This window comes from Acinetobacter sp. Ag2 (assembly GCF_001005515.1).
Taxonomy (GTDB): Bacteria; Pseudomonadota; Gammaproteobacteria; order Pseudomonadales; family Moraxellaceae; genus Acinetobacter; species Acinetobacter bereziniae.
This window is the reverse complement of the sequence record NZ_LBNA01000033.1, coordinates 1-57,671: the sequence shown is the minus strand read 5'-3', so window position 1 is coordinate 57,671 and position 57,671 is coordinate 1. Positions and strand designations below refer to the sequence as shown.

Below are 57,671 nucleotides of genomic sequence, written 5' to 3'. Positions count from 1 at the left end.
GCGCGTTTGCTCACGCCGATGATGTCAGCGTATATTCTCAAACCGTGGATCGGTAAAATAGAAACGCCACAGGTACAAGAAAATCAAATACAACATCCCAATGATCATGGGGATCTTGAGTTAGCACATGATCGTGCAAAAGATGGTCGTGTCATGCGAGCGTATATGCGAATGGTCACATGGTGTTTAAACCACCGTTGGATCACATTGGGCAGCGCTATTTTATTTTTTGTCGGCTCAATTATGCTGATTCCACTCTTACCAACGGGTTTTGTGCCACCGCCAGATACTGGACAAACCCAAGTACGAGTAGAGTTACCACCTGGCTCTCAGTTTCCTGATAGTTTGAAAGCAGCTGAATATGCACGCAATTTAATCAAAGATCATCCTGAAATTAAAAGTGTATACACCACAATTGGTGGTGGATCTTCAGGAACCGATCCATTTGCTGGTGGCGCTTCCAGTGAACCGAGAAAAGCTACCTTAACCATTCAAGTCACCGACCGCTCAGACCGCTCTGTCAGCTTACAAAAAATTGAAAATGATATACGCCAACGCTTGGCACCACTTCCAGGCGCACGTATTCAAGTCGGTATTGCAGGTAATAACAGTCAATATCAAATTGCACTTTCAGGGGATGATCCTGATGTTCTCATCAGCACAGCACGTCAAGTCGAACGTGAGATTCGCACCATACCTAATATTGGCAGTATTACATCAAGTGCTGCATTAATTCGTCCAGAATTAGTGATTCGTCCTGATTTTGCAAAAGCAGCGGATTTAGGCGTCACCACTCAAAATATTGCTGAAACTGTTCGTATTGCCACTGCGGGTGATTTTGATCAGAACTTGGCAAAATTAAATCTGTCACAACGGCAAATTCCCATTGTGATCAAACTGCCTTTATCTGCACGCCAAGATCAAGACTTGATTAAGCGCTTGATGATTACAGGCAGTAAAGGTCCTGTGATGTTAGGGACGATTGCTCAGGTTAATATTGAAAGTGGACCTTCACAAATCGACCGCTTTAATCGATTGCGCAATATCAATTTTAATATCGAACTCAATGATCAACCTTTAGGTGATGTTGCCAATGCAGTAGATCAACTTCCAACCATTAAAAACTTGCCACCGTCAGTAAAGCGTACCAACCTTGGTGATGCGGATGTGATGCAACAGCTATTTGAGAGCTTTGGTCTCGCCATGTTGACGGGTGTACTCTGTATCTACGTGGTGTTGGTATTATTGTTTAAAGACTTCTTACAACCCATCACCATTTTGGTTGCTTTACCTTTATCTCTGGGGGGTGCATTTGTATTGCTGCTTTTGGCAAAGAGCAGTTTTTCCATGCCAAGTCTGATCGGCTTGATTATGTTGATGGGTATTGCCAGTAAGAACTCAATCTTGTTGGTGGATTATGCCATTATCGCACGGAGTGAACGACAATATTCCCGTATCAATGCACTGCTCGATGCCTGTCATAAACGTGCGCGACCTATTATTATGACGACTTTAGCAATGGGTGCAGGAATGTTGCCAATTGCATTGGGTATTGGTACTGATCCAAGCTTTAGAGCGCCAATGGCAATTTCTGTGATTGGGGGGCTGATCACCAGTACTTTCCTCTCCTTACTGGTTATTCCTGTGGTATATACCTTTATTGATGACATTCACAATATATTGTTTAGACGCAATAAAACCACTAAACCATCAGAAGCTCCAATTTCACAGTGAAGGCTAAATATTAGGAAAAACGGGTAAATCAAAAAATAATGCCGATCTAAAGCAAAATTTAGATCGGCATTTCAATCAGCTAAACAACAACATCCCAGCAAATACGGCAAAACTTAACCCCGACAAATAATATATCGCTTTTATTTTCGATTGAAACCAATGCAACGCCTTTTTTTGGCTCATCAGATGAATCAACCATAAATTCCAAAATAATACGACACAGACCATCCATAAACTCACCAAGCATAATTGCCATGTTGTATAGGGTCGATAGATCACTAAAATGATTGTGCCGTAAAATAGAATATTTTTAGGATTTAAAACACTGGAGTGAATGCCATAAAACAATGATTTTAGTTTTTTAGGGACTTTCTGCACACTACTACTTACTTGAGTATCATGAGTAAAATCAGCATGCCATGCATATGTAAAGCAGCGATAGGATAAATAGCTTAAATAAATTATCCCACCCCATTTCACCACATCTAAAATAGCATGATGAAGTTGTCCCAGTATAAACAGTGAAATAAACACAAAGCCGATCACCATGATATTACCAACGACAATACCAAGACATACACATTTTGCCGCGTGTCGCCCTTCTCTAAATAATGTGGTTAAAATCAGAAAAAAATCAGGTCCGGGAGAAAGTAAAGCAATAAAATGTGTGACTGCAACAATTAAAAACAGGTCCATTAGCCGATTCCAAAAAATATTTAAATCAGCTTAGATATTTTTGGACCCGCTAATCTTGTAAAAAATTGCGCAATTATGCACTCAAAAATTGGGTCTGAAACTGTTTAGGTGTTATACCTGTATGGGATTTAAAAACATGGTGAAAATGGCTTTGATCGTTAAAGCCCAAGGCATGCGCAGTCTGAACGATTGTTTGACCCGACTTTAAAAGATGTCTGGCAGTATTTATTTTCTGATTAAGTTGGTAAGCATGTGGTGTAAGACCAAAATTATTTTTAAATAAGCGAATAATCGCATAACGGCTGATTCCCACCGCTTGACTTAATTCATCCAAAGAAAGAATGTGCTGACTTCGTTCAATTAAAGCAATCATTCTACTCAAATACTTTTGAAAATAATCGGATTGCTTTAAAAGATCCAACTCAAAATGTGACAGTAAAATTTCAGACAAGACTTCAACTAACTTTTGTTGCTTGAATGAAATGGATGAAGATAAATCAAACAATACCTCATTGAGTTGAGTGAACGACTGATAGGCATCTGAATGATGGATAATCTGAGGTCTTAATACCGGAACATGCTGAGGATAAAGTTGCTCAATATCCTCAACCAATTCTGAAAAGAGTTGAACAACCCAATGTGCATCCAAATGCATCATTTGATAACTCCAAACCTCATTTTCCAGTGGGTTACAGGAGTGCTCAATTTCTGCAGGAATAATGACCAAGCTACCTGCTTGTATTTGTTGATCCTGAGCAAAGTAACTGCTAAATCGACTGATACCACAATCTACAGCACCAATTGAAAATGTCGGATGACTATGGGATTTATAACAAATTCGACTCTGACATGCCCTACGTGTTTCAACATAGGGCATTTGTGGATCACTCCAAAATTCAACAGTTGTATCTGAGTACATCATCTTAGCAATTTGACTGAGATACACATGTATGATTATTCAGCCAAGGCTTTTTCAATGTCTTGCTCAATATCTTCAGGTTTGGTTGTAGGCGCGTAACGGTTGATCACTTCTCCTTTTTTGTTGATCAAGAATTTCGTAAAATTCCATTTAATGCCATTCCCCAAAATACCTTTACTGTTATTGGTTAAATAACGGAAAATCACATGTGCTTCTGGTCCTTTGACATTGACTTTGGCAAACATAGGAAATGAAACACCGTAGTTACGCTGGCAGTAGCTGCCAATTTGTTCATTGGTACCCGGATCTTGTCCACCAAATTGGTTGCAAGGAAACCCTAGAACCTCAAGTCCTTGATCTTTATATTTTTCATAAAGTTTTTCTAATCCTGCAAACTGTGGAGTGAAACCACATTTACTCGCAGTATTGACAATCAATAAAACTTTTCCTTGGTAATCTGAAAAAGATTTATTTTCACCCTCTAACAACTCAGCCTCGAACTGATAAATGTTGGTCATGGATACGTTTCCTCGTCGCCTTTTTCTTGTGATTTTAGTTCTAAAGAAGCGGAATTCACGCAATAGCGTAAGCCCGTCGGTTGTGGTCCATCTTCAAACACATGTCCCAAATGTGCGTCGCAATGATGGCATATAATTTCGACACGATCCATCCCATGAGAGTGATCATCTTGTTCTTCTATAACACTATTATTAATCGGTTTAAAAAAACTCGGCCATCCGCAACCACTGTCATATTTGGTGTCAGAGGTGAATAATTCTGTACCACAGCATCGACAAACATAGGTTCCATGCTGTTTAGTATTCCAATATTTACCTGTAAAAGGAGCCTCTGTGCCCTTTTGTCGGGTAATTTTAAATTCCTCTGGTGATAACTCTCTTTGCCATTCTCGGTCTGTTTTATTGAGTTTTCCCATCATTAAACTCCTTTAAATCTTTGACATTCAATGTCATGCTTCAGTACTTCCATATTTACGCTAGAGCTTGGAAAATTTCTAGCTAAATTTCAACATAGATTGTGATATTTCAGTAATCTATATTTTTAACTCAAAATAATTGGATAAGATTATGTCCGTTTTAGGTAACACAACCCCACGCGAAATCAAAAAATCGTCAAAGTTAGAGCATGTTTGCTACGACATTCGTGGACCAGTGTTACGAGCGGCCAATGAGATGGAAGAAGCTGGTCATAAAATTATTAAGCTCAATATTGGGAATCCCGCCCCGTTTGGCTTTGAAGCCCCTCAAGAAATTATCAATGATGTGGCTTTGAATTTACCGAATGCAGTCGGCTATACAGATTCCAAAGGTATTTTCCCGGCACGTAAGGCAATTTGTCAGTATTACCAGCAAAAAGGAATTTTGGATTTACATGTTAAAGATGTGTATATCGGAAATGGCGTATCTGAACTGATTGTTATGGCAATGCAAGGCTTATTGGATGATGGCGACGAAATGCTGGTTCCTATGCCTGATTATCCATTATGGACTGCTGCGGTAAATCTTTCGGGCGGTACTGCGATTCATTATAAGTGTGATGATCAAAACTATTGGTACCCAGACATTGCCGACATGGAAAGTAAAATCACACCAAATACTCGTGGTATTGTGGTCATTAACCCTAATAATCCAACAGGCTCGGTGTATCCACGTCATGTTTTAGAACAGATTGTTGCACTGGCTAAAAAATATGATCTGATTTTATTTGCAGACGAGATTTACGACAAAATCGTCTATGACGGTATCGAACACGTTTCTGTAGCTGCACTTGCAGGTAATCAGTTATGTATTTCTTTCAATGGTCTGTCTAAAGCATACCGTATCGCAGGTTACCGTTCAGGTTGGATGGCGATTACCGGTGATAAATCACGTGCTGCAGATTATATTGAAGGTTTAGACATGCTTGCGTCAATGCGTTTGTGTGCCAACCATCAAGCACAATATGCGATTCAAACAGCGTTAGGAGGTTATCAGTCGATTAATGACTTGATTCGTCCTGGTGGTCGTTTGTACGAACAACGTAATATCGCATGGGAAATGTTGAACGACATTCCAGGGGTATCTTGTGTTAAACCTGAAGGCGCAATGTACTGCTTCCCTAAACTTGATCCAGAAATTTATCCTATCGAAGATGATGAAAAATTCATGTTAGATTTCTTAAAAGCTGAAAAAGTTTTATTGGTACAAGGCACAGGTTTTAACTGGCCTACGCCTGATCATTTCCGCGTAGTTTTCCTGCCAGCTGAAAATGAGCTTCGTGAAGCAATGAACCGTTTAAGCCGTTTCTTGGCAAAAATGCGTTAATTTTCACCGATCCCAAGCATACCGAAAGGCATTCATTTTTGAATGCCTTTTTTACTTCTCAACCTTCAGTATGCCCTCAAACAACACTATTGACGGTATATTGCACAATATATTCATCGAATGCTGAAAAATCATCCTGATCGTGACTTTATCTCATTTTAAGAGTATGTAACTATAAATTTGAATGATTATTTAGAAACTTGCATTTTTAAATAAGTATGGGCAACACTCCAGTATTTATATAGATTTAAAACTGGCATAAAAAATGCTTAAGACCAGAACAAAGACTGAAAAGGAAGACTTATGAAAAAGACGGTTATTGCGCTTGCAATTGGCATGATTTTGCCCTTTAGTAGCTATGCAAAAAACAATGTCGTTGTTGTTGCAACAGGTGGAACAATCGCTGGAGCAGGTGCAAGCTCGACCAACAGTGCAACCTATACTGCGGCAAAGGTTCCTGTGGATGATTTACTCAATGCTGTTCCACAGATCCAAAACCTTGCCAATGTGACTGGTGTACAAGCTTTGCAGGTCGCTTCTGAAAGTATAACCGACAAAGAGCTGTTAACTATTGCGCGTAAAGTCAATGAATTGGTTAAAAAACCTGATGTGAATGGTGTGGTCATTACACATGGTACAGATACATTAGAAGAAACAGCTTATTTTCTTAGTCTCACAGTTCATACAGATAAGCCGATTGTCGTGGTTGGTTCTATGCGTCCACCTTCAGCACTTTCTGCTGATGGACCTTTGAACCTTTATAGTGCTGTCGCATTGGCTGCTTCAGACACTGCCAAAGGAAAAGGCGTCTTTGTGCTGATGAATGATGATATTTTTGCAGCACGCGATGTCACTAAAGCCATCAATATCCATACTGATGCATTTGCAAGCCAATGGGGTGCTTTAGGCACACTGGTTGAAGGAAAGCCATATTGGTTCAGAAATGTTGCTAAGCGTTTTAACAATAGTTCTGAATTTAATATTGAAAATATTCAAGGTGATACACTCCCACTTGTACAGATCGTTTATGGTTCTGGCAATATGCTTCCAGATGCATATTTGGCTTATGCAAAAGCTGGCGCTAAAGCAATTATTCATGCGGGAACAGGAAATGGTTCTGTTGCGAATTATATTGTGCCGACATTGAATCAACTTCAACAACAAGGCGTACAAATCATTCGTTCGTCACGTGTTCCACAAGGCTTTATCTTGCGTAATGCTGAGCAACCTGATGATAAATACGGTTGGGTTGTAGCACATGATTTAAACCCACAAAAAGCCAAACTTCTAGCAGCATTAGCGCTCACAAAAACCAAAGATCCTAAAGAAATCCAGCGTATGTTCTGGGAATATTAATGCTTTAGGGTAAATACTTGCCACATATTGAACTGTATCGATAATATGTGGCATTTTTTATGATGGTCGTTAAAAATAAATATTGAGCAAAAACCACAACATCATTTTGGTGCAAATAATGAAAATACAGCTGATAACACTCCTCATACTTTCAGGTTGTTGCCTTTCTAGCGCTTCTGCCAATGTCCCTTTTAAAAAAGTATCTGAGTGTGATAGTGATTATTTTAATGGCGATTATTGCGCTAAAGCCAATATCGCAAAATATAAAACAGCACTTAAAAACATGAAGGCTAATTTTGATAAAAAATATATCCTATTAAATACTGGAACTTCTGACTCATTAGAAATGATTGCATTAGATACCCAAACTGGTATTGCCTACCCACTCAATTATCAATTTACGGGTTGGGAAGATAACCAAGGCAATGTTAAAAAGAAACCATCCTATACATTTTCCTTGAATGATCCAAAATTATGTTTGATGGGCTCGCAGTTTGATGGTGACCATCCTGGTACGCATGAAACCTATAGCAATATTCGAAACTGTTTTAGCATCAAAAAAGAACGCTCATTTACATCTTTTGATTCAACCTATACCGACAAAGTTCAATATCAATATGATGATAAAAAAAAGACATGGATTCCTTATCCAGATTAATCCGCTCTGCTGAGTAATTTAACACGCGCTATACGTTGCTTTGTCCAATTCATACAATTCGCCAAGATCAAGTATTTTTATTACAAGTTCTTGGCTTTTTTGACTCAATAGCTCCACATTATATGTTCCTAATTAAGCGTTAGTTTTGATTAGTTTGGTTTTTATCATCTTTTTATATTGTCTTTGTTCTTTTTTGATTTTGTTGTCTTTTTAAATTGTCAGACAAAATAAATCGGTGATGTCCTGTAAAGCATAGAACTTGTCCTAAACTCCAATTCTGAGCCTATGTTATTCCTCCTAGGATAAAAAATGACAGAATTTTAGTGAAATACAATGAACAAAATACTCCCTAAATTTTCATTTTTGAGCAAGTTTTCTGGAAGGAGTTTACTTTTAGGACAAGCTTTGCTTGATCAAGCTGTTAAATATTCAACTTTGCCATTTTCAGCTGCCGACATCATTCACCCACGAGTGGATGATAAATTTTATTCGTGGACGCATTATGGAATTTTCTTTCCGCTATTGCCTGAACCACATCGCTACTTAAATATTATGATTTTTATTGGTACTCCAGGTGTCTTGGCTTTTGATCATGACGCAATTACCCACGGAGATCCTCGACAATCTGCTACATTCTTTTCCAGTACTGCAGCCGTAGAAGATCATTTACTCAAAGCCTATATGATTCCACAAGAAACACATATTTCGGATTCAGATCATCTGATAACGTTAGGTGAAGAAGTCTCAATTTCTGGTCAATTGCCTTACATTCATTTGAAAGGACATTATTGTGGATTAGATTTTGAATTTGATTTAAATGTTTCCGATCATGCGTCATGGTTTGTAAAATCACCAATTTATGATCATTTTAGTCTGTTAAGTCGCTTTAAAGGAAAATTAGAATATCAAGGTGAATATACGCTTACTGAAGGCTTATGTACGTATGAATATGCACGTGCAGTTGGTCCTTATAACTTTTCAAAGACATTACTTGAGGAGCACAATAAAATTCCTTTAACATTCTTTACCTACCAAATCATTAATTTGGATAGTGCAACGCAATTATTGTTGACCAAAGTTGATGTGCTTGGAAAACCTGCTGCGTACACCTTACATATACGACATACTGATCGTCCTGCGGAAGTCTATACACAAGTAGAATTTAAAGTAATCGCACACGACATTGATGATTATGTTGCACCAGACGGACATAAGATGCGTTTACCACGTTTATTTAGTTGGACAGTTCATAATGATACCCATGAACTTATATTAGATATTACCGCTGAAATTGATAGCCCTTATCGCTATGGGCATGGTCGTGGTTATGCCAGTGCCTATAATTTTGCAGGGCAATATTTAGAAACTGCGGTTGAAGGACGTGGCTATATTGAATATATTGATATGGTCGACCAGAATAGTTTTAATGATTGATCTATTAACTTTATATAACCTGAGTTCGATAAAAATCCTTGATGAAAGATGATACAGTCAAACTGCCTGATTATTCATATAAGTGATTTAGATGATTCATTTATTTTGTACTTTTTGAATCATTGATGTTGTTGCTATCGTGAGGCGACATGGATGTCGCCATGTTGAGCGGGGGTAAAGGATGTACCCCTCGCTCACCGAAAGATTTTTGTCACTTTTCATCTCTGAAAAGTGAGGCATCGCCTACGCAAAAGAATTTAAACTTTAGAACTAAAGCATGGCAGTGCAAGCTTTAGATCATCAAACAATCTATTGATCGCTTTCATTTTATTGATCAAGAGAAATGAAACGCTATTGATGGTTGCGCTTACGGAGCTCCGCTCCTCATCCTTAAATTGGATGAAAATCCAGCAAATATCTGCATAGATTTATTATTTTTCAATGAGTTGAATATTTAATTGCATCGAACTCATGTTATATATTAAGTCTCAATGCTCAAAACAACAGCAATATTGTCACCATAAAAAAGAGGCTTCTGCCTCTTTTCATTAGATCAAATCATTCAATTTAATTAAGCAGGTTGTGTTAATTCTGTCATTGGCCACCGCGGCGTTGTGGTCACAGCTAATCCATCCTGCTGCCCCGCTTTTAGACGCTGATAACCAGCAAATGCAATCATTGCACCATTATCGGTACATAAAGCAGGTTCAGCATAATAAACTGTTGCTTTAATTTTAGCTAAGTCTAACTCTAAACGTTCTCTTAATCGTTTATTTGCACTTACTCCACCTGCGATCACTAAACTTTTTAGACCCGTTTGTTTTAGTGCTTTTACTGATTTCTTTACTAAAGTATCCACCAAAGCTTCTTGGAATGAAGCTGCAATGTCAGCATGATAGTTTTCAGTATTGGCATGTTCAGTTTCAAGTTTTTTCAGTTGTACTGAAACCGCAGTTTTTAAACCACTAAATGAAAAATCCAAGCCTTGATGCAACATAGGACGCGGAAATTCAAATACTTCTTTACTGCCTTGTTCAGCTAATTTTGAAATATTTGGTCCGCCGGGATAAGGTAATTTCAACATTTTCGCAACTTTATCAAATGCCTCACCTGCAGCGTCGTCAATCGACTCACCTAGAATTTCATACTGACCTATTCCATGCGCAGCCATCAATTGGGTATGTCCACCTGAGACCAATAAAGCAACAAATGGAAATTTTGGAGGAGTTTCTGATAATAATGGTGCCAACATATGCCCTTCCATATGATGCACACCAATCGCAGGTTTATTTAAAGCAAAAGCCAAAGTTCGACCAAACAAAGCGCCTGTCATCAATGCACCCATTAAGCCTGGTCCACGTGTATATGCTACTGCATCAATTTCAGACTTGTTAACACCACTCTGCTCAAGCAATTGATTAATCAAAGGAATTAGCTTTCTTACATGATCTCGTGAGGCTAACTCTGGAACCACACCACCATACTCTGCATGCAATTTAATTTGACTATATAGCACTTGTCCTCTTAAGCCGACTTCACTGTCATAAAGTGCCAAACCTGTTTCATCACACGAAGTTTCTAAGCCAAGAACGATCATTAAATTGCCTTTTACCTATTTCAAAATATTGCCAAAGCTATTATAGACTTGTGATATGAGATGTAAATGAGTAAAATACTGACCTTCACTTGTGATCTAGGGTAATTCGACCCTGATCTTATCCATAACTTAATGAGGATTCTTCATGCCACAAGTTAAATTGAAAGAAGGCGAACCAGTTGACGTAGCTATTCGTCGTTTCAAACGTTCATGCGAAAAAGCGGGTGTTTTAGCTGACGTTCGTAAACGTGAATTCTACGAGAAACCAACTCAAGAACGTAAACGTAAAAAAGCTGCTGCTGTTAAACGCTACCAAAAGAAATTGGCGCGTGAATCAGTACGTACAACTCGCCTTTACTAAGATTAATTTGTGATTGATTGACTCAACCTGGACAACATAATGACGACTTTAAAAAACCAAATAACTGATGTTTTGAAAGCAACAATGCGTGCTAAAGAAATGGATAAGTTAACGGTAATACGTGGTCTACAGGCAGCAATCAAGCAAATCGAAGTCGATGAGCGCATAGAGCTTGACGATAATCAAGTTCTTGCGGTCATTGAAAAGCAAATCAAACAACGTAAAGAATCGGTCAAAGCCTTTGAAGGCGCAGGCCGTGAAGATTTAGCTAGTAAAGAACAAGCCGAAATTGAAGTTTTATCTCAATTTCTACCTGAAGCTATGTCAGAGGACGAGCTTGATTCTCTCATTGCGCAAACAATCGAAGCGCAAGGTGCAACTAGCATGAAAGATATGGGTAAGGTGATGAATTCTCTACGTCCGATCATAGCCGGACGTGCCGATCCTGCACAAGTTTCTGCCAAAATTAAAGCAAAACTTGGCTAAGCCCCAGTCATTAATCTACATTTCTGTTTGATTTGGTCTATTTAATCCATTTATTTTGCAATGAAATAATACACCGTTAAATAGTCCAAACAATCATATCAAAAAGCATTTCAATTCTACATTTAATCTGATAATGACAAATGTCTCTCAAACTACCATCAACTGAATCTTTACAGATTGATATTCAAGATTTTCATTAAAAAACCGTCCTTTTCAGACAACTTTCGTGCCAGTACATTTTCAACATCAGCGTTTAAAAACAAGAAAGTTCCATTTAGAAAATAAGGTATGGATAAATAACTTTGATGCTTAAGTTATATCGCCTTTTTGCTTGAATTTTGCATTTCCCCAAAAACTAATCGATACAGTATTGAGCTGCCCATCAATATTGTGATTATCCATAACACCTGAAAACCCATTTGAAGTATTTAAACAAATAATTAAATACAAAGTTTTCTTGGTTTTACAATACGATCAAACGTGATTGACAAAAAGCCTTTAACACCTACAAATTTGGTTCATCCAATGCCTATGCAAGGTTTTCAAGAAACTCCTCAACACAGTTAGCGTATCTTGTATTGTAGAAAATAAACCATGTGCATCAGAGGGTTGAATAATTTTTAGAGCATGTTTGATTATTTTCAATTTTAAATTGTATCATATCCATAACTCAATGTTTCCTAGATACCCTCTGATCAAGGCAAAGACTATTTCAAATCACATTGAATATTATATTTATGAAGTAACTGCATTTCAGGAGAAGACATTACTTTATCAATCACATTTTGCTTAGTCATCGACTGAACTGACAAAGGTAAATACTGGCGACTTTCATCAGTTGTTTTATACATATCATTCACATATTTCTGAACAATTGAACAAAATTGTGCTTTTTGTTGTTCATTAAATTGAGTCAATTTAGGGTCTAAACTACGCAAAAAAAACTTCATATCAGCATTATATTGAGCAGAAATACGCTCTACTTCACGAACATATTGTTCTGGCACCGCAGCAGATAAACTATGTGTAAATAGTAAAACGCTTAAAAAAATTAGAATTTTCTTCATGTGAATCAAATACTTTATTATACATTCTCAGTCTTTTAAGATTAACCTGTTCATAGCAGAATAGAAAGTAAATTTTCTTTAATCTGTTTATTTAAAACAAAGAATACGATTAAATTTTCATTTTTCGTTCGTCTTGCATTACTTTAAGCCTTGTTTCGATTCGCGCGCTCATTGCATTATTTTCTTTAGCAAGACGCTTGGCATGTAAAAGTGATTTAATGGCATTTTCTTCATCACCTGTCCAATACTGAGCTTCTGCTCTATTTCTTAGAACATTTACAGTACGCATCGGATTTTGTTTGTCTAAATTCGCAGCCTGTTGCAACAATTGCCAACCAATAATATCTTTATTGTTTTTACTGACAAATCGATTAACCAATTGTTCAGCTTCTTTCGGCTTATTTTGTCTTAAATACACTTCAGCCAATTTATAGCTTAATGCCCGATTTTCAGGCGTAATGCGCTGTTTTGTGATAATGGTTTGGTAAGCATCATCGATTTTGTTTCTACCCAAATAAATATTGGTTTGAATTAGGCTTACCAAAGTATGATCTGGATTGATTTGTTTAGCTAAATTAAGCTGAGATTGAGCATTGTCATAATCACCTTGGAGTAAATAAAACTCACTTAATGCCAACAAACCGGGAAAATTATTTTTTCGCGCAAAAGCCATTAATTGACGATCATTGGCTTGCCCTGAAACCACCAAAGTATACCATTTGATGATATCAAATTCTTGCTGTGAGCTATGTGTAGTGACTTTTGGAAATTGATTTGCTCTTAACCTCGCCTCACTCATCCGCTCTGTTGTTAGCGGGTGCGTAAGCCAAAAATCAGGTAAAAAACTAAGCTGACTGGTTGCTCGATGCATAATTTCAAAGAAGTCAGCCATACTTTCTGGATCATAACCCGCACCATACATAAATTGCATACCAATACGATCAGCTTCGCGCTCTTGGTTACGGCTATAACTCAGTTGTTTGTCCATGAGTGCAGCTTGTGTACCCATCATCACAGCACCGCCAACATCACCATCTGCCTTGGAAGCCAATGCAGCACCGACAATAATACCTGCGAGTGCCAATAAGCCTTGCCCTTTAAATGCTTCTTGCGAGCGACTATAATGACGCTGGGTAACATGGGCGATTTCATGCCCCATCACACTGGCAACTTCATCGATATTGTTTGATGCTGTGACCATCCCTGTATTGAGCGCAAATAAACCACCCGGAACAGCAAAAGCATTAATTTGTGAATCCTTGATGAGCACCAAGCCGACAGGTTGTCCAAGTTGGGTCTGGCTTAAAATTCTGGAGAAAACCATCATAAACTGGTCTTCTAACCATGGGTCATGGAGTACAGGCATTTGCTGTTGAACTTGACGATAGACTTTTTCACCAATGGTTTTTTCTTTTTGTTGATCAATAAACCCTACCCCACCACCAATTTCAGGAACATCAAATTGCCCCCCATTTTGATGTTGGGTAAATGTCGCTGCTGAGCTGATTGAAATGCTCAAACATAAACATAAGCTGAGTAAGGTCTTGTTCAATAGATCGGCTCAATAATCTTTGTGTTTTCAATATAACATTGAATTTAGAACAAATTTGCAATGAAGTGTTATATTGTTTTAACTTTACTTTACATCTTAATTAAAGTGTTGATTCACCAAATATCTTGGCATATGACCTGCTAACGCATCAATCAAATTTTGATAAGCCAATTCCGCCATTTTTTTACGGGTTTCTGCAGTTGCTGAACCAATATGTGGCAATGTCACCACATTTTCAAGCTGAAATAGTGGTGATTCAGCCAAAGGTTCTTTTTGATAAACATCCAATCCTGCAGCAAAAATCTGTTGATTGGTCAAAGCGTCGATCAGTGCTTGTTCATCAACCACAGAGCCACGAGAAATATTGATAAATATCGCATGCTTCTGCATAAGTTTTAGTTCAGCTGCACCGATTAGCGCTTGAGATTGCTGATTTAAATCCACTGCAGTCACTACAAAATCAGATTGCTCAAGTAAATCTTCAAGACTTTTGTACTGTGCATTGAACTGCTGAGCGACTTCTATTTTCTCACGGCGGTTATGATATAAAATATTCATATTAAAACCGTAAAAACCTCGACGGGCAATGGCGGCACCAATATGACCTAAGCCAATGATCCCTAGAGTCTTACCAAAAATGTCTTGACCAAATTGAGCTGGACTGATGGTACGTTTCCATTCACCTTGCTTGGTCCAGTGGTCTAAACTTGGGACCTTTCGTGCTGCGCTCATTAATAATGTGAAAGCTAAATCTGCGGTTGTTTCTGTCAGTACATGAGGGGTATTAGCCAGCCATATTTTCTTTTGATTTAAGTAGGCAAGATCATAATTATCATAACCGACACTGACAGAAGATATAATTTTTAACTGCTGTGCCGTTGCTAAATTTGTTTCGTTCAGTAGACGACCTGCACCAATCATTGCATCAGCATCAACCACCGCAGTACGAATCTGTTGATTAATATCACCTTGTTTCGGATCTAAAACCACCACCTTAAATTGATGATTTAAACGTGACAGAATTTCTGAATCGATTTGGCTAAAAACAACAACTTTTTGTTTCATTTAGATCAAACTCCCTTCCAACACGATCATTCAATAAGTTTTCGATATTTATTTTTGCATCATTTGCCACAATCTACGCTTTAGCAGTGGTTCTTTCAGCATTTCATCTAAACTCGGCAACTCCAAAATATCCTGTTGCCCAAGATGAGTGATTTGCCCAAGACTAATTACCTTACGTTCTACGCTCAATGCATCAATAAAACCTTGAATATAAAGGTTTGCTCCTCGACCATCTTGATACTGTGGCAAGGGAAACGGCCATTTCAATTCATGAGTATGTCCGTTGACTGCACGTTGAATATTGCTCCATAAAGTCAATTGTTCATCATTCAAGTCAGTTGTTTCGACCAATAATAGGCAATGTTCAATCGCATAGGCTTGAATTTCAAATGCAGACAACTCTAGTGCGGATTCTGTCCCAAAATGGGTATGTTGCTGAATATGTTGTGATGTTGAAACTTCTTCAGTCAGCTGTGTTTCTGGATTACGTTCAAGTAATGTGACTTCGGCAACTTGGGTCTTTTCAGCTGTTATATTCGATGGCTTTTGAGTGCGCTCAGCATCGATTTGCGTAGATAAATTTTTAGGCTCAAACGGTTGATGTATTACAGGATGTGATTGTTCAATATCTCGATATAAAGCACTTTGATAATGGCGTGTTTGTACATCGACCTTATTAATCCACAGGTCTACTCCCATCGTAGCCAAAATGCTACGTTGATGTTCTGATACAATCACATTCATTACAGATTCAATATTTTCCATACAGGCTATATTCTAGCGATGTTTGTTTTTTTTGTCGCAACAATCGACACAAAATAGCGAATAAATTAGACTTCAAGAACAGAAACACTACACGTCCAGCTAAAACACTCAATCACATCCATCCACTACAGTGAAGTGACGAGAATGCCGTATTTTGCTGTCAGGTACATCCCTTGACGGATGATGTCAGTGCCATTGGCGTGATGAACTTTTAGCTCCTGAGTAACAACATCAAATTGAAAAGCATCATAACAATCTTGATGCTGACAAAGCCAATATAAGGTATCTGCAAGATGCTCATCAACAATATAGCTTTCAGCCAAGAAATCTTTAGACATAATCAAATTGAAATTAGGGAGTTGATCCTATTGTAACGCATATAACATAAATATAATCAATGAAGGAAATCAGAGACAGCGCATCTTTGCACGTGACAAAAAATGTATGAATTGTTGGTACTATCGTTACACTTATTTTTTAATATCACCATACTGATTCCATAAAATCATCATATGGTGATATTTTGCTAAAGTTTAAAGAAAACTAATGATGAGCACCGCATTTACGACACTCTTTAACCACAATATTATGACCAATTTCATATTCAAAACTGTGGATACACAATAATTTTCTGATTTTTTGCAACATCATCAAACTCCTTTTAGAAATCTCACATCATTTAAAGTTTCATCCTGAAACATCACTGTCTTAGAAAGACATGTGATATGTTTATCATATTTAAAAGTCTATGCGTAATAATTTTTTATTCGCCTTTAGTCGAAGACCATTATTTTTCTGTTTAAATTTTCAAATCATGATAATTTATCTAAATCATTGTTTTATATTGCTTTAAAAAATAAAAAATAGTTTAAAAAAAGATGATTTTTAAGCTTGATTTAATCTGACTTTTATATAGGATGAAATCATAGCTTCTTCTATTTGTCTTTACTTTTAATTTAGAAAGCTTTTGAGAAAATCAAAATTTAAGCCGATCAACAAGACTATAAAGGAATTTTTCATGCAAGGACGTATGATGCAACAACCATTGTTAATCAGCAGCTTGATCGAACATGCTGCACGTTATCATGGGGATACCGCAATAATTTCTAAAAATACCGATGGCACAATCACAAAAACAGATTGGACCCATGTCACTGAAAACGCAAAACGATTTGCCAATGCACTTAAAAATCTTGGGCTTCATTCAGGAGATCGAGTGGCGACAATTGCATGGAACAATCATCGCCATCTAGAATCATGGTACGCAATTTCAGGCAGCGGATTAGTCTGCCATACCATCAACCCTCGACTTTTTCCTGAGCAACTGATTTTTATTATCAATGATGCCCAAGATAAAGTGGTGTTATTTGATAAAACCTTTCTTCCCCTTATAAAAGCTGTTAAAGCACACACGCCAAATGTTGAACACTTTGTTTATCTTGGTGCTTTTGATCAAGATGTAGCAGATGCGCTTCCTGATGCTAAATTTTATGATGTACTCATCGCGGAAAATGCGGGAGATTATGAATGGCCAAACTTGGAGGAAAATACTGCAAGTTCATTATGCTATACCTCTGGTACGACAGGTAATCCTAAAGGTGCGTTGTATAGCCATCGTTCAACGATTTTGCATACTTATGCAATCTCGCTACCTGATTCTTTGAATTTATCAGCCAAAGACATTATGTTACCTGTCGTACCGATGTTCCATGTCAATGCTTGGGGAACACCGTATGCAGCAGCAATGGTCGGTTGTACCTTGATTTTGCCGGGTCCTGGTTTAGATGGTGCAAGTTTGGTCCAGATGATAGATGATTATAAAGTGAGCATTGCATTGGGTGTGCCTACAATTTGGCAAGGTTTACTTGCTGCTGCAAAACAATCAGGAAGCACACTAGAAAGCCTTAAACGAAATGTTGTAGGCGGTTCAGCATGTCCTCCTGCCATGATGAAAGCTTTTAGAGATAATTATCAGTGTGAAACAATTCATGCCTGGGGAATGACAGAAATGAGCCCTCTTGGCACTGGCAATCAGCTCAAAGCCAAACATCAAAATCTAAGTGCTGAAGAGCAATTTAAAATCCGCTTGTCTCAAGGTCGCCCACCTTTCGGTGTAGATTTACGGATTACCAATGAGGAAAATGGTACGCATGAAGTTGCTCGTGATGGGCATACGACGGGCAACTTGCAAGTGAAGGGACATTGGATCATTGAATCTTATTATGGAAAATCCGAAAACGCATTGAGTGCAGATGGCTGGTTCGACACAGGAGATATTGCGACAATCAATGAGGATGGCTATCTCATCTTGAGTGACCGCGCCAAAGACTTAATCAAATCGGGAGGTGAATGGATTTCTTCGGTTGAACTTGAAAATATTGCCATGAACCATCCTGAGATTGCGATGGCTGCTGTAATTGCTGCCAATCACCCAAAATGGGATGAGCGTCCAGTAGTGATTGCGATCAAACATCAAGGTGCACAAATCTCTGAGCAAGATTTGCTTGATTATTACTCAGATAAAATCGCCAAATGGCAAATCCCAGACAAAGTGGTATTCGTAGAATCTATTCCATTAACTGGCACGGGTAAAATGTTGAAACGTGATTTACGTGAACAATATGGTGATGTGTTATTAACAGATTAACTAAAACATCATGCTGATTTAAAGCATTAACTCAACTTAAAACAGCCCATCATCAGATGGGCTGTTTATTTTTATCGAAATTTTGAAAACTTTTTAGATCAATAAAGTTAAATGATTTGAGCGGATTGTACTTGTTTAATGTTCTTTTTTATCTTTTGATTTTCATCAATATCAAAACAAAGTAGAAATGTCTCACCAGGAAAGATCACATTTTCATGTAATGCTTTTGTAGTTTGTATGATTGCCTCAATATCCACTTTGCCGAAGCCTTTCTTCAGACTAAAACCTAAAATATAGCAAGGTATATGTTTAAGATGTTGCACCTGCTTTTGTACCAGCCAAACCTGTTGAATACCCGTATACTTTCTAAGTTGTTGTAATAAATCTTCTAATGCTTCTTGGGTCAATCCATGAGGCATGAAATGATCTCTGAAGCTCACCTCTTCTCGTTCGCTCATTGCCAACTGTTCAAGTGCGATACGATTTAACATGAGTTGTTGATACTTTTCAGCTTCAGCAGCTATGCCTTGCTCTTGATAAAATTGGTAAAGCATTTCATAAACTGTTACTTGATAAAACTCATTCAATTGAGCTGATCTTTCTAAAATAACACAACCATTTTGATCTTTGCGCTCCAACAAAAGACGACCATAGATATAATTAGCCAAAGCATTTTCTAGATCTTCCTCATATAGTTTTTTCATCAAATCAAATGCAATATCTGGTTGATGCAAAACTGTATCAGTAAGTTCTACTTGTGCAAATTTTTCATCCGTAGAGAGCGCTTCACCTTGCTCTAACTTTTCATTCAATTGTTTTAAATATTCTTTTTGTTGTTGAATATGCTGATGGTGTTGTTGCCAAACATCCAAAACGTTATTTTGCCATTGATGATCAAAAGTGGTGGTGATTTTTGACAGTTGGTCACCTAAAAGTAAATCGGCTGTATGCCCTTTTTCAGCAAATACCAACTGTGCTGTTTGCCCAATTGATTCTAAACGATCCATTAAGGATGGATGAGTATCCTCCAAATTGGTTTGTAATTTTAAAGACTGATCCAACCATTTCTTGGTTTTATGTGGTTCAGAAAATTCACTCAACTGATTAACGTATCCAAGGTATGGAGAAATTGTGGGTTTGGGCATATTTTCGGCATGCTTAAAGATGGTTGGCCAAAATTCCTCGCTTAAATAACATCCTACTACATTTACCGTAGTTAAGGTCTGTGCCACAGTTTCAGCAGATGTCAATTCTACGGAAATTTTATCAGCTTCATATTCATTTGCCCGTGCAACAGGGAAAGAAAAAGAAGCAAAATATGGCACAAACTTTTTAAAGAAGGGTCTAAAAATAATATCTATTCGACTGGCATTTTGCTCTACAAGTTGATAAAGCTGAGCCCAACGAATCCTTTGGCGATAAATCCAATTCGCTGTTTTAGCATGATTTTTAGACAAATGCCCAAACTCATGTGCGAGTACTGAAGTTAATTGCTGCACCGATAAAGATTGCATTAACGGTAAGCCAATAATTAAATAATTTTCATACCACCCAAACAGCCCAAGTCGAGGCGTTTGAACGACGGCAGCATTAAAATCATCTGAAATGAGTACATGATGAAATGAAGGTGAATTTAATTTTAGTCTTAAGTTATTAATGATTTTAAATAACTCAGGCGCATCTTTTTCTTGAATAGCGATCCCTTGAGGTTTTTCTACACTAATCCAAAGTGATTTCACAATGACATATAGGAATATCGCAACTGGAATAATGATCTTAATGGCAAAAGCCTTTAAAACCAAAATAGATAGACAGGCTAAAATCAATAAAATCACCAAAACCATAACACCAAATGCTATATATAAATTTCCCAGCCATGCCAGTATTTTTACTTTACGGTGATACGCTTTGGGATTTTCTCGTAATTCTTGCTCAAGCCGAGCAATCGTTTCTTGGCTGTACATTGTTATTGTCCATATATTCTTTTCATGATTAGATTCTTTTATATCAATGACCCAATTTTGTTTCAATTGATTTAATCGAAAACTCAGACATTAAATTCTAATACTTACTTGCTCTTGTAATGGCGAGTATAAGTAAAAAATTTCAACACTCAAACCTCAACACGATTGAGATACTTCATTTCTCTAGACTTTAATCTCCCCTATAGGCTCTATTTATACAAATGTTAGATTGGCATGATTGTAGTTAGTTATTTTGAAATATCATCATTATTTTGAATCCTATAAACCCAATTCACATCAAGGAGTTTATGTAAACCTAGACATGATCGGAAAAATATGAAATCTTGCATCAGGACTCATATCACCTACACATTTTAAACATAAACTTTTAGCCATCCGCAACAAAGCTGCTAATGTTATTTTTTTATCATTTCCGCTGTTAAAATAGAGAATAAAAACTGCAATGACAGATAAGCCAAACAACTCATTAGAATACTGTATAATTAAAGGACAAAAAAAAGAGGTGGGTAAAATGATAATCAGAAAAAGTATCTTTATAGCCGTCTCCACACTCGTTATGACTCAATATACAAATGCACAATCAGAAAAAGCAGCCAATGTTCAACTTTCAAAAATACAGCATGGAAGTAATCAATGGACCTCGCAAGTTGACTGTCAGGATGAACAAGACGCGATAAGAAATTTTCGTCATGCGAGCAGCGCAATCCGATGTTTTGATGAAAAAGGAAATAATACTGAGCAATCTATTGCGTTGGCAATTGCACGCTCATGGGAGGAAAGATACAGCAACAACAAACAAGGTACGTTAGTTACTACTGGTGAACTAAATCAAATCGCTTTGCATTATACTCGACTTGCCGATGAGCTAAATACAAGCAAATTCCACACTTATCCGTTTAGTCTAAGTAATCAATGTACAATTGCATTATACAGACTAAGGGCTTGTGCCTACAAAACAGCGGCTACAAGAAAAGAAGGTATTGCACGAGAGACAGCCAAACCTACTCCATAAAAACCAGCATCGGCTTATCCTCCTCAATCCATAGTAAAAATACATAAAATAATCATCGCTTTGACACAGTTGATCAATTTATTCCAATAAAAAGCCCAAATATCGGATATTTGGGCTTTTAAAGTTATCAGATTAAATTTCTAAAAAATCCGAGTCCTTTTAAAACAACAGCTAAGATTAAATTAGAAACGCCAGTGGTAGAACAAGTCGATGGCTTTTTCCAAAGACTGACTTGCTTCTAAGTACAAACGTTTATTCATTTGATAACGTAAAGTCAATTTATTGACTGGGGTAAATACACCAACACCATAACGAATATATAAGTCAGGTGTAATATAGCCCGTTAAACTCACTTGAGTATCATCACCTGTCCCTTGCGCATCAAAAGATAAACCACTTAGACCAAATGTTCGCCCAATCTGATTGGTAAACGCGCGCGTCCCGCCTAAGCCTAAACTGATCCCTGCTGCGGCAATGGTATTGTTCACATCAGACTTAAATCCTTCAGCATTGCTTAATCCGCTTGAACCTTCATTGATACGACCTGTAATCAACGCATTCATGGCTTCTTGGTCTGACAATCCTGCATCGTTATAAACCTGTATATTTGGACTCGAAGCTGTTCCAGTCACACGTAATCCGACTGTACTTCCCGAAATACTCTTGTTGGTATCCACATCTAATGTCGGATTTGACAAAGGTCCGTTAAAACGTGCAATCGCTCGGTTTAGATCCAGACGTTGACCATAAGCTTCCACAGTCACTTTTTGACTGACGCCAATCGCACCATTGGCACGCATTGCTGTTTCCAAACCACGTTGTGAAAGATATAAACGTCCGACTAAAGGAATACGGCTGTTAAAACCTTGGAAAATAACCTTATTACCCAAATTTACTGAAACATCAGCACGAATCGACCATGGCTGCGCAGCCTTAAGTAAAGCAAGCTGATTTTGCCCTTCTTTCACAATACGTACATCTGGTGAAACATTGACCACTGTCGCACTTGATTCAGGCATTGAAATAAGTGCCTGAGGGACATCAACCTTGCCTTTCACCGTTAACTTCTTACTTAATGGTAATGCATCAAGCTCCATATCCGTATCAACAATTGCAGTGATTAAAGGTGCTTGGCGAATCAATAATTTATCACCTGTCAAACGCATTTGTACATGTGGATCATTTTTCCAGTCGACACTTCCACTAATTTTACCTACACCACGACCACTGTTGAAAGCTCCATTGATTGTGGCAACATCTTGGCGAATTGAAGTATAAAGCTGAATATTGTTTAAGTTTACTGGCAGTGAAATCATACTGATTTCACCATTTTTCAAACGCATTTCGCCATCAAATAACGGCTTTGTCAGCGTTCCATTGATCTTACCTGCCAATGACAAAGTTCCATCTAATTTACGCACATCCGCAATAAATGGTTTTAATATTTTCAGTTGAACTTCATTAAAAGCAACCTCACCACGCATCGGTTTAGCATCAACATACGGGTTGATTACAACGCTTGCATATCCCGTTCCCACATTCGGCGCTTTCAAATCAGTACGCAATAACAAACCATCTTTGATACTCTTCGCAATGATACTTGCTTCATCATAATTCATGGATGTTGACGGATCATTTGGATCTTCTGCTGCAATACCAATTTGTCCATTGCGTGTCACCAATTTGGCATCCAATTTAGGCTGTTGCCCTTGCGCCCATGATGCTTTTGCATAACCATTTAGCTTACCTGTAAGCGCTAAACCTTCTGGCATAAATGCAGCGAAGTCATTTAAGTCTAAATTTTTAGTGACAAATGAAACATTACCATGCTTCTGACTCGCACGAACCGGCTGGTCAAAACATAATTGGCTTTGTTGACTTAACCAACAATGTTGTCCGACATACAGTTCTGATTTAGCTGAATTGAAAATAATAGGTGCATGTTGTTGTTGCAATAAATGTGCACGCACAGAGTCAAATTCGCCTTTTTGCACTTGACCCAGCCAATCATTTTGGGCATTAAACCCACCCGCAAATTGCACATAGAACTTTGAATAATAGTTCCAAGCTTGTAATTGTAGTAGATGAGCTTTACGTGTTCCTGAAAGTGTAATACCTGCGTGTTGAATCTCACGATTACCACTACGCAAAGTTTCCAATTGCGCAACCATTTTAGAAGGCACAGTTTCTGAAGTCGGTAACTCACCTTTTAAGCTTAACTTCTTGATGCTTAAACTGTCATTGAGTCTAAAATCATCCACCGCGAGATTGGCTGTCGCACTTAAGCGAGGCTGTGCCTGTAAGTTTAAATAACCATGTGCTGTACCACGCAACCCTGGGTAAAGCTCATATAATGCAGGGGCATTTAATTTTAATCTTAAATTCTGTGCATTACCTGATGCTTGAACCTGATTGCTTGCATAAGACAAAAAGAGATTATTTGCTTCAAACTGTTGAGGCATCAAACCCTTAAGGTCAGAGTTCAACACGACTGCTAAATTACCACGCCCTCGCAGCGGTTTGTTGTTAATCATCCCTGCAATATTCAATTGTTGAATATTAATTTTCTTTAAACGATCTGACCAATTACCTTGTGTTTTGACATTGCCTGAAACTTCTCCACGCACTGACGAGACAAAGTATTGTGGTTTAAAACGAACTAAAGAAGCATTGATGTCCCAACCAATACCATTGCTGATATGCACCAAACCATTGGCTAAAATTTTTCCTGCAACACCATCATGTTGAAGTTCAGAAATTTTGATCAGCTCAGGTGTTCCTGCAACACGAATTTTGAGTAAACCACTGCCTTGCTTCATTTGCGCTGCATTTAAAGCACCATCATAATTCACAGCAAAACCTTTAAAGGCGCCTCCAGCTTTAGCATCATTGAAAATAATTGCAGCTGTGCTTTTACCCGTCAATTGAATGGTTTCAGCTTTAGCCTGATCAGCAATACGTCCCGTTAAGTTAATCGCATCCAAATTAATCAACTGTTGGTTTGGTTTCGCATAGCCATTGGCTTTGATTTGCCCATTTAACAAATCCACTGGTGCAGTTGCAACCACGCTCTGTGGATTAAAATCTTTTGCATTCAACAATGCATTCCACTTCAATTGACGTTTTTCAGTCGGTAATTCAACCACAGCATTTCCAGACAAGCTGCCTTTTGTTGCCATATATTCAAAGGCTGGAATATGTAAATCATTGCCTTTTAGGTCGACCTGAGCATTATATTTACCTGCTGGCAAACTACCTTTTTCATGCTGACGTACTACAGTTGCAACATGAATATTCTGTTGCCCCTCTACAAGTGCGACATTGACTTGTCCCTGTTCACTGCTCAACCAACCTACATAAGGCACAGCGCGATCAATGTTACTCCAATTTACACCCAGCAACATCGGTTCAGGTTTTTTTCCCTTTTGTTCTGCTTGATCAAGTTTAACTTTCCACGATTCGTATTTATCAAAGTCCAAATTGGCTGTTAAATGCATACCTTGCTTTAACTCACCAACTGAAGCAATTTTTGCATCCAATGAAACTGGCAGAAAATCCTGAATCGCCTGAGGTATCACTTTATCTTTTGGATTGAGTCGATCTAAACGCCCTTGTATATCCCAATGTACAACATCATGCCAGCCGACTAAACCGGTAAGGTTGACCGCACCACCCATGAGCTGACCATTTAAGTTATTGATATTGAGCTGATTGACCAAATCAGTATGTGCCAAAGCCGTATATTGACCTTGTGGAATATTTTTACCACTAATATCTGTGTTGAGTTCGAGATTTAGACCTTTTACATCCCCTTGAAATTTTGCTAAACCATTTTTAGATAAAAGTTCTTGATCTAGCATCAATGGCCAATGATAATCTTTAAATATCAAAGCACCATTCATAGGTACATCATGTTGCATTGGATGAATGACCGCCCACCCCGTCAACAAATCTGGGGTTTTAGTTGCAACACCGGCTTTAATAGTGGCTAAAGAACCACGGGCATGGACGTAAATATCTTCAACATTTAAACTTTTTAACGAAGGTAGACGAAGAATAGCTTTGGCGTTGAGTGGATAATCCCCTTGCTTAAAATCCATGTTTCCTGTGGCATCTTTGACCGACAAATAGCCCATGTCCATTTTTGAATTTTCAAACTTCAGAGCAGTCCCTGACCACAATGCATTTTCCAAATGAATATCATTGATATCTACTTTTGAGGAACTGGTCTGAAATTGCAAATGATCCACATCTGCTTTGTCTAAACGCAAAACAAATGGCAATTTGATTTCACTGAATTTAAAAGGTTCATCACTTGGCGGACTTTTGCTGATAATTCTTAAATTATTGACATCCGCATGACTCAGATGAATTTCTTTTTCTAAAATTGCGCGCCACCCCAAAGAAATATCTGCACGATCAATTTTAACATCCACAGCAGTCAAGGTAACCAAGACATTTTTAAGAATGATTCCTTGCAGCAAATTCCCACTTTCATATTGATAAGTAATAATTTTTTGACTTGCAGCAACGCGATCTAATAAAAACTTACTGCCTTTATCAGTACTGAACATTACAGCCAAAGCAGCAATTAATAAAATAATGACCAAAAGTAAAGACATCAGAATATTACGTAATAAATTACGCTTCTTCGGGGTCATTTCTTGCTTGGGTTGATCATTTTGCTGTTCATTTTGAACATCTTGATGTTCTTCATCAGCCATAATATTTCCAGTAATTCTCTTATATTTTTAGTTAATTAAAGTTGCGAACCAATAAAGAAGTGCAAACGAATTGGTTTTGCTGGATCGGATATTCCAGATGCAACATCAATTCGAATCGGACCAATTGGTGACTTCCAACGTAGACCCACACCTACGCTATATTCAGTATCATTACTAAATGACTTGTCATAAGCATTACCAAAGTCACTAAATACTGCACCACGCCAACCATCTTTAAATTGATAATTGTATTCTAACGAGCCTACAGCTAAACCTTGTCCACCTACTTTATACCCATACTCAACAGGTGATAAACTTTTATAATCAAAACCTCTAAGACTTTGATCGCCACCAGCAAAGTATCTTAAGTTATAAGGTACTTTTTCGAAGTCTTTGGCAAAAATATAGCCCACATTCAGACCACCCACAATTTGATGGTTGTCATTTTCGCCAAAAGAATACAAACCTTTCCATTCAGCACTGGTAATTGCCATATCCGTATCAGAGAGTAATGACTGACTACCCAATTGGATTTTATAACTTTGTTTATAACCACGTGTTGGATTGACACGATTATCACTGATCGTTTTGGTTGCTTCATAACCTAACAATAGTGATTCTTGCTCTTGATCAGAGCCTGGAATCAAAAATGCGTCAGGAATATTGGCTATATCGACAGGTCCATTTTGAGTGACTCGATCTAAACGATAACGCACACCCAGAATATGTTGCCACTCTTTACGTGATCCTTTAATGATGCGGTCAACCCCAGCTACAGCAGATTCAATGACCAAGTCCATGTCATTACCAATACCATCGCGAGTTTCGCGTTCATAACCGGCAACTAAACTGAAATAATCATTTAAAGGATGTTTATAAGGAATGTTGTAACGCGCATCAATTGATTGACGAATCTGTGACAGCTCCATGTTTGCATCAAAGGAATGACCTAAGTGATTGACAATGGCGCGTCTATACTGACCACGCAAACGAACGCCTGTATCTGTTCCATAACCAATACCTGTTTCCAGACTATTTAATCGATCAGCATTTAAAGTCACAATCACTGGGATTTTTTTGGTTTCGCGCGCTTTATCCTTGAGCTGATCCTCATCAGACTCTTTTTCTTTTTGCTGTGCTTGCAGTTGTTTTAAATTTGGGTTGGCTTCTTCGCCCTGAGTCCCGGCAAATTGATTTTCATTAACTACATTCTGGGTAACTTCTTTATCTGATAGATGTGCCTTATCAGCATCTGTTTGTGCTGCAAAAGTTGATTCAGCAACATGCTCCTGATCGACCAAAGCTTGTAAATCTGCTGGCAATTCAAGTGGTTTTACAATCGCATCAGGTTTAATCGCATCTACAAGCGTGTAATTAAAATAACGTGAGTTGGTGAGATTATTTGCCAGTCCGTTGACACGCCAAGCAGTATAATCTGCACCATCTTTCCACGGTGCTAAAGTTTTTAAGATTTTTAAATCAATCGGTAACGGTTTAGAAGGGTCACTCATTCTAAACTCGACATCTTCTAATTTATAACGCTCGCCTGTTTCATACTTTAAATTAATCTGCGCTTTGTTTTGTGGTTGCTCCACTTTGACATCATGCAAACGCCAATAACTATCAAAAAATCCATTATTTGAAGCTGCATCTGCTATTCTGGTTTTGGTGGTTTCATATAAACCATGATTCAGAATATCACCTTCATCCAAGTCAGGTAATACACCAATCACTTGGAACTGAGCAAGATTTGCACCAGGACCTGTGAACTCGATGTTTTGTTCAGTAACTTTTACAGGATCATTTGGAGTAACTTTTACACCTAAATGACTCTCATCAATTTTATTAAATCTAAATTGGGCATTGTAATAACCCACAGCTTGTGCAGCCTGAACTGCAAGTGTTCGCAATTGTGGCACTGAACCATTAAAATCAGAATAAGCTTCTTGAGTAAACGTTCCGAGTTTGGCTTTTAAGTTGTTTGCCAAAACAGGAGGTGCACCTGAAACAGAGACACTGATTTTTGCAATCGGTGCGCCGTTGTCCTGTGGTCCGCGAATTTTATTGACAAGATTTCTAAAGAAACCTTTTTTAGGTTGCTCTTCCTCTGGAAGATTCGCGTTATGATCAACCAGGGTTTTCCCAGCTTCATTTTCCTGAACAGAAATTTGGTTATCTGCACGAATGGTTTGTATCAATTGATCAACATTGACTGGGGCTTGAGTGATCTCGGTTAACTCTTGTTGTGTGGCGTTACTGACTTCAACCTCAGGCGTTTTGCTCATGCCATTACGAAAATTTTGTGCTTCGGTTTTAGCCTGCTCAGCCACACTGTAAATTTCGTTTGCCATAGACTGGTCAACACTGACCGCGGGTAAATCTTCCAAGTCCTCAAATTCAATCGGTTTGAAATCATCCTGAACACCAATATTCTGCTGTTGCTGTTCAAGCATCTTTGCACTATCAAATTGTTCGGGCTGCTGTTGAGCCTGTTTTACTTTCTCATCGAGTTGATCAATTTTTTCGTTCGATAAGCCTTCTTGTCTTGCTGCCGACTCTAATTGTTCTTGATCATGTGTAATATTTACAGTACTTGAGTTTATGTTCTGACTATTCTGTGCTTGCTCTGCGTAACTCACGGGTACTGCAAAAATACTTAAAAAAACACTTGAACATATCAGTTTATTGATATGATAACGATCAAAGTGTAAATGAACACTATGTGAAAGCACAGATTTTTTAAAATTAATTTTTGCTGGCATACCACGCTCGAATGACCTAAATTTATTTGTAGAAAGATCCATGATTAAAAATCTTTCAAATACTCAAACCAATTGGTTTTACACATGATTTAAGGTAAAAACATGATACATGATTTTGAGAGATAGTTACCATTTCAACACATTTCTTATATATAACTAAATGAAGTCTTCTACAATGGAAAAAAATGAGCATATTTTAGGGACCCGACGTTTTTTACCGATGTTCCTCACCCAATTTTTTGGCGCTTTAAACGACAATGTGTATAAACAGTCCTTATTGCTCGTCATTACCTATGGATGGATTCAGCAACAATCAGCAAGTGTAAGTACCTTAAATAATCTTGCCGCACTTCTATTTATTTTACCCTATTTCATCTTTTCTGCGACAGCGGGTCAAATTGCGGATAAGTATGAACGTTCATTTTTAGTCAGAAATATTAAAATTCTTGAAATCATTATTATGCTGATTGCTTCGGCAGGTTTTTTATTGGGTAATTTGTGGATTTTACTGTTTGCTTTGTTTTTAATGGGTACTCACAGCACCTTCTTTGGTCCAATCAAATATGCAATTTTGCCTGAAATTTTAAAACCAAACGAGTTAATGTCGGGAAATGCTTTATTTCAGTCAGGAACATCCATTGCTATTTTGATCGGGATGATTTTGGGTGGCGCGGTTATATCACTCTCTCAAGGACATATGATTTGGATTTGTCTAACCATTGTCTCAATCGCTGTAGTGGGCTATATAGCGAGCCGTTTTATTCTCAAACAATCAACCACCAACACTGATTTAAAAATTGACTGGAATTTCTTTAGAACCAGTTTCGAAACCATTCGCTATGCAAAAAGTTTGCCTTTAATCTTTATGGTTCTTTTAGGTAATTCTTGGTATTGGTTCTACGGCGCGACCTACCTGACGCAAATTCCTCAATTGACCCAACAAAACCTGCATGGCAATGAAAACGTGGTGAGTTTACTCCTGACGTTTTTCTCTGTGGGAATCGGTGTTGGTTCATTATTATGCCGCAAAATTGGTGGTACTGAAGTGAATATCAAAATGGTGCCATTGGGTGCGATTGGTTTAACTTTATTTGCAATTTACCTTGCAGGCAGTCTGGCTTTTGTTCCTGAACGTACTGGTGATTTGATTTCCGTTACAGATATGTTTAGTTCTGGTGCCCCTTACTATCACGTGATGTTGGCAGTGACTTTACTGGGGATTAGTGGGGGTTTTTATATCGTTCCCCTATATGCCATGATGCAAGCATATGCACCAAAATCACATCGAGCACGCGTTGTTGCTGCAAATAATATCTTTAATGCGATATTCATGGTTTCATCGGCTATTTTTTCTATTATCATCTTAAGTATCTTAAAAATAGATATTAAAATTCTATTTTGTATTACTGCTGTGTTAAGCGCATTGTTTAGCACATGGTTATTAATTCGTTTAAAGCCATTAATCGCAACCACTCAAGTTTCTTTGGAGGACTAATATGCGTCAATATACGGGCATTGATAAATTGATTCATTCTTTTGATCAAGCGTTAAGAAGCTTAGTTCCTGGAGCGACATCTGCACAAAGAGCCAATCCATCCACTGAGACTGAAACTCAACTCGCTGTTAGTGAAGCACGCCATGTAGCAGGTTTAATGCGGGTCAACCACAGTGGCGAAGTCTGTGCACAAGCGCTTTATCATGGACAAGCACTGACTGCAAAACTTCCCAATGTGCGTCGTGAAATGGAGTTTGCTGCCATTGAAGAACAAGACCATTTGGCATGGTGTGAGGATCGTTTAAAAGAGTTGGACAGCCACACCAGTTTACTCAATCCCGTATGGTATGGACTTTCATTTGGTATGGGGGCACTTGCTGGTATCGCGGGCGATAAATACAGTTTAGGCTTTGTGGCTGAAACTGAACGCCAAGTGAGCCTTCACTTGCAACACCATATCAGTCAGCTCCCTGCTCAAGATGAACGCTCGCGTAAGATCTTGGTACAAATGAATGAAGATGAATTACATCATCGTGATACAGCATTAACTGCTGGTGGTGTAGAACTTCCAATCCCTGTTAAAATTACCATGACTGCCATTTCTAAACTGATGACCAAAACCAGTTATTATATTTAATGGCAGTATCTAAAAAAATAAGCCCTTGAATTGGGCTTATTTTTTAACTTTATTTTTGAAAATTTTAACTGTTCTAAATATTTAGCTGCTAAACAAAACCACATCTTCATTCTGATTAAATATCACTCTTGACCAAATATCAACTGGGCACTATCAGGCGCCAATTTTGCTGTTTGTACTGGTAATAAAGATGGATTTAAGGGATATTTTTTCCCATCAAATTTTAACATCACTTGCCCATGCTGATGTGTATATATAAACAGTTGCTTCCAGCCGTTGTGCATATAACTGGTCACATATACAGGTGTGTCTACCAAAGTGGTTTTGCTTAAAAACTCAAACTGCTGATTTGCTCCACCTTTAAAGACCAACATAGTACAGCCCCCAGAGCCACACCAATCCTGTCCGCTTAGAAGGACAATCGCATCCTCCACTCCATCTTGATTCAGGTCATTAAATGCAACATTAAATGTAGGCTGACCCTGAGTATAACTTTCTACTTGCTGTTTTAAGTGTATCTCACGCTGTTGCAATGATAACGAACTTGTCGATTTAGCAGGTTGCTTTTGTGGTTTTTCATAACTTGTTGTACAAGCACTTAACAAAAATGCAGCACTCATTAAAATCATAGATCGAATATTCATATGTACTCACCTTATGCGGGTAGATCAATCACAGGAAATTGATGAAGTGGATAGCTGAATCGTACATCTTGCCAAAGATCAAACATTGGGATTTTAACGTCCAAAGCCAGTGGAAGTTTTTTGGGATTAAAATGCATTGTATTTAACTCCGCTCCCCAAGCAATTAAATCAATATCCAAAGAAATATGATGAGATGGTCGGGTACGTCCTGACTCTGCTTCCATCTGTTTTAATTGACAGATCATCTGATCGACTGATAAATGGCTTTTTAATAAACAGGCAGCATTCCAATAATCTGCACCAATTCCATCACGACAAGGAATTAAATAAATTGGAGAAAAAACAGCTTCCCCCAGTTTTTTAATTTGAGTCCATGATTTTTGAAAATGATGTTGTGGTTGATTATTACTGGCTAGCGCTAGAGCGAATATCGTTTCGGTGGCGTTCAAGACGAATTCCTACAGAATTTGCTTGCGGGATAATAGCAGGCTTACGGATGGTAATCATAATCGATTCAATCGCAGGAAAGGTAGAGAAAAGCGCATTTAACACCAATTTCGCCGCATGTTCGATCAATTTTGGGGCAGCATCTTGAATCACTTTGGCTGAAATGTCACAAATCTCAGCATAATTTAACGTATGTTCAAGTTCATCAGAATTTGAAGCTTGCTCTAAACTGGTTTGAATATGCAAATCAAGCATTAAAGGCTGGATAATTTGACGTTCCCAGTTAAAACAGCCAACAACAGTATCGACTTTCAAACCTTCAATAATAATTGCATCCATGATTTTAAAATTTCTCTTATTCAATGAAAAACCCTTGCGAAAATGTATTTATCAAGACTTGTCATCAATCTTTCAAATACTTTTCACAAGGGGCGCTTCATATTAATTCTTTAATAATGATGCTGGGTCGATATTTTGAATCATCTGCAAACGTTGGTCAGCATAGATATCTGTATAGGGTGCAAGTACTCGCATAAAACGATCAAAATACAGCATTTGCTTAAACAATAAAGCAAAATCACGTGGGAAACGTATACCATGACGCTCCCCGACAGCAACCATATCCATCATGATATCGTTAAGATCAGATGGATTTGAAGTCATGATTTGCTGAGGATCAGCGAGCAATACACCACTAAATAAACGTTCCAAATCGTCTGCTAAAACGTGAGTGTCAATTTGAGTACTGGTCATACCCATTTGCAACATATTTTCAGCCATCAGTTTGTAATCGGTCTTTTGCAATGCATCCATAAATGCCATACATGCTTGCCAAACTTCAGGTTTTAACTGCCCCACAATCCCAAAGTCGATAAAGCCAATTCGTCCATCTTCTAACAACATTAGGTTGCCTGCATGTAAATCTGCATGGAAAGATTGGCACAGCATTAAACTACCAAACCAAGTATTCATTGCTGTAATCAGTACCTGCGAAGGGTCTTTAGCAACTTTTTTGACTACTTCAAAATCTGTCAGCGGTACACCATATAAACGTTGCATTGTAAGAACACGACGAGTAGAAAATTGATGATAAACCTTAGGAGCTGTTGCAGCAGTATTTCGAGAGACATTCAAATAATTGACAAAATCATCTAAATTTTTAGCTTCTTCAATAAAATCAACTTCACGAACCATACGTGTTTTGATTTCTTCAACAATGTCAGCCAAAGAAGCAAATTTAACTTTAGGTATTGCTTTTTCCAAAACCTTGGTTGCCCAATGTAGAACGTTTAAATCAGTATAAAGAATGGTTTCTACACCAGGCTTTTGAACTTTGATTACAACATCTTCGCCAGTGACTAAACGTGCAGCATGCACTTGTGCAATGGATGCTGAAGCTAATGGCTTTTCATCAATAGAAGCAAATATTTCTGACAAATCACGCCCTGCAAACTCTTGTTGCAACACACCTTGTACATAACTAAATGGTAAATAAGGGGTCTGATCCAAACAACCTTGAAACTCTTCAACATATTCACGAGGAAATAATGAGGGTGTACTGGCAATAAATTGACCTAATTTAATATACGTTGAACCTAATGATTCAAAGGTTTCACGCATCAACTTGGCATTACTGGGCTTTTCTGTGGCATATTTAATGCCTGCTTTCGCTGCAATTACAGCCGTTTCCCCAACGCGGGCGACTGAACGCAGACCATCGAGAAAGATATTATTTTTCATAATGTCAACATTAAATTGAGTTTGTTGGAGTTTAACAAATTAATCAGTGTTTGCAGTATGGCTAAGCTGACAGTTTGTACAATCTTGATCTTTTTCAAAGGATAAAATTCGTTGTTTCATTGTTAAACCATCCCACAGCAATAATTTTTGCTTGAGCGGTGTCCTTCCCAGACCGAGGTATAAAAGTGCATGATGTGCCTGTAAACTGGCGATGACATTTGGAGTTGTCGCCAATACGCCAGAGTCCGCACAACGTAAGCTTTCATTTTGCTGCTGCCCTTTGGGAAATAGGCACTCATAACAAGCTGAATCCCCTTCAACCATAAACAGCTGACCTTGAAAACCAATTGCGGAAGCACTAATCAAAGGAGTTTGAGCATGTGTACAGGTTTGATTGACAAGATAACGTGTAGCAAAGTTATCACAACCATCAAGCACCAAGTCTTGTTGTGAGATCAGCATTTGTGCATTCTGTTGATCAAGCCGATTGGTATAATGCTCTACTTGAATAAAGGGATTAATCTGTTGCAATCGTTTGGCTAATATTTCTGCTTTATAGAAACCAATATCTGGCTCGACATAGGCAATCTGTCTTTGTAAGTTACTTATTTCTATAATATCTGCATCAATCAGGCTAATTTTACCTACACCTGCGCGTGCCAATAGCTCAGCTGTAGTACAGCCAATCCCACCGCAGCCTACAATCAGGATATTGGCAAGCTTTAATTTTTCCTGTGCCTCTAAATCCCAACCATCTAATAAAATCTGGCGCGAATAAAGGTGCATTTCAGATTCGTTCAGTTCTAAATCCATATCCATCATGTACTAAAAATAATTCCGCTGTTCCCATCTGCAATATAACATTTTCAAGGTTTATCACGTAGAACATTGTAAAAATGAATCTGAAATAAGTGCTTGAACAATAGTATTTGCTCAATGACCTATCCAAAGTAGAAAGTTGCTAAATTATTTTATTTATCGCAAATATTTTTCAAGTATTATTTCAATATTGAAAATTTATAAATTTCATTCTACATTAGCTTAGAAAAAAATTTCACACTGAGTATGGCTATGGAACTTGACCGTTACGACAAACAAATATTAGAAATATTAACCCATGAAGATATCAATTTAAATGAATTGTCAGAACGCATTAATCTATCTGTGAGTTCAGTACACCGTCGCATCAAGCATTTGATTGAAACAGATATCATGACCAATCTAAAACGTGATATTAACTTCGAAAAATTAGGCTTTAAGCTACATGTGATTTTACAGATTTCACTCAGTAAACACGACACTGATACTTTTGCAAAATTTTTAGAAGAACTGGAAAATATTCCAGAAGTAATCAATGCCTTTTTAGTCACAGGGCAAACCGCAGATTTCTTGGTTGAAGTGATTGCTAAAGATATGGAAAACTACAGTGAAATTTTACTTAAACGTATTGGTAAAATTGATCATGTGGTCGCGCTACATTCAAGCTTTGTGATCAAAGAATATAATCGAGTATTTAACTGTACTGGCTTACTTAATCGTATTTAGTTGCTGATTCGTGTGCTGACGTTCTATAAGACAAATAAGGGACCTCTCCTTCCCTTATTTAGACAAAAATCAATTTTTTTAATTGAAATGATCTTAATTGTTGTTTGTTAATTTGAGTAGAAATGAATCAAACTGCACTTTATCAAGAAACTTTAAATCAATATTGCTACCGTCGATAAAAAAAATTTTTGCTTGATGAATGTTTCCTTGTATCGTCTCAACTTCCATAAACTTGATGTTTGCTGAATTAATGTATTTATCTCTATATTTTACAAACACTTTTTATCCTTAAGAATGAACCAATTTTACTGATCAACCGATCATTTAAAATTAATCAAAAACGAGACACAAGTCAAATATTTTTAAGTAAATGTTAAATATATAAAATAATAAGCTAAATTTATCTGCCTTTAAAAAGACAATTGATCAGTTGTTTAAACATGATGATTTACTCCGTAAAACGATATTTTAGCTATTTACTGTTCTCATTATTACCATGTGCTTGATCTTTTAAACAACTTCAAACGTGGCGAAAAGCGATTGATTTTATAGAGTGGTGATAACTCAATTACGGCAGCATTTAACAAATAAAAACCAGCATAAAAAAACGCACTCGAGAGTGCGCTTCTTTTACACAAATTAGAATTAATTTTCTAATTCAGCTAAAACTTCGTCGGTAAACTCAACATTGGTATATACGTTTTGAACATCGTCCAAATCTTCAAACATATCAATCATCTTCACGATGAGTTTTGCTTGATCCACATCAGAAATGAGTGCTTTGGTTGATGGACTCATCACCACTTCAGCATTGTCAGATTTCAAGCCTGCTGCAGTTAAAGCATCTTGTACATCACCAAACGTTTCTGGTGTAGTAATTACCAAGATTTCGTCTTCATCGACTTCGATATCTTCAGCACCTGCCTCTAAAGCAATGTCCATAATCTTGTCTTCTAAAGAAACATCTTCGAAAGTAATTTCACCACGCTTGGTAAATAAGTAAGCAACCGAACCTGCTGTACCCAAGTTACCATTGGTTTTAGAGAAACAATGACGAACGTCTGGTACTGTACGATTGAGGTTATCAGTCATCGTTTCAACAATAACTGCTACACCACCAACACCATAACCTTCATAAGTGACTTCTTTTAAATCATCGTTATCTTCACCACCAGCACCACGCTGAATAGCACGATTAATGGTGTCACGTGTCATATTCACTGAAAGTGCTTTTTCAACAACAGCTCGTAGACGAGGGTTACTTCCCACATCAGGACCGCCAAGTCTTGCTGCTGTGGTTAATTCACGAATATATTTGGTAAATACTTTACCGCGACTTGCATCTTGTTTTGCTTTACGATGCTTAATATTGGCCCACTTGGAATGACCCGCCATGCGAAATATGCTCCTGTAGATTGGCCTTATGCCATATCAAATTGCAGCAATTCTACCATAAGCACTTTTTTATGAGAAAGTGCTTATTTTTTAGTTTTGATGCAAATTAAGAGTTTTTTGGCTCAGGAATTACAATATCCAATCCTGTGTGCTCTTTATATAACCGTTTAATTTCTGCGAGATCCTGATCTAAATCATTTGGATAAATTTTTCCAAAAATTCCACCTTGCTTGGTTTTTGAGTTGGCATACATTAAAACAATCGGCACACCTGCAGCTTTGGCTATATGCCAAAAACCTGTACGAATCGGTTTACGTGCTTCTCCGCGTTCAGCACGAGTAGCTTCAGGTGCGATCACCAAATTGAATTCATCCTGACTTTGAAACAATTCAACCATCTGTGAAACAATATCTTTATTTGATTTACGGTCAACAGGAATCCCACCAATTTTTTCTAAAATTGGTTTCATGGGTCCTTTAAATAATTCTTTCTTGATTAAAGTATGAATTTTAATGTTATGAATTTGAAATATAGCAAGTGAAAGCACAGCATCCATCATAGACGTATGCTCAAAGCCAATAATCACTTGTTTTTTTTCAAGTACACTTTGATCCACGTCATAAGACCAACCCGAGAGCTTAAAGGTAAGTTCTCCCAAAAACTTTTTCATATAACATGTATGCCTTAAAAATTTGATTCGAGGATTGTCTGAGCAAAAGCAAAAAAAAACAATCACTATTACGCTTATTTTTCTACACTTGTATATTTTATCTTAGAACAATCATCTTTTCTTAAAGCAACCAAAACATCAATGATTTATTTATACAAATTTGAAAAGTATTAGACTTATATCTTGATCATAAGCCAATACACGACATTACAATGCAATAAATTTAAAAATGCAGTAGATTTTAAATAAATATAAACCATTGATCGACCTAAAAAATTCAAATAAAACTGATCGCTTATAAAATATAAATCTAAAGTTAAAAAACAAATACTTATATCCGTATTCATCTCCATATTCTTCATAATATATTGCTCTACATACCAATCATTTTAAAAATAGAGAAAGGAGTATCAATTATAAAATAAATCATGACATATCAGCACTTTTTTCTTTTTAAGGAACGCTTATATTTAATCCACCCCTTTGTATTTTAGCATTTTTGAATATTGCGTTAACCCACTCAATTAATTATAAAATTCACCTAAAAAATAATATAACTTAAAAATTAATTTAGAAATACTAATTTATTTTATGCTTTTTTAACACAATCAAAAAATAATTCAATTTATCAAAAAGTAAAACTATGTCACTATTTTGCAATATTTTATTTGTATAAAAAATAAACTAAAAAGTATAATTTTTTTAAATAAATTTCTGATTTTCATTTAGATATAATATTAATACTTTATTTTTCATTACTTTTTTAGTCTTAATTGCACTTATAAATTAGAGTTTTTACTCTACTTGTTGATTATTTTGTGTAATTTTAAATAACTCATTGTCAAGAAGACAATGATGATCTTTAAAAGGATGAATCTAATGAAAACAAAAAAGATGTTTCAAAAAGCCATCGTTACAACTTCTCTATTGTGTCTTACAGGGGTTAGCCAAGCTGAAGATTTTAAACGCTTTTCAGTTTCTACAGGCTGGCTACATATGACGTCTATGGGAAAAGCGCAGCCATTTAGAATCAATACTTCGGTTGGTGCGAATACAAAAGCAGCGGTGGGTGTAATTTCAGGGCAAACAATTTTGGATAATGTGGATCAATCTCGTATTGATGCGATGGACCCAACACTCATCGAGTTACTTAATACGCCCAGTAGTACAGAAGGTCGATATTTATTTGATGATTTACTCGAAGTTATCATGGCTGATGACCCCACTTTGATTGATCAATTAACAGGAATTGCTGAAATCAATGGCATTGCCAATTGGACATCAAATGCAGGTTTAGAAGTTGAAGATGTTGATACACTCGGTTTGATGTTTACCTATAATGTTACAGACAATGTTGCTGTTCAGCTGATTGGCGGTGTCCCACCTAAAGTTGATTTAAAAGGCAAAGGTGCTGTTTATGCACCCTTCACCGCAACATCTCAACCTCTTCAAGGCTTGGTTGGTGATCTATACTTAAAGAACAATCTTTTGATTACAGATTTAGATCGCTATAACACTGCTGCTTCTGCCAGAGCTTGGACACCCGCAATTCAAGCACAGTATTATTTTGGAAAATCTGGTGTCAATAAATTTAGACCTTTTGTTGGCGCAGGTGTTATGTATGCCTATTTCAATGATATTAAAATCAATTCAGGAATTAAAAATGATTTGGTCAATGCGGGGCATATGATCCAAAATATTCATGATGGTCAGGCAGGTGCTTCACTTGAAGGCAAACCATCAAGTGGCAATATGAAAGTTAAGGTCGATGCTACAGATGCACTTGCACCTATCGTCACGGCTGGATTTACCTATGACTTTAAACCAAACTGGTTTGCTACGGCATCTATTTCATATGCTAAATTAGATAATACAGCGACAATCAGTGTGGTGAATACCAATAACAATGCAAAATTAATCCAAGCGAAAACTAAAATCGAGATTGATCCACTGATCTCATACGTTGGTGTTGGTTATCGTTTCTAATTTTTAACCTATAAAGCAATAAAAATTGAAGTCATTTTTTATATTCGATAAAGGAATGACTTCAATTAGGATTTAAAAAATTGGACTCGAAAATGAATTTGCATTTATTCGCTAAAAACCTGTAGGTCAAACGCATTGGCTATCGTATTCATCTTCATACAGCGTAAATAAAGCAAAATTGCGCATAACAAATAATTTTTAGGTTTTATTAAAATACTTGAATAGTAAAATTAAATAGAACAACAAAAAACAAGATAATAGGTGAAATTCGGCTTAAAAAAAACTATTTAAATCAATAAAACTCGACTACTTATCAAGCAAATAAAAATATTAAGAACAATCATTTTTCTAAATTTGTTGCAATTTCGTGACAATACTTTCATTATATGGAAAATTTTTAAACAGATATTGATCATTAAAAATTTTAACTATACTTAACTAAACTTTGGGAAAAAGATGAAAAAATTACTTTTAGTATCAATTTTGGGTGCTCTATCAGTAACTAGCCATGCAGCGAATACTGAAATTCAACCTTATGTGGGTGCAGGTTATACATATTTAGATAATGATGTTGATATTCACTTTTTGGGACTTAATGCTGGTGTTCAATTCAACCAATATATTGGTGCTGAAGCATTTTGGAACAAATCAGTAAATGACATCAAATTTGATGAAGACTTTGAAGAGCTAGGCGTAAGAACTGATGCAGATGTTCAATATTATGGTGTTGCTTTAACGGGTAAATATCCTTTAGAAAACAATTTTTATGCTAAAGGTATGGTTGGATATACACGTGTTGATCTTGATGTAGATGCTCAATTTTTAGGTTATAAAGTATCTGAAAGTGAAGATGATTCAGGTGTGATTATTCAAGCTGGTGGCGGTTATAACTTTACCAAGAATATTGCAGCTGAATTAGCATACACATACATTAGCGCTTTTGATGGCTTTAATGGCGTGAATCTTCAATTAAAATATAACTTCTAAGTTAACAATAAGAAAGAAGGATAAATATCCTTCTTTCTTAAATCACAAAGTAAAATAAAAACGATATACATCATTCATCATACTGATCGTTTGATATGAGTTAGCGATTCAAAACATCAATAATTACTTAAATAAAATTTTTTAGGTAAATTTCGCTCAGTCAATTTATTTTATTCATCTTATAAATAATGACGAATTTAAAAGTAGCGATAGCAAGCATAATAGACGTGCTGCTTCAGTATCAAATCTAAACTCGTGTTTTATAAAAAACTAAGATATTGCACAATATTTAAAACACACCATAATTTTACTTGACCAACAATCCCCGTAATAATAAATCTAAAGCTGCTCGTGCATGTATTGATCTTTGTACATTATCTCCCCCTTCAGCAATCCAAAATGCAGCTTCTGTTAGACTGCCATAAATTAAAGAAGCAATTGCTTGTGGGTCAACGGGTTCAATCACATTCTCTTGGAGAAGTTTTTCAATGAGTTCTTGCATCGAATCAATACAGTCTTTTTGTGACTCCAATGAGCTTCCTCCTAAAACAGCGCGGGCATCACGAAGGACAATACGTTGGAATTCTGGTTCTAAAGCCATATCTAAATAACGATGACAACGTTGACTAAAACCAAGCCAAGCATTTTCAGCATGATCAGAAATAAACTGTAGCTGATGATCCATCTCACTATCAATTTGCTTCACAACCGCTGCTAATAGTCCTTTCTTATCTCCGAAATGATGATAGAGCGCTCCACGGGTAAAGCCTGCTTGAGCAGTCAGGTCATCCATTGAGGTCTCTGCATAACCCTTTTCACTAAATACTATACGTGCCATTGCAATCAAAGCTGCACGGGTTTCTTCCATTTCAGCACGGGTGCGACGAACCATAAAAAAACTCCTTACATACATTTCGTATGAATATTTACATACGCCTCGTATGATTGTATGCTTTATTCATACGCAGCGTATGTATTTTACAAAATCCTTGTATCTTTACAAGAAATCATTTTTAGGAAGACCGAATGATTGATGCATATCGAGAATTATTTTTAAAACCCCATACGACCACATTCACGATGGCTGGTTTAATTGCACGTATCGCTTTGCCGATGAGTAGTATTGGAATCATCCTTATGATTTCGCAGTTGTATGATAGTTATGCCCTTGCAGGTTTAGTGTCGGCTACATTTGTCCTCACTTATGCGCTTATTTCACCACAAGTATCAAGGCTCGTTGATCGCTATGGACAAAGAGATATACTTCCAATCGTAACGATCATCTGCACAGTAGGCTTTGTTATCCTAATTTATAGCGCTTGGAAGCAAACTGGCAATTGGTGCTTATTTATTGGAGCATTTTTGGCAGGTTTTATGCCAAGCATATCGGCAATGGTGAGAGCCCGTTGGACAGAACTTTATCGTGATCACCCCAGATTACAGTCGGCTTATTCCTTAGAAACAGTACTTGATGAAGTGTCATTTATTATTGGACCTCCCTTATCTGTAGGCTTATCTATCATTTTATTCCCTCAAGCCAGCTTAATCGTTGCAATCTTATTACTGATTATTGGCGTTATTATATTGGTTCTTCAACGTGCAACTGAACCCCAATTGGACGATTTAAATACCCATCTGCCGAATTCTGGCTCGATTATCCAACTTGCAAATATACGTTTACTGACTTTACTTATGCTGAGCATGGGCGTTATTGTCGGTACAGTGGACATCGTGAGTGTCGCCTTTGCTGAAGCAGTTTCTCAACCCGCTGCTGCGAGTCTAGTGCTCTCTGCTTATGCTCTAGGATCATGTATATCGGGTCTGTGGTTTGGTGCACTTAAGCTGTCAATGCCCTTACATCGACTTTTATTATGTGGCGGTGTAGCTACAGCCATCGCAACCATTCCCTTAGCTTGGATTAACAGTATCGCTATTCTGGCTTGTGTTGTATTTGTGGCTGGAATATTTTTTGCACCGACGATGATCGTGGCAATGTCACTGGTTGAACGTCTTGTCCCGAAACACCGCTTAACTGAAGCAATGACATGGTTATTGGCTGGTTTAAATATTGGTGTAGCATTAGGCGCAGCAAGTGCGGGGCAAATGCTCGATCGCTATGGTTTAGAATATGGATTCTTGATCGCCTTGGGTGCGGGTGCAATCGTATTCATCCTTGCACTATTTGGAAATTATCGTTTAAGACATCATGAACAATCGTCAGCTTAAAATCATTCAAAATAGCTTGTTCACAACTCATTAAAATAGGTCATCAGACGTGAATCATATTGATATCAAAAATTCATTGTTCCTTAGGGCGATAGTTAAGATAAAGCTTTTTGCATTGAATGATGTTTTTTAAAGCGCTTTTCGACAGCTAATATTCCATTTTACAAAAACTGGTGAACTTCAAAATCATTTAAATTGAAGTTCATTTCTCAGTATTACTATTTAAGAAATCTATAGATTCAAATATTTAAAATAAACCACGCTCAAGTTTTTCTTGGTCATTTTTTTGCTTTTAAACAATCCGTCGCCTGATCCAACTTAAACAGCTCATAGATCAGTTCATTTTTTTCTGGCATTGTAAAATCAATTTTAACTTTTTCTGGAGAATCAAACTGATGGTAACTTATTGTAAATTTTTTAGAATGAATTAACTCTCCCATCAGTCCACAGGATTCCTGCGGATCAGTCGCAACAAATAAAATTTGTATTGCTTTTAATCCCTCATCCGCAAAGTCTGTTGTTTGCAGTTTCTGATTGATACCACTATCCATGCTGATATATATCGGCTTATTGGAATCAATAAATTGAGTAGTTTTATTTACTCCTGAATCATCAGTCAATGCGACGGAAAGAGTTAAAAAAACTGCTTTTTCAGGATAACCCAGTGCTTTCGCAAAATTACCTTCTTTTTGGTATAGCCGAATTGCCTCATGACCAGAGTCACTGTAAAGCCTCAAACTATCAATCGCTTTAAAGTTATCCGAGATAATTTGCTTCTGCCAATCATTTGCATAGCAAAAAGTTACTGCCATTGAAAGTTGGAGTAAATAAATTAATTTAACAAGTGTGGTTATTTTTGTTGGCATCATTTATTGCAAGTACTCTTTTCTAGATTTGGAAATAATCAGCTAAACTCAAGGTCTACTTATTGATTTAAAACAATGAATAAAATGATGTGCTTATGGAAATTTAAATTTTAGTTCAAACCAATGATGTTTATAAATACATCAAACTTAAAAAACCGTAAAATTTTTAAAGTATGCTTGCGTTCTCACTATCTAAAATTCAATAATTTATTCTCAGGTTCAGTTATTCTGGAAAGATCATGATCATAGTGCAAACCTGTTTTTATCCTTGAACTTCAGAACGAGCAATGCTCGAACATCCATTTAAAAAAATGCTAAAAATAAACGAATACTCATAAAAATCCTTAATTAAAAATACAGAAGATTAACATAAAATATGTAATTATCAACATTAAAAACCTAGCATAATAATCGTAATCACTACTATTTAAGTTAATCTTTCTAACAAACAAATAACTTCCATTAAATATTATATAAACACTAAAAATATATATAAAAATACTCCCAAATATATTTACCTTACTAATACCTCCATAATATATTGCTTTCAACAAAATTAACAATACAACTACTATAAACGAAATTATTATAGTAGATGTACGTCTTTCATTCATAATTATTTTCATTAAATTATTCAATTATGCATCCACATTACTTTTTTTCCTCCATGACCTTATCAATTTCACTACCTGAATATTTATCAATACTATAACCAATAGCTTCAACCGTTGCCCGTTTAACAGAGTCAGGAGCTGCATCAGCTCCTGCACCAAATACAGCACCTACACTTAATGATATTGCAGTACTTATAATTTTATGTTTTGTAGATTTATCTGGATCAGTCCAATTCAAGAACTCATCAACCCTTGTACCGATTGTTCCTAAAATGCCTCCAACTGGTGCGCCGACTCCTGTTGCCGTACAAGCTATAGCACTAACATCTAATGCAGTACCAATTTAGCATTTTTAAGTGATTCTTCTTTTAACGATCTATCAATACGTTCTTTCTTTGCTTTGGCTTCCTCTATAATTCTTAAATTAGCCTTTAATGCTCTTTCTTCAGATGCAATCATAAGACCTTCAGCTTTAGTATAGTCTTCAGCTTTCTTATTCTTTTGGTTTTGCAACCCCATCGGATCAATCCACTGATTTGGATCACTTACATAAACCGAGTTATTTAACCCACCAAACAACCCAATCGGGTCTTTACTCACATACCTTGCACTATACGGCTCGTAATAACGATAACGGTTATAGTGTAAACCTGTTTCTTGATCCTTGCGCATCAGACCGAGCAATGCTCGATCTTTGCTCATGCCCCTGAAAACGAATATTACTATAGCCGAATGGATTGTCGTGTTCGGTTGTCTTAATTTCTAAAGTCGTACCCCATGTGTCCTTTTAAATTTCCCAAATACACTCACCTAACTCGTTGCTTAATGTTTGCGGTGTTCCTACTTGGTCGCAGTGATAAAACGCCACACGTTCTAATTCAACTTTGTTTTTTCTTTTAGTTCTCCATATTGAGCCTTTATAGATAAAATTGCATTTCTGGATATATGACAATCAGACTAACTATAAATATGCTACTAATTACTCTTTATTTTTTAAAAATTTAATTTCTTCATATATTGCATTCTTTTCAGATAAATATAAAAATTTATCATAGATTGGTTCTACAGCATCTGGATATTGATCTGTTATTAAAAAAAATGTATAAAAAGGTGAAAATACTTTAATTAAAACATTTTTATTAATAATTATTTTTTTCCAAAATAAAATTTTATTCACCTTGACTTCACTTACTTTAAACTCATTATTTTCATAAAGCAGATAAAGTACATTATTTTTATAAAATAATATTGCTTTTTTTCTATTTTTACTCCAATCATAAAATTCGTAATAAAAACCTCTAAGTCCGTGTACTTCCATCTCACCTAAAGCAATTTTAGTTCTTGACAAAATAGATCCCGTCTCCAAATCATATTCTATAATTTCAGAATATTTGTCATAAGCCTTTCTTGACTCTTTTATAAGCAATAAAACGTTGTTATTAATCACACATGACTCCTTTAGCAACAGCTAAACCTGTGCCCCCACCTACAATTCCTACAGTATAATCAATATTTTTTCCGCCAGATCTTTTTTAATTTATTCAGGTGTTTTCTGAAGCATAGTCACTAATAAGAATAAAATTAAAAAATAATTTAATTATTATTTTTCATCTCCTTTCTGTACGGATATAAATCTTCATAATCAAATCTCTTCCAATACTCTTTCCAATTAGGATCTATATTCAGTTTATTTAATTTAACAAATTCTTCGCTTTTAATTTTCTCAATGGCATCACGATTTCCTAGTTCAGCTGATTTTTGTAAAAACTCTGAAGCCATTCCGTAATCTTTTATTTTCAAAAAAACCATAGCCTGACTATATTCAATGCCCCCTCCATCTCTCCCCATATTTTCACTTTTTTGATACCATATTTTTGCCTTTATTAGATCTCTTTCAACTCCATATTCCTCATAGTATGCGTCCCCAATCAATTTCATAGCTTTAGGATCATTTTTTAAAACAAGAGGATATAAGTTTTTGTATGCCTCCAAGTAATCTCCTGATTTAATTAAAGAAACAAAATCAGTGTAAGGTTTTTCTTCTATCTTTCTATGCTTATACTGATAATCCTTAATTAAAAAAAACACTATTATTGATATAATAAATAACATAAAGATCAAAAATATCGCCCTATACCTTACATTCATTTCATCACTCACTTTTCAATTATCATTTTAGGGCTTGTACCTTCAAATAATCGTTTCAATTTAAAGAATTTAGATGTACCTGAGTCATTCATTTTATTCACTGTAATACACCCATGAGAGATACTCCCCTCATGTAAATAAAACTCTCCTCTATTTCTTAACCTTCGGTTTATTATCCCTTCATCTAACCACCAAGACCCACCATATTTATCGACTCTTTTCATATCATAAGTACCTGGTAACGGAGGACCAATATCTTTAGTGTCTAAACATTTCTGTGATGAATTATCTTTACATTCGAATCTACCCGAAAAAATACCATCATCTTTTGTAAACTCTATTGACTGATGCTCTCTCTCGATACCAGTAGTTCCTAATGAAGTTATAATTTTTTTGCATTTTAAATTTTGTGCACTAATTTTATATGTACATTCCGCACTTGAAAATATTTCCATAAGTCCAAGTGGATCCACCCACTGATTCGGATCACTTACATAAACCGAGTTATTTAACCCACCAAATAATCCAATTGGATCTTTACTCACATACCTTGCACTATACGGCTCGTAATAACGATAACGGTTATAGTGTAAACCTGTTTCTTTATCGTAATATTGCCCTTGGAATCTTAGGTTACTTTGTTCAAGTGGATTGGATTCATTTGAAGTTTTAATTTCTTGTGTTGTTCCCCATGTGTCCTGTTTAATTTCCCAAATACACTCGCCTAACTCGTTGCTTAAAGTTTGCGGAGTACCGACTTGATCACAGTGATAAAACGCAACACGTTCCAATTCAGCTTTGTTCTTTTGGGTGTCTGTTTTCCACACTGGATCTTTATAAATCGAATAAGGGACATCTTGAAATTGACGATAATCAGGTGTTTCTATCAGTTGAATAAAACGGGTATAGCCTGTTTGTAATAACGGTACAAAGCTATCTGGTTCATAAACATAGTGTTTGGTGTAGTTTTCTTCTTCTTTGCTTGATCGTTGCGACTCCCAGATCATCAAGTCACCATCCCAACCAAATAAAGTAAGTTCTGAGCTATGTTCTGTTTTGGCGTCATTGAGGCTGTGTTTGTATAATCGACGTCCAAATACATCATAACCATAGCTTGTAATTTGACCATTGTGATCGCTTTGTATCAGGCGATTAAGGTTATCCCAAGTCAGTTTTAAGGTCTGACCTGATTGACTGGTTTCAATCACATTACCTTGCGCATCATATTTGTAATGCTTACCTTGATATTGGCTGATCAGGTTATTTTTAACTTGCGATGTTTGTGTCGCAATCGGGTCGATCAAGTTCCCCGCAGGATCAAAACTAAAGCTTTCAGAACTATACGGGTTTTGCGCTTTAATTAAGCGTCCAATTGGGTCGTATTGATAGCTTAATTTGCCTAATCGGCTGTCATCCACCTGAGTCAGTAGGTAGTTGTTATCATAGTGGTAATGTCGTTCTGCTTGATGTTTTGCTTGTTGTAATTGGGGTTGTTGTAACTGATCGAGTGTTTCTTGTTCATGTCGAATGATTTGTGAACTGAGTAAGCCCATATCATTATAGTTTTTGTTTTGCACCAAGCCATTGGCAAGCAAGCGTGTGGTTTCTCGGTGTAAATCATCTCGCTGAAATGCCACCATGTCTTGTTGGTTAAAAGCAATGCCATAAATATGCTCTGAGCCATAGCTGAGATTGGCTTGGACTTGTCCATCAGGTCGGATGGTTTGGGTCAAATTGCCCAATTCATCGTATTCGTAACGTAGTACTGCGCTCAGTGCAGGCAGATTCGGGACTTTGTAGTGTTGGTGTTCTCGTACCAATTGCCCAAGTGGGTTGCGATAAAAGTCAATTTGGCTTTCTGTATTGCTGGCTTTGCTCAATTGGCTATTTAAGTTGTATTCAAATTCTTCAACTTGACGATGTCGAGTTTGCAGATGGGTATAGGTCTTCGATGCAATCGCTCCACCCTGATGGTAGCTAAATTCAGTCAGAATATTCGGTTGACGGATTTGCGATAGAAATCCATTCTCATCATAACTAAAGTGTTTTTCTTCTCCATCAAAGGCTTGTTCACGGATCAATTGCCCATAACGGTTGTAGTCAAATAAGTATTCAGCATGGTTTTGGTTGATCAGTTTTTGAATCCGACCTTGTTTGTCCCATTGGTAGCCGATTTGGTGTCTATTGGCATCAATGCGTTGTTCTAGTAGCCCAACGGGATTGTATTGGTATTGGGTGATTAAGCCTTTGCTATCGGTATGTTTGAGTAAGCGCCCTTCTTCATCGTGTTCAAATTGTTCTTTTAATCCAGCAGGATAAATGATGGTTTGCAGCTGTCCTTTGTCTTTGCCTTGAGTGCTATATAGATATTGGACTTGTTGTGCATCCGCAGCAGCTTGTGCTGTCAGTGTTCCGTCTTCATCATATTCCCAAGCACTGCTTTTTCCTGAACAGTCGGTATAGGAGATCATTTGCCCAAGGTCGTTATATTGGATTTTCTTTGAGCCACCTTTGGCATCAATCACTTCAACCAATTGGTTGTCATTGTTATATTTATATTGGGTGGTCTGCCCTAATGGGTTAATGTCTTTGCTGACATTGCCATCAGCATCATATTCTTTCTTCCAGATATTGCCTTCAGGATCTTTGGTTTCTGTCAGGTTGCCTGCTTCATCATAGGCAAACAGGATGATGCCACCATTCGGCTGTACTATTTTTACCAATTGATCTCGGTCATTGTACACTTGTTCGGTTTCAAGCCCTGTAAAGTCAATTTGTCGGGTAATGCGTTTTTGACGATCACGGGAAATCCACTTTTCTCGACCATCGGCTAAACGGGTACGGTAGGTAAAACCATCTAAGTCGAAATAGTAATGGGTTGGTACATCATAGGCATCATAGACCGCAACTTGGCGTAGGCGTGGATGCCATTCTAAGCGGGTTTTAAAGCTGCCATCATCTGCCCACTCTGCAATCGCTTTGGCTTTGGGCGAGGTCGACTCATAACGGATGTTTTGTCCACGCCCTGTACGATCGGTATAGCGAGTCAATTGATGGGCTTGGTTATATTCATAACTGCGCGTATGCCCATTTTGATCCGTGGCTTTGATCAGGTTGCCTTGTGTATCGTATTCATAGCGTGCTAAGGGTTCTGCTTGTTCATCAACAAATGCAGCAATGATTTTGGCTTGTTCGTTAAAAGCAAATTTAAGTAAATGTTTGGCGCGTTTCAATTGGAAATCAATGCCCTGCAAGTAGGCAAATTGTTCGTATAATAAATAGGTCAGTACAACTTTTTCATCGGTCTGTTCATTGAATTGTTGGACCAGATGGTAATGTTTTCCAGCATTAAAACTATGAAAATGGAAGTTCCAGTCTGAACCAAAGTTGAGTAATAAATCTCCCTGTTCATAGGGTGCGACACTAAAACCTTCAAAGGGAACTTGATAGTGTTCATAGACAATCGAGGCTGGTAGTTGGTGTTTACGCCCATTGCTGTCGATAAATAAGTAGCCGTATGCGTTGTGTATGATCACATTGGAGAATGGCATCATCCATCGTGCACCGATCATACTGTAGTCAAACTCATTCATCTGTGAGTTATATTGTCGGCTAAAGGCAAAACCCAGTTTAGGTAAATAGAAGTCTGTGTGATTGACCCGTTCAGCACCAATCGCATAGCTGATACTGTGTTCTGTTTTGGAGCTTTGATCTTCAATCAATGTTGCGCAAATCGGATCATTTAACGCATCAGGCTGTAAGGTCACAAACTCTAAAATATCACCATTGATGTGTTGTTCATGTTCGCCTGTTTGGTTGAGGGGGACGCTGGCTGTGGATTTTTTTCCCTGTGTTTGAATGGCGTTTAGGGTTTCTTGAATCAGCCAAGCTAGGCTATATCGTGTACCCGCATTGCTTTGTTGTTGGATCGCTGTAGCAAGTAATGGGGCTGCTTTTTGAACTTCCGTTTGCAAAGTTAAATGAGGCGCTGAAATCTTTGCAGTCATGTCTGCTTGTGCGGGTGCGCCCAACAAATCAATCAATGGCTGTGCCCAATTACTAAATTGTAGATTGGGGTCTCGCTTTTCAGCTGTTGTGCCTGTAGTCACTGTGGGCAATCCACCTGCCACACTGGTGGTAAAGGCTTGCAAGATTGAAGACCCCAGTGTTGTTGCACTGGACAGTAAGCCTGGGAGTTTGGCTTGTGTTTCTTGTAGGAATTTTTCTAAATCACCTGCCATCTGTGCATTTAAGTGCAACTGCATACGACGTAAGTCGGCTTCTTTAATTTTGCCATTGGCTGGGTATAAACACTCTGCCATTAACCCCAACATTGGACGTAATGCCATACGCACATGGGCTTCGGTGTTCGGTTGTAAAAATAAACCGATTAAGTTCATGCTCAACAATGCTGCTTGTTGTACACCGGCATCAGCTTGTTTGGGTTCTGCGGCAAATAGAATCAGATCTAACACACTACCAGACAATGCAAAAATATTGGCAACTGTCGGGACATTGGCACTGGCTTTGATTTGTTCGAGACTGGTATTTCCGCATGCTTGTAGGTATTTCTGAATTTGGTGCGCAATAAATTTATGGTCTTCTGTATGCGTCACACTGGCTAAGTTAAATACTGCCAATTCGACTGCTGGCTTTGTATTGTTTGTGCGATATGTTTCTGTTTTATTGGACCCTGCGGTCTGGTTTTTACTGTCTATAAATGCCATGGGCTTAACCTTAATATAATAAATTGTAATTTTGTGAGTGTTCTACATCTTTGATACTTAAAATTTTATGATCAACAAGTAAATAAAACAGACTATCTCAGCTGAGTTGCATGAATAAAAATTAAAAAACTTTCTAATTCATTATAGTGATGCAGCAGATAAGAATAAAAAATTAATATTCACTCGCGTTCAATTAAAAATTCTTAAAGAAGAATAAATTTTGTTAGTTCATAAGATATGCTTATGCTAAGACATCATATCACCATATTTTTATTATTTACATGATTTTAAACATTAAAAAACCACTTAGGATAAATACACCTAAGCGGTTGTTTTATATGGTGGGCCCGCCCAGACTTGAACTGGGGACCAACGGATTATGAGTCCGCTGCTCTAACCAACTGAGCTACAGGCCCTATAAATACTGACGATAGAGTATTTTCGAGAAAGAATACTAGCGAAAATAAAATTGAATTACAAGAACTTTAACAACAACTTAGATTTAATGCATGTTTTTTGAACATTAGAGAGCGAATTCAACGAATTATGACAAAGCAACTGTACTTTGCAATATCGATTACACCAATATGACTAGTGAGGATTTTTACGTTTATCTAAATAAACTTCCAACCCGCTCCATAAACAAATCAACATAAGGACAAAGATCATCACAATAAATAAGGTCATAAACACGCTGCAATCCTTTTGCGCACTGTTAAAATTTTAAGCTCGTTGCTTAACCAAGACTAAAGTCTAAAACATTCAATATCGATAGTGAATATGAGGTTGGTTATTTTTAAAACAAAATAAATCTTATACTATTGTTTTTAATAATTAATTTTGGATTTATTCATTTAATCACGAAGATAAGACACAAATTTATTCAGCCAACTAGCTTTTTAAGCTTTGGAATTATTACTGTAATAGTGGCACTTCTATTCAAAAACATATACGATAATGATAATTGTTATTACTTGAGCAATATGAATCATGGCTTTGAATGCACATCGTACTTTTATTCAAGTGAAGGAAAAAATATATTTAGGTCCCAACTATATTCGTATCATTTTTGACTGTGTAGATACGGATAAATTCAAACATACAAGTATTGGCGATAACAATAAAGTCTTTATTCCAAGACCTGACCAAAGTGAAATAGAGCTTCCAGATTTTGATTTTGATCAACGTAAATGGATCGTCAACAATCCTACCCTTATGCCAGAAATTCGCACATATACCCATCGTGATATTGATCTAATCAATAAAACTTTAACCATTGAGTTCGCAATGCATGGTACAGATACGGTTGCTTGTCATTGGGCTGATCGTGCGCAACGAGGTGATCAAATTGGTGTCACCATGTCTACTGCGACACGAGACTTGATTCCCACTGGGCTTCAACATTATCTGATTATTACGGATAGTACAGGTTTAGCCGTTACACAAGCAATTTTAAAAACATTACCTGCAAGTAGCAAAGCTTATGTGATTGCAGAAGTACCAACTATCGCAGATCGAATCGAATTAAAAACGCAAGCTGATTTAGAACAAATATGGTTATATAACCCTACGCCCTTGAAGCAAAGCTTATTGGCAGATGAGTTAGCGAAACATCCTGAGCTGATCAATCTACCGCCGAGTCGTTATGCACACATCACTGCTGAATTACAAGCTGTACGTGCTTGTCGGAATATTCTCAGAAAACAAAGTGACTGGGGGAAAGAAGATTGTTATGCATGCTCATATTGGCAAATTGGTAAAGCAGACAGTGAGCGATTTTCTAAAGTTGTTGATGATTGAAATAATGTTGTGAGTCCAATATCTCAATTGATTTATTACAGTGCAACTGATTGAAGTTCAAACAAAAGTCTCTATGCTCGTTCTCTGTGTAGAGACTTTAATCATTCAGTGTAAATTAAAATATCGGTGAATAGGCATCTGGCATAAATCAAAAAATGAGACTGGTTTGTGATTGTGAATCATTTCAACATTTCAAGTAATTTCCTCATTCAAAAAAGTACAAATTAATCATTATTTCATATTTAATGATAGAGCCAATTTATTAAAAACTCATACCGTAAAATATGACTTACCTTGATCAATAAAAGCGATGTAATGAAAATCTTGTTGAATAACAAAAATCTTTCGTTGAGCGAGCAGGCTTATAAAAAACTCCGACCTAATAAAATAAAAAGTATCACAATCAATCTTCCAATTACGCTTTTAATATGTTCAAATCTTAATCACAATATTTCATGGCTTTATTCTTTGATAAATTTAATTGTGTATGATGCAGTAACACACAAGAATAATTACGAAACTCGTATTCCTTAATCATTTTGTCCTGTATGAGCTCAATCCGAATCTGGGTTTCTAAATAATCTTTGAAAAAATCTACCTGATTCAAACAAAACATATATTTTTGCTGATGATTCTCTAAGTTGTGCAAACTTGATTGATAAACTTTGCTTGTCAACACATCGTTTACATTTCCGTTTGCATATAAAAACACAATATCAAGCCTTGAGAAATCGTCAGAATTGAAGATGGCTTGGGGCTTCAGCGCACATATATTTTGATTCACGCGTTCATATTTAAAATCTTGGATATATTTCTTTTTACATCCCTGTACAATCAAACAAGAACTTAAAATTATAATCAAACCACAATATTTCATCGATGACCTAAAAAACAATCAGTTGATATAAATAAATTGCTGATTGGTGAGTGGAACTAAAACCTGTTTAGCATAAAACTCATTGAATATCTGTGTGGTAATATCTGAAAATGGTTCATCTTTAAAATGCGGTAAAATTGAAAAATTGATCAATCCCAATCCTTGAATATCCTGTAAATAAGGTGCTTTTGAAGCATCATCCATTGTTCTGATATATTCTAAATCTTGTCCCAATACGATAGAGCCAGCGGAACTGCCTATATAAGGTTTTCCCTGATTGATCAACTTTGAAATGACTTTGTCAGCCTGAGATCGTTTTAATTCTTGTAAGAGATAGAAGGTATTCCCTCCTGAAACAAAGATAAAGTCATTCCGATTTAGCGTCGCTTCAATTGACTGGATGTCTTGCTCATCTATATATAAAACGTCAACCTGAATGCCTAGTTTTTCAAAGGCTTTTTTATCATCTTCGACATAAAATGTAATTGATTCAGGCTTACTTGCAGTCGGAATAAATGTAACAGACTTACCGATTAGAGGCTGATCAATATGCTGTGCAAAATCCAAATAAACATCCGCAAAAGAAGCTGCTAGAAAAAGGTTTTTCATGATGAACGCTCTATTTTCAGGTTGTATTAAAAAATATTGTTAATTTTTAAAATAATTCAAAATCTTAAATGAAGACAATAAATCTAGATATTCAAATCAGTCCAACTTTATCATAGCACAGCACTGCGACGGATTTTATGTAAAAATACAATGCTCAAATCAGTTTCTCATTCATATAGCGCCAATAACGTTTGGGAACATATTGAATATGAAGTTTGATATTTTTACGTGCCGAAATATTGACACTATTAAAATAGTCTTTCCAAAGTTGGTCATAAAGGATTTCATCGTCATCCAGTTCAATACTAAAATCCTGACTGGTCCCCTTAGCAATATTTTGATCAATCTCAAATACATTCATACTGACTTGATGAATATTTTTTAAGTCATAATAAATGCCAAAATTCCGCAACTCATCATAAATGAGCCAACGTTGATCTTGATATCTTGTTTTGAAGTGCCTTTCAATCAATGGAAGAACATTGAAATCAGGACGTACCAAACTTAAAAATAATTCATCTTTACACTTTTTGAAACGGACAAAAGCCTCCATACGGTGCTTCTCACGCCCCACTTGTTTCGCCCATTTAGAAACTGCAAGTACATCTACATGACCATAATCAGCATCGACACGTCGATGTGATGAAAACACGTAGATACTCAAATTAAATAAATGTTGAAATGCACTTTCCTGCTCAGATAAAAAAGTATAATAAAAATTACGCAATGTATTAGATGAAACCTTTTGCTTAAATGCCTTCCACACGCGATCAGCATGAATTTCATTAGACTCAACAAAAATCGTTTCATCCAATAAACTGGATTGAAGACTATTTTGGCTGGCTATCAAGACATCCAGCTCTTTAAACTGAAATGCACGAAACACACAGCATAATAAGCCAGTCATCGTTCCATCAAAAATATACTTTGCCATTTAAAATAAAAGGTCCAACTGTGGTGAAAGTTGTTGCGTATATTTTGATTGACCAGTTTGTAATATTTGGTGACGAATCTGACTCGGTGATTGATCCTTTACAAAGGCAGGCGTATCAGCACAACGGATAAAATGGACAGCACGATTATATGCAATACCCATTTTCTTAATTTGATCGATATGAATCTTCCCAAAACGTCGAGCCTGAATAATTTTTTTGGCTGAACGTACACCGATACCAGGTACGCGCAATATCATACGATACTCAGCACGATTGATGTCTACAGGAAATTGCTCAGGATGTCGTAATGCCCAACTCAGTTTGGGGTCGATATCCAAATCTAAATTCGGATGTTTTTCATTGACAATTTCTGTTGCCTCAAAACCATAGAAGCGCATTAACCAATCGGACTGATACAGACGATTCTCACGTAATAGTGGCGGTGCAGAACCAACAACAGGCAATGCTTTTTCTTGATCATTGATTGGAATATATCCTGAAAAATAGACCCGTTTAAGCTTAAATTCTTTGTAGTGATGATCTGCCATGAGAATGATATCTTGGTCTGTTTCATTGTGTGCTCCCACAACCATCTGTGTGGTTTGCCCTGCCGGCACAAACTTCGGCACAGACTTTATAATTTTTCTCTCATCTTTAAACTGAATTAATCGATCTCGTACAATGCCTAAGTCTTTTTGCACTTCTCCATGAGTTTTTTCTGGTGCAAACTTTTTTAGCCCTTCTTCGGTCGGCATTTCCAAGTTAATACTCATACGATCAACATAAAGCCCAGCTTCATGAATGATTTCTTGTGACGCACCTGGAATGGTTTTAAGGTGAATATAGCCATTAAAATTTTCTTCCAGGCGTAGTTTTTTCACCACCTGCAACATACGCTCCATGGTGTAATCAGCAGATTTAAAAATTCCTGAACTTAAAAATAGCCCTTCAATATAATTTCTTCGGTAAAAATTAATGGTTAAATCCACGACTTCTTGCACAGTAAATGCCGCTCTTTTGACATCATTTGAGCGCCTAGAAACACAATAAGAGCAGTCAAAAATACATACATTGGAAAATAAGATTTTAAGTAAGGAAACACATCGCCCGTCTTCGGTATAGCTATGACAAATACCAGAACCTGTATTTCCAAGCCCTTTATCCTTGTTTTTACGTTGACTTCCACTGGACGAGCATGACACATCATACTTTGCAGCATCTGCCAAAATTTGCAATTTTTCTCTGATACGTTCTGTCATGACTTAAACTCAATTTTACCAATGAATTTTAGTCATTATATAAACTCTGAAGGCTGTAAAATATTGATCTAATCATCATCACGACATGAGCTGACGTATAAATTATAATCCATTATTTTTACAGTAAATTATCAACACAAACTTCTAAATAAAAACTAGAAATATACAATGAATTTAAAACATTTAAACATTGCCCATTCATGTTGATGGGCAAATCTCAATAGTAAAGTCAATGTTCTTCTAAGCTTGCGCTGAAAGTGGCAGTCCAAAGATTCGATCAAATGACCAGTTAAAAATAAATGTATAAATAGGGATAATGACAATCAAGGCCGCATCCAACAGGAATGCATCAAGAAAACTGATTTTCATCCACCATGCAATCAAGGGGATTAAAAATACAATTAAGATCAGTTGGAAGCCAATAGCATGAACAATACGACGTTTTACCGTACGTTGACGTGAAAGTTGACGTTTTTCCCAAGCCTCAAAAATAAGGTTATAAATAAAATTCCAACTCACAGCAATGGTCGTAATAAAAATCGCCAATGGACCCGTATGACTCAATTGAGTCCCTGAAAGTAATGCAAGACCTAAAGATGAAATTGTCAATCCGATGATTTCATAACTACTCACATAAATCACTCGACGTTTAAACCCTTGCATAAATCAATCTCAATTTTTGAAGAAAGGCTATTTTAATTTCAGTTATAATAATAGATAAAGATAATAGCTTTCAGTTGAGCTGATACCAAACTATGAATTTCACCAGTGAAAATATTGAATTGTTTGTCAAAGTCATTGATACAGGTTCTTTTTCAGCTGCCGCTCGTGCCCTAAATAGGGTTCCATCAGCAGTAAGCATGGGAATCGCCAATATTGAGGCTGAATTAGGCTTACAACTCTTTGAAAGAACACCAAGAAAA

48 protein-coding genes, 1 tRNA gene and 1 pseudogene (1 of these 50 running past the window's edge) are annotated in these 57,671 nt (G+C 36.8%); 17 read left to right on the top strand and 33 right to left on the bottom strand.

Annotation, left to right across the window (positions count from 1 at the left end; genetic code table 11):
- A protein-coding gene (locus AAV97_RS04120) for an efflux RND transporter permease subunit (protein ID WP_046759892.1) crosses the window boundary here: on the top strand, positions 1-1,734 show its 3' portion. Its footprint begins 1,425 nt before the window's first position; only the last 1,734 of its 3,159 coding nucleotides appear in the window; the start codon falls outside the window, past its left edge; the stop codon is at positions 1,732-1,734.
- 75 nt (positions 1,735-1,809) lie between these two features.
- On the opposite strand, the gene AAV97_RS04115 is transcribed toward AAV97_RS04120, so the two are convergent.
- From AAV97_RS04115 to msrB, 4 genes are all read right to left on the bottom strand, one after another.
- Positions 1,810-2,430: a LysE family translocator gene (locus AAV97_RS04115; RefSeq protein ID WP_009586585.1), complete on the bottom strand. Its 621-nt coding sequence runs from the start codon at positions 2,428-2,430 to the stop codon at positions 1,810-1,812.
- 73 nt (positions 2,431-2,503) lie between these two features.
- Positions 2,504-3,349, bottom strand: a complete 846-nt coding sequence (locus AAV97_RS04110; protein WP_198261241.1) for an AraC family transcriptional regulator — start codon at positions 3,347-3,349, stop codon at positions 2,504-2,506.
- A 35-nt stretch (positions 3,350-3,384) separates the two neighbouring features.
- The gene (locus AAV97_RS04105; RefSeq protein ID WP_004831079.1) at positions 3,385-3,867 is read right to left on the bottom strand and encodes a glutathione peroxidase; all 483 of its coding nucleotides are present in this window, start codon (positions 3,865-3,867) and stop codon (positions 3,385-3,387) included.
- On the bottom strand, positions 3,864-4,283 hold the full coding sequence (msrB, locus tag AAV97_RS04100) for a peptide-methionine (R)-S-oxide reductase MsrB (protein WP_004831080.1): 420 nt from the start codon (positions 4,281-4,283) through the stop codon (positions 3,864-3,866). The genes AAV97_RS04105 and msrB overlap by 4 nt, the downstream gene beginning before the upstream one ends.
- A 151-nt stretch (positions 4,284-4,434) precedes the next feature.
- Here msrB and AAV97_RS04095 point away from each other — a divergent pair, with 151 nt between their 5' ends.
- The 4 genes from AAV97_RS04095 to AAV97_RS04080 all read left to right on the top strand — a co-directional run bounded on the left by AAV97_RS04095 (position 4,435) and on the right by AAV97_RS04080 (position 9,118).
- A complete protein-coding gene (locus AAV97_RS04095) occupies positions 4,435-5,670 on the top strand; it encodes a pyridoxal phosphate-dependent aminotransferase (RefSeq protein ID WP_004831081.1) in 1,236 nt (411 codons plus the stop codon).
- A 303-nt stretch (positions 5,671-5,973) separates the two neighbouring features.
- Positions 5,974-7,026, top strand: coding sequence for an asparaginase (locus tag AAV97_RS04090; RefSeq protein ID WP_046759891.1), 1,053 nt, complete (start codon positions 5,974-5,976; stop codon positions 7,024-7,026).
- A 118-nt stretch (positions 7,027-7,144) separates the two neighbouring features.
- The gene (locus tag AAV97_RS04085; protein ID WP_005029394.1) at positions 7,145-7,684 is read left to right on the top strand and encodes a hypothetical protein; all 540 of its coding nucleotides are present in this window, start codon (positions 7,145-7,147) and stop codon (positions 7,682-7,684) included.
- A 333-nt stretch (positions 7,685-8,017) separates the two neighbouring features.
- The gene (locus AAV97_RS04080) at positions 8,018-9,118 is read left to right on the top strand and encodes a DUF6670 family protein (protein WP_046759890.1); all 1,101 of its coding nucleotides are present in this window, start codon (positions 8,018-8,020) and stop codon (positions 9,116-9,118) included.
- A 571-nt stretch (positions 9,119-9,689) separates the two neighbouring features.
- On the opposite strand, the gene tsaD is transcribed toward AAV97_RS04080, so the two are convergent.
- On the bottom strand, positions 9,690-10,715 hold the full coding sequence (gene tsaD / locus AAV97_RS04075) for a tRNA (adenosine(37)-N6)-threonylcarbamoyltransferase complex transferase subunit TsaD (protein WP_009586551.1): 1,026 nt from the start codon (positions 10,713-10,715) through the stop codon (positions 9,690-9,692).
- Between the two features lie 145 nt (positions 10,716-10,860).
- Here tsaD and rpsU point away from each other — a divergent pair, with 145 nt between their 5' ends.
- Complete coding sequence (rpsU, locus tag AAV97_RS04070) at positions 10,861-11,076, top strand: 30S ribosomal protein S21 (protein WP_001136722.1); 216 nt, start codon at positions 10,861-10,863, stop codon at positions 11,074-11,076.
- Positions 11,077-11,115: 39 nt separating this feature from the next.
- On the top strand, positions 11,116-11,562 hold the full coding sequence (locus tag AAV97_RS04065; RefSeq protein ID WP_004831087.1) for a GatB/YqeY domain-containing protein: 447 nt from the start codon (positions 11,116-11,118) through the stop codon (positions 11,560-11,562).
- A gap of 707 nt (positions 11,563-12,269) precedes the next feature.
- Here AAV97_RS04065 and AAV97_RS04060 read toward each other — a convergent pair.
- The 5 genes from AAV97_RS04060 to AAV97_RS04040 form a co-directional block, all read right to left on the bottom strand.
- Positions 12,270-12,629, bottom strand: coding sequence for a hypothetical protein (locus AAV97_RS04060; RefSeq protein WP_046759889.1), 360 nt, complete (start codon positions 12,627-12,629; stop codon positions 12,270-12,272).
- 109 nt (positions 12,630-12,738) lie between these two features.
- The gene (locus AAV97_RS04055) at positions 12,739-14,181 is read right to left on the bottom strand and encodes a M48 family metalloprotease (RefSeq protein ID WP_004831090.1); all 1,443 of its coding nucleotides are present in this window, start codon (positions 14,179-14,181) and stop codon (positions 12,739-12,741) included.
- Between the two features lie 96 nt (positions 14,182-14,277).
- Positions 14,278-15,246, bottom strand: a complete 969-nt coding sequence (locus AAV97_RS04050; protein ID WP_009586587.1) for a 2-hydroxyacid dehydrogenase — start codon at positions 15,244-15,246, stop codon at positions 14,278-14,280.
- Positions 15,247-15,294: 48 nt separating this feature from the next.
- Complete coding sequence (locus AAV97_RS04045) at positions 15,295-16,011, bottom strand: hypothetical protein (RefSeq protein WP_046759888.1); 717 nt, start codon at positions 16,009-16,011, stop codon at positions 15,295-15,297.
- A 125-nt stretch (positions 16,012-16,136) separates the two neighbouring features.
- The gene (locus AAV97_RS04040; RefSeq protein WP_004831094.1) at positions 16,137-16,349 is read right to left on the bottom strand and encodes a hypothetical protein; all 213 of its coding nucleotides are present in this window, start codon (positions 16,347-16,349) and stop codon (positions 16,137-16,139) included.
- 680 nt (positions 16,350-17,029) lie between these two features.
- Here AAV97_RS04040 and AAV97_RS04035 point away from each other — a divergent pair.
- Positions 17,030-18,658, top strand: a complete 1,629-nt coding sequence (locus tag AAV97_RS04035) for a long-chain-fatty-acid--CoA ligase (protein ID WP_005029408.1) — start codon at positions 17,030-17,032, stop codon at positions 18,656-18,658.
- Between the two features lie 107 nt (positions 18,659-18,765).
- On the opposite strand, the gene AAV97_RS04030 is transcribed toward AAV97_RS04035, so the two are convergent.
- Positions 18,766-20,622, bottom strand: coding sequence for a M48 family metalloprotease (locus AAV97_RS04030; protein WP_046759887.1), 1,857 nt, complete (start codon positions 20,620-20,622; stop codon positions 18,766-18,768).
- A 577-nt stretch (positions 20,623-21,199) separates the two neighbouring features.
- Between AAV97_RS04030 and AAV97_RS04025 the strand changes: the two genes are divergently transcribed.
- Positions 21,200-21,655 (top strand): hypothetical protein, encoded by a 456-nt coding sequence (locus AAV97_RS04025; protein ID WP_228136508.1) that lies wholly within the window; start codon positions 21,200-21,202, stop codon positions 21,653-21,655.
- A 182-nt stretch (positions 21,656-21,837) separates the two neighbouring features.
- Here AAV97_RS04025 and AAV97_RS04020 read toward each other — a convergent pair whose 3' ends face one another.
- A complete protein-coding gene (locus tag AAV97_RS04020; RefSeq protein ID WP_046759886.1) occupies positions 21,838-26,379 on the bottom strand; it encodes a translocation/assembly module TamB domain-containing protein in 4,542 nt (1,513 codons plus the stop codon).
- A 35-nt stretch (positions 26,380-26,414) separates the two neighbouring features.
- Positions 26,415-29,141 carry an autotransporter assembly complex protein TamA gene (locus tag AAV97_RS04015; protein WP_005029416.1) on the bottom strand — a complete coding sequence of 909 codons (2,727 nt, stop codon included), beginning with the start codon at positions 29,139-29,141 and terminating at the stop codon, positions 26,415-26,417.
- 175 nt (positions 29,142-29,316) lie between these two features.
- On the opposite strand from AAV97_RS04015, the gene AAV97_RS04010 reads away from it, so the two are divergent.
- A complete protein-coding gene (locus AAV97_RS04010; RefSeq protein WP_042088626.1) occupies positions 29,317-30,636 on the top strand; it encodes an MFS transporter in 1,320 nt (439 codons plus the stop codon).
- 1 nt (position 30,637) lies between these two features.
- A complete protein-coding gene (coq7, locus tag AAV97_RS04005; protein WP_004831102.1) occupies positions 30,638-31,273 on the top strand; it encodes a 2-polyprenyl-3-methyl-6-methoxy-1,4-benzoquinone monooxygenase in 636 nt (211 codons plus the stop codon).
- 122 nt (positions 31,274-31,395) lie between these two features.
- On the opposite strand, the gene AAV97_RS04000 is transcribed toward coq7, so the two are convergent.
- The 5 genes from AAV97_RS04000 to AAV97_RS03980 all read right to left on the bottom strand — a co-directional run bounded on the left by AAV97_RS04000 (position 31,396) and on the right by AAV97_RS03980 (position 34,926).
- Positions 31,396-31,917, bottom strand: a complete 522-nt coding sequence (locus AAV97_RS04000) for a hypothetical protein (protein ID WP_046759885.1) — start codon at positions 31,915-31,917, stop codon at positions 31,396-31,398.
- Positions 31,918-31,928: 11 nt separating this feature from the next.
- Positions 31,929-32,366: a 2-amino-4-hydroxy-6-hydroxymethyldihydropteridine diphosphokinase gene (locus AAV97_RS03995; RefSeq protein ID WP_005029423.1), complete on the bottom strand. Its 438-nt coding sequence runs from the start codon at positions 32,364-32,366 to the stop codon at positions 31,929-31,931.
- Positions 32,323-32,703 (bottom strand): dihydroneopterin aldolase, encoded by a 381-nt coding sequence (gene folB / locus AAV97_RS03990; protein ID WP_005029425.1) that lies wholly within the window; start codon positions 32,701-32,703, stop codon positions 32,323-32,325. The genes AAV97_RS03995 and folB overlap by 44 nt, the downstream gene beginning before the upstream one ends.
- Positions 32,704-32,805: 102 nt before the next feature.
- A complete protein-coding gene (locus AAV97_RS03985; protein ID WP_046759884.1) occupies positions 32,806-34,104 on the bottom strand; it encodes an ABC1 kinase family protein in 1,299 nt (432 codons plus the stop codon).
- Positions 34,105-34,143: 39 nt separating this feature from the next.
- A complete protein-coding gene (locus AAV97_RS03980) occupies positions 34,144-34,926 on the bottom strand; it encodes a HesA/MoeB/ThiF family protein (RefSeq protein WP_046759883.1) in 783 nt (260 codons plus the stop codon).
- Between the two features lie 249 nt (positions 34,927-35,175).
- Between AAV97_RS03980 and AAV97_RS03975 the strand changes: the two genes are divergently transcribed.
- The gene (locus AAV97_RS03975; protein ID WP_004831109.1) at positions 35,176-35,649 is read left to right on the top strand and encodes an Lrp/AsnC family transcriptional regulator; all 474 of its coding nucleotides are present in this window, start codon (positions 35,176-35,178) and stop codon (positions 35,647-35,649) included.
- 645 nt (positions 35,650-36,294) lie between these two features.
- Here the strand turns inward: AAV97_RS03975 and AAV97_RS03965 are convergent.
- The gene (locus AAV97_RS03965) at positions 36,295-37,044 is read right to left on the bottom strand and encodes a YebC/PmpR family DNA-binding transcriptional regulator (protein ID WP_004831110.1); all 750 of its coding nucleotides are present in this window, start codon (positions 37,042-37,044) and stop codon (positions 36,295-36,297) included.
- Between the two features lie 106 nt (positions 37,045-37,150).
- Positions 37,151-37,714 (bottom strand): 1-acyl-sn-glycerol-3-phosphate acyltransferase, encoded by a 564-nt coding sequence (locus tag AAV97_RS03960; protein ID WP_005029431.1) that lies wholly within the window; start codon positions 37,712-37,714, stop codon positions 37,151-37,153.
- 879 nt (positions 37,715-38,593) lie between these two features.
- Here AAV97_RS03960 and AAV97_RS03955 point away from each other — a divergent pair.
- Together AAV97_RS03955 and AAV97_RS03950 are read left to right on the top strand one after the other, a co-directional pair.
- Positions 38,594-39,700, top strand: coding sequence for an OmpW/AlkL family protein (locus tag AAV97_RS03955; RefSeq protein WP_042088622.1), 1,107 nt, complete (start codon positions 38,594-38,596; stop codon positions 39,698-39,700).
- 456 nt (positions 39,701-40,156) lie between these two features.
- The gene (locus AAV97_RS03950; RefSeq protein WP_042088621.1) at positions 40,157-40,687 is read left to right on the top strand and encodes a porin family protein; all 531 of its coding nucleotides are present in this window, start codon (positions 40,157-40,159) and stop codon (positions 40,685-40,687) included.
- 307 nt (positions 40,688-40,994) lie between these two features.
- Here AAV97_RS03950 and AAV97_RS03945 read toward each other — a convergent pair whose 3' ends face one another.
- Positions 40,995-41,579, bottom strand: coding sequence for a TetR/AcrR family transcriptional regulator (locus AAV97_RS03945; protein ID WP_046759882.1), 585 nt, complete (start codon positions 41,577-41,579; stop codon positions 40,995-40,997).
- A gap of 134 nt (positions 41,580-41,713) precedes the next feature.
- On the opposite strand from AAV97_RS03945, the gene AAV97_RS03940 reads away from it, so the two are divergent.
- Positions 41,714-42,913 (top strand): MFS transporter, encoded by a 1,200-nt coding sequence (locus AAV97_RS03940; RefSeq protein ID WP_046759881.1) that lies wholly within the window; start codon positions 41,714-41,716, stop codon positions 42,911-42,913.
- Positions 42,914-43,191: 278 nt separating this feature from the next.
- Here the strand turns inward: AAV97_RS03940 and AAV97_RS03935 are convergent, their stop codons facing one another.
- From AAV97_RS03935 to AAV97_RS03900, 7 genes and pseudogenes are all read right to left on the bottom strand, one after another.
- Positions 43,192-43,782 (bottom strand): hypothetical protein, encoded by a 591-nt coding sequence (locus tag AAV97_RS03935; RefSeq protein WP_046759880.1) that lies wholly within the window; start codon positions 43,780-43,782, stop codon positions 43,192-43,194.
- Positions 43,783-44,430: 648 nt separating this feature from the next.
- Complete coding sequence (locus AAV97_RS03925) at positions 44,431-44,631, bottom strand: hypothetical protein (RefSeq protein ID WP_009586544.1); 201 nt, start codon at positions 44,629-44,631, stop codon at positions 44,431-44,433.
- A 239-nt stretch (positions 44,632-44,870) separates the two neighbouring features.
- A pseudogene (locus tag AAV97_RS21100) lies at positions 44,871-45,339 on the bottom strand (RHS repeat domain-containing protein); the annotation flags it as partial.
- 33 nt (positions 45,340-45,372) lie between these two features.
- On the bottom strand, positions 45,373-45,840 hold the full coding sequence (locus AAV97_RS03915; protein ID WP_009586541.1) for a hypothetical protein: 468 nt from the start codon (positions 45,838-45,840) through the stop codon (positions 45,373-45,375).
- Between the two features lie 146 nt (positions 45,841-45,986).
- Complete coding sequence (locus AAV97_RS03910; RefSeq protein WP_046759878.1) at positions 45,987-46,553, bottom strand: sel1 repeat family protein; 567 nt, start codon at positions 46,551-46,553, stop codon at positions 45,987-45,989.
- Positions 46,550-51,268 (bottom strand): RHS repeat-associated core domain-containing protein, encoded by a 4,719-nt coding sequence (locus tag AAV97_RS03905; RefSeq protein ID WP_228136507.1) that lies wholly within the window; start codon positions 51,266-51,268, stop codon positions 46,550-46,552. Before AAV97_RS03905 ends, AAV97_RS03910 begins: the two co-directional genes overlap by 4 nt.
- Positions 51,269-51,607: 339 nt before the next feature.
- Positions 51,608-51,684: transfer RNA gene (locus AAV97_RS03900), tRNA-Ile, on the bottom strand.
- Between the two features lie 574 nt (positions 51,685-52,258).
- Between AAV97_RS03900 and AAV97_RS03895 the strand changes: the two genes are divergently transcribed.
- The gene (locus AAV97_RS03895) at positions 52,259-53,068 is read left to right on the top strand and encodes a siderophore-interacting protein (RefSeq protein WP_005029438.1); all 810 of its coding nucleotides are present in this window, start codon (positions 52,259-52,261) and stop codon (positions 53,066-53,068) included.
- A 439-nt stretch (positions 53,069-53,507) separates the two neighbouring features.
- On the opposite strand, the gene AAV97_RS03890 is transcribed toward AAV97_RS03895, so the two are convergent.
- The 5 genes from AAV97_RS03890 to AAV97_RS03870 all read right to left on the bottom strand — a co-directional run bounded on the left by AAV97_RS03890 (position 53,508) and on the right by AAV97_RS03870 (position 57,411).
- Complete coding sequence (locus AAV97_RS03890) at positions 53,508-53,945, bottom strand: hypothetical protein (RefSeq protein WP_046759877.1); 438 nt, start codon at positions 53,943-53,945, stop codon at positions 53,508-53,510.
- Positions 53,946-53,963: 18 nt separating this feature from the next.
- Positions 53,964-54,554: a Type 1 glutamine amidotransferase-like domain-containing protein gene (locus AAV97_RS03885; protein ID WP_046759876.1), complete on the bottom strand. Its 591-nt coding sequence runs from the start codon at positions 54,552-54,554 to the stop codon at positions 53,964-53,966.
- Between the two features lie 154 nt (positions 54,555-54,708).
- A complete protein-coding gene (locus AAV97_RS03880) occupies positions 54,709-55,488 on the bottom strand; it encodes a TIGR03915 family putative DNA repair protein (RefSeq protein ID WP_046759875.1) in 780 nt (259 codons plus the stop codon).
- Positions 55,489-56,748 carry a putative DNA modification/repair radical SAM protein gene (locus tag AAV97_RS03875; protein ID WP_046759874.1) on the bottom strand — a complete coding sequence of 420 codons (1,260 nt, stop codon included), beginning with the start codon at positions 56,746-56,748 and terminating at the stop codon, positions 55,489-55,491.
- A 240-nt stretch (positions 56,749-56,988) separates the two neighbouring features.
- Complete coding sequence (locus AAV97_RS03870; RefSeq protein WP_046759873.1) at positions 56,989-57,411, bottom strand: PACE efflux transporter; 423 nt, start codon at positions 57,409-57,411, stop codon at positions 56,989-56,991.
- Positions 57,412-57,503: 92 nt separating this feature from the next.
- Here AAV97_RS03870 and AAV97_RS03865 point away from each other — a divergent pair.
- Positions 57,504-57,671 (top strand): helix-turn-helix domain-containing protein (locus AAV97_RS03865; protein ID WP_046759872.1); only part of this gene is annotated, 168 nt, incomplete at its 3' end.

What these genes read in the sequence shown, in the direction of transcription:
- AAV97_RS04115 (WP_009586585.1), bottom strand. Translation starts at nt 2,430, where the DNA reads ATGGACCTGTTTTTAATTGTTGCAGTCACACATTTTATTGCTTTACTT.
- AAV97_RS04110 (WP_198261241.1), bottom strand. Translation starts at nt 3,349, where the DNA reads ATGTACTCAGATACAACTGTTGAATTTTGGAGTGATCCACAAATGCCC.
- AAV97_RS04105 (WP_004831079.1), bottom strand. Translation starts at nt 3,867, where the DNA reads ATGACCAACATTTATCAGTTCGAGGCTGAGTTGTTAGAGGGTGAAAAT.
- msrB (WP_004831080.1), bottom strand. Translation starts at nt 4,283, where the DNA reads ATGGGAAAACTCAATAAAACAGACCGAGAATGGCAAAGAGAGTTATCA.
- AAV97_RS04095 (WP_004831081.1), top strand. Translation starts at nt 4,435, where the DNA reads ATGTCCGTTTTAGGTAACACAACCCCACGCGAAATCAAAAAATCGTCA.
- AAV97_RS04090 (WP_046759891.1), top strand. Translation starts at nt 5,974, where the DNA reads ATGAAAAAGACGGTTATTGCGCTTGCAATTGGCATGATTTTGCCCTTT.
- AAV97_RS04085 (WP_005029394.1), top strand. Translation starts at nt 7,145, where the DNA reads ATGAAAATACAGCTGATAACACTCCTCATACTTTCAGGTTGTTGCCTT.
- AAV97_RS04080 (WP_046759890.1), top strand. Translation starts at nt 8,018, where the DNA reads ATGAACAAAATACTCCCTAAATTTTCATTTTTGAGCAAGTTTTCTGGA.
- tsaD (WP_009586551.1), bottom strand. Translation starts at nt 10,715, where the DNA reads ATGATCGTTCTTGGCTTAGAAACTTCGTGTGATGAAACAGGTTTGGCA.
- rpsU (WP_001136722.1), top strand. Translation starts at nt 10,861, where the DNA reads ATGCCACAAGTTAAATTGAAAGAAGGCGAACCAGTTGACGTAGCTATT.
- AAV97_RS04065 (WP_004831087.1), top strand. Translation starts at nt 11,116, where the DNA reads ATGACGACTTTAAAAAACCAAATAACTGATGTTTTGAAAGCAACAATG.
- AAV97_RS04060 (WP_046759889.1), bottom strand. Translation starts at nt 12,629, where the DNA reads ATGAAGAAAATTCTAATTTTTTTAAGCGTTTTACTATTTACACATAGT.
- AAV97_RS04050 (WP_009586587.1), bottom strand. Translation starts at nt 15,246, where the DNA reads ATGAAACAAAAAGTTGTTGTTTTTAGCCAAATCGATTCAGAAATTCTG.
- AAV97_RS04045 (WP_046759888.1), bottom strand. Translation starts at nt 16,011, where the DNA reads ATGGAAAATATTGAATCTGTAATGAATGTGATTGTATCAGAACATCAA.
- AAV97_RS04040 (WP_004831094.1), bottom strand. Translation starts at nt 16,349, where the DNA reads ATGTCTAAAGATTTCTTGGCTGAAAGCTATATTGTTGATGAGCATCTT.
- AAV97_RS04035 (WP_005029408.1), top strand. Translation starts at nt 17,030, where the DNA reads ATGCAAGGACGTATGATGCAACAACCATTGTTAATCAGCAGCTTGATC.
- AAV97_RS04030 (WP_046759887.1), bottom strand. Translation starts at nt 20,622, where the DNA reads ATGTACAGCCAAGAAACGATTGCTCGGCTTGAGCAAGAATTACGAGAA.
- AAV97_RS04025 (WP_228136508.1), top strand. Translation starts at nt 21,200, where the DNA reads ATGACTCAATATACAAATGCACAATCAGAAAAAGCAGCCAATGTTCAA.
- AAV97_RS04020 (WP_046759886.1), bottom strand. Translation starts at nt 26,379, where the DNA reads ATGGCTGATGAAGAACATCAAGATGTTCAAAATGAACAGCAAAATGAT.
- AAV97_RS04015 (WP_005029416.1), bottom strand. Translation starts at nt 29,141, where the DNA reads ATGCCAGCAAAAATTAATTTTAAAAAATCTGTGCTTTCACATAGTGTT.
- AAV97_RS04010 (WP_042088626.1), top strand. Translation starts at nt 29,317, where the DNA reads ATGGAAAAAAATGAGCATATTTTAGGGACCCGACGTTTTTTACCGATG.
- coq7 (WP_004831102.1), top strand. Translation starts at nt 30,638, where the DNA reads ATGCGTCAATATACGGGCATTGATAAATTGATTCATTCTTTTGATCAA.
- AAV97_RS04000 (WP_046759885.1), bottom strand. Translation starts at nt 31,917, where the DNA reads ATGAATATTCGATCTATGATTTTAATGAGTGCTGCATTTTTGTTAAGT.
- folB (WP_005029425.1), bottom strand. Translation starts at nt 32,703, where the DNA reads ATGGATGCAATTATTATTGAAGGTTTGAAAGTCGATACTGTTGTTGGC.
- AAV97_RS03985 (WP_046759884.1), bottom strand. Translation starts at nt 34,104, where the DNA reads ATGAAAAATAATATCTTTCTCGATGGTCTGCGTTCAGTCGCCCGCGTT.
- AAV97_RS03980 (WP_046759883.1), bottom strand. Translation starts at nt 34,926, where the DNA reads ATGATGGATATGGATTTAGAACTGAACGAATCTGAAATGCACCTTTAT.
- AAV97_RS03975 (WP_004831109.1), top strand. Translation starts at nt 35,176, where the DNA reads ATGGAACTTGACCGTTACGACAAACAAATATTAGAAATATTAACCCAT.
- AAV97_RS03965 (WP_004831110.1), bottom strand. Translation starts at nt 37,044, where the DNA reads ATGGCGGGTCATTCCAAGTGGGCCAATATTAAGCATCGTAAAGCAAAA.
- AAV97_RS03960 (WP_005029431.1), bottom strand. Translation starts at nt 37,714, where the DNA reads ATGAAAAAGTTTTTGGGAGAACTTACCTTTAAGCTCTCGGGTTGGTCT.
- AAV97_RS03955 (WP_042088622.1), top strand. Translation starts at nt 38,594, where the DNA reads ATGAAAACAAAAAAGATGTTTCAAAAAGCCATCGTTACAACTTCTCTA.
- AAV97_RS03950 (WP_042088621.1), top strand. Translation starts at nt 40,157, where the DNA reads ATGAAAAAATTACTTTTAGTATCAATTTTGGGTGCTCTATCAGTAACT.
- AAV97_RS03945 (WP_046759882.1), bottom strand. Translation starts at nt 41,579, where the DNA reads ATGGTTCGTCGCACCCGTGCTGAAATGGAAGAAACCCGTGCAGCTTTG.
- AAV97_RS03940 (WP_046759881.1), top strand. Translation starts at nt 41,714, where the DNA reads ATGATTGATGCATATCGAGAATTATTTTTAAAACCCCATACGACCACA.
- AAV97_RS03935 (WP_046759880.1), bottom strand. Translation starts at nt 43,782, where the DNA reads ATGATGCCAACAAAAATAACCACACTTGTTAAATTAATTTATTTACTC.
- AAV97_RS03905 (WP_228136507.1), bottom strand. Translation starts at nt 51,268, where the DNA reads ATGGCATTTATAGACAGTAAAAACCAGACCGCAGGGTCCAATAAAACA.
- AAV97_RS03895 (WP_005029438.1), top strand. Translation starts at nt 52,259, where the DNA reads ATGGCTTTGAATGCACATCGTACTTTTATTCAAGTGAAGGAAAAAATA.
- AAV97_RS03890 (WP_046759877.1), bottom strand. Translation starts at nt 53,945, where the DNA reads ATGAAATATTGTGGTTTGATTATAATTTTAAGTTCTTGTTTGATTGTA.
- AAV97_RS03885 (WP_046759876.1), bottom strand. Translation starts at nt 54,554, where the DNA reads ATGAAAAACCTTTTTCTAGCAGCTTCTTTTGCGGATGTTTATTTGGAT.
- AAV97_RS03880 (WP_046759875.1), bottom strand. Translation starts at nt 55,488, where the DNA reads ATGGCAAAGTATATTTTTGATGGAACGATGACTGGCTTATTATGCTGT.
- AAV97_RS03875 (WP_046759874.1), bottom strand. Translation starts at nt 56,748, where the DNA reads ATGACAGAACGTATCAGAGAAAAATTGCAAATTTTGGCAGATGCTGCA.
- AAV97_RS03870 (WP_046759873.1), bottom strand. Translation starts at nt 57,411, where the DNA reads ATGCAAGGGTTTAAACGTCGAGTGATTTATGTGAGTAGTTATGAAATC.